The organism is Paenibacillus sp. XY044 (genome assembly GCF_002257645.1).
Taxonomy (GTDB): Bacteria; Bacillota; Bacilli; order Paenibacillales; family Paenibacillaceae; genus Paenibacillus_AQ.
Genome location: NZ_NQMO01000007.1, coordinates 288,358 through 346,028, shown reverse-complemented (window position 1 = coordinate 346,028; position 57,671 = coordinate 288,358). Strand labels below are relative to the sequence as shown.

53 protein-coding genes and 1 pseudogene (1 of these 54 running past the window's edge) are annotated in these 57,671 nt (G+C 45.5%); 38 read left to right on the top strand and 16 right to left on the bottom strand.

Going from position 1 to position 57,671, the window contains the following annotated elements; translation table 11 throughout:
- The first annotated feature begins 146 nt into the window (after positions 1-146).
- Complete coding sequence (locus tag CJP46_RS25960) at positions 147-2,582, top strand: hypothetical protein (RefSeq protein ID WP_179281338.1); 2,436 nt, start codon at positions 147-149, stop codon at positions 2,580-2,582.
- A 209-nt stretch (positions 2,583-2,791) separates the two neighbouring features.
- Here CJP46_RS25960 and CJP46_RS25955 read toward each other — a convergent pair whose 3' ends face one another.
- From CJP46_RS25955 to CJP46_RS25945, 3 genes are all read right to left on the bottom strand, one after another.
- On the bottom strand, positions 2,792-3,736 hold the full coding sequence (locus tag CJP46_RS25955; protein ID WP_094598533.1) for an alpha/beta hydrolase family protein: 945 nt from the start codon (positions 3,734-3,736) through the stop codon (positions 2,792-2,794).
- Positions 3,737-3,809: 73 nt separating this feature from the next.
- Entirely contained in the window at positions 3,810-4,601 is a 792-nt protein-coding gene (locus CJP46_RS25950) for a GNAT family N-acetyltransferase (protein WP_094598532.1), read from the bottom strand.
- Positions 4,602-4,624: 23 nt separating this feature from the next.
- The gene (locus tag CJP46_RS25945; protein ID WP_094598631.1) at positions 4,625-5,536 is read right to left on the bottom strand and encodes a helix-turn-helix transcriptional regulator; all 912 of its coding nucleotides are present in this window, start codon (positions 5,534-5,536) and stop codon (positions 4,625-4,627) included.
- Positions 5,537-5,636: 100 nt separating this feature from the next.
- Here CJP46_RS25945 and CJP46_RS25940 point away from each other — a divergent pair, with 100 nt between their 5' ends.
- The 7 genes from CJP46_RS25940 (at position 5,637) to CJP46_RS25910 (ending at position 14,593) form a co-directional block, all read left to right on the top strand.
- The gene (locus CJP46_RS25940) at positions 5,637-6,101 is read left to right on the top strand and encodes a VOC family protein (RefSeq protein WP_094598531.1); all 465 of its coding nucleotides are present in this window, start codon (positions 5,637-5,639) and stop codon (positions 6,099-6,101) included.
- Positions 6,102-6,217: 116 nt separating this feature from the next.
- Positions 6,218-6,811, top strand: coding sequence for a YdeI/OmpD-associated family protein (locus CJP46_RS25935; RefSeq protein WP_094598630.1), 594 nt, complete (start codon positions 6,218-6,220; stop codon positions 6,809-6,811).
- Between the two features lie 243 nt (positions 6,812-7,054).
- Positions 7,055-7,297: a heterocycloanthracin/sonorensin family bacteriocin gene (locus CJP46_RS25930; RefSeq protein WP_094598530.1), complete on the top strand. Its 243-nt coding sequence runs from the start codon at positions 7,055-7,057 to the stop codon at positions 7,295-7,297.
- 230 nt (positions 7,298-7,527) lie between these two features.
- Positions 7,528-9,486: a putative thiazole-containing bacteriocin maturation protein gene (locus CJP46_RS25925; protein ID WP_094598529.1), complete on the top strand. Its 1,959-nt coding sequence runs from the start codon at positions 7,528-7,530 to the stop codon at positions 9,484-9,486.
- Positions 9,483-11,432 (top strand): TOMM precursor leader peptide-binding protein, encoded by a 1,950-nt coding sequence (locus CJP46_RS25920; RefSeq protein ID WP_094598528.1) that lies wholly within the window; start codon positions 9,483-9,485, stop codon positions 11,430-11,432. Before CJP46_RS25925 ends, CJP46_RS25920 begins: the two co-directional genes overlap by 4 nt.
- A 42-nt stretch (positions 11,433-11,474) precedes the next feature.
- Positions 11,475-13,067: a SagB family peptide dehydrogenase gene (locus CJP46_RS25915; RefSeq protein ID WP_094598527.1), complete on the top strand. Its 1,593-nt coding sequence runs from the start codon at positions 11,475-11,477 to the stop codon at positions 13,065-13,067.
- Between the two features lie 653 nt (positions 13,068-13,720).
- Positions 13,721-14,593: an aminoglycoside phosphotransferase family protein gene (locus tag CJP46_RS25910; protein ID WP_256992533.1), complete on the top strand. Its 873-nt coding sequence runs from the start codon at positions 13,721-13,723 to the stop codon at positions 14,591-14,593.
- A gap of 144 nt (positions 14,594-14,737) precedes the next feature.
- Here CJP46_RS25910 and CJP46_RS25905 read toward each other — a convergent pair whose 3' ends face one another.
- Positions 14,738-15,418 carry an MBL fold metallo-hydrolase gene (locus CJP46_RS25905; protein WP_094598526.1) on the bottom strand — a complete coding sequence of 227 codons (681 nt, stop codon included), beginning with the start codon at positions 15,416-15,418 and terminating at the stop codon, positions 14,738-14,740.
- A 52-nt stretch (positions 15,419-15,470) separates the two neighbouring features.
- Entirely contained in the window at positions 15,471-16,052 is a 582-nt protein-coding gene (locus tag CJP46_RS25900; RefSeq protein WP_094598525.1) for a TetR/AcrR family transcriptional regulator, read from the bottom strand.
- Between the two features lie 329 nt (positions 16,053-16,381).
- On the opposite strand from CJP46_RS25900, the gene CJP46_RS25895 reads away from it, so the two are divergent.
- The 4 genes from CJP46_RS25895 (at position 16,382) to CJP46_RS25880 (ending at position 19,702) form a co-directional block, all read left to right on the top strand.
- Positions 16,382-16,681 (top strand): putative quinol monooxygenase, encoded by a 300-nt coding sequence (locus CJP46_RS25895; RefSeq protein WP_094598524.1) that lies wholly within the window; start codon positions 16,382-16,384, stop codon positions 16,679-16,681.
- 160 nt (positions 16,682-16,841) lie between these two features.
- A complete protein-coding gene (locus tag CJP46_RS25890) occupies positions 16,842-17,642 on the top strand; it encodes a GNAT family N-acetyltransferase (protein ID WP_094598523.1) in 801 nt (266 codons plus the stop codon).
- Positions 17,643-17,815: 173 nt separating this feature from the next.
- Positions 17,816-18,442: an FMN-dependent NADH-azoreductase gene (locus CJP46_RS25885; protein WP_094598522.1), complete on the top strand. Its 627-nt coding sequence runs from the start codon at positions 17,816-17,818 to the stop codon at positions 18,440-18,442.
- Between the two features lie 75 nt (positions 18,443-18,517).
- Positions 18,518-19,702: a winged helix DNA-binding domain-containing protein gene (locus CJP46_RS25880; RefSeq protein ID WP_094598521.1), complete on the top strand. Its 1,185-nt coding sequence runs from the start codon at positions 18,518-18,520 to the stop codon at positions 19,700-19,702.
- Positions 19,703-19,862: 160 nt separating this feature from the next.
- Here CJP46_RS25880 and CJP46_RS36690 read toward each other — a convergent pair whose 3' ends face one another.
- Positions 19,863-20,021: a hypothetical protein gene (locus CJP46_RS36690; protein WP_179281337.1), complete on the bottom strand. Its 159-nt coding sequence runs from the start codon at positions 20,019-20,021 to the stop codon at positions 19,863-19,865.
- Between the two features lie 343 nt (positions 20,022-20,364).
- The gene (locus CJP46_RS25875) at positions 20,365-20,943 is read right to left on the bottom strand and encodes a TetR/AcrR family transcriptional regulator (RefSeq protein WP_094598520.1); all 579 of its coding nucleotides are present in this window, start codon (positions 20,941-20,943) and stop codon (positions 20,365-20,367) included.
- A 207-nt stretch (positions 20,944-21,150) separates the two neighbouring features.
- Between CJP46_RS25875 and CJP46_RS25870 the strand changes: the two genes are divergently transcribed.
- Complete coding sequence (locus tag CJP46_RS25870) at positions 21,151-21,837, top strand: NAD(P)-dependent oxidoreductase (protein WP_094598519.1); 687 nt, start codon at positions 21,151-21,153, stop codon at positions 21,835-21,837.
- A gap of 116 nt (positions 21,838-21,953) precedes the next feature.
- Here CJP46_RS25870 and map read toward each other — a convergent pair whose 3' ends face one another.
- Together map and CJP46_RS25860 are read right to left on the bottom strand one after the other, a co-directional pair.
- On the bottom strand, positions 21,954-22,700 hold the full coding sequence (map, locus tag CJP46_RS25865) for a type I methionyl aminopeptidase (RefSeq protein WP_094598518.1): 747 nt from the start codon (positions 22,698-22,700) through the stop codon (positions 21,954-21,956).
- 5 nt (positions 22,701-22,705) lie between these two features.
- Positions 22,706-23,308 (bottom strand): TetR/AcrR family transcriptional regulator, encoded by a 603-nt coding sequence (locus CJP46_RS25860; RefSeq protein WP_094598517.1) that lies wholly within the window; start codon positions 23,306-23,308, stop codon positions 22,706-22,708.
- Positions 23,309-23,554: 246 nt separating this feature from the next.
- Here CJP46_RS25860 and CJP46_RS25855 point away from each other — a divergent pair, with 246 nt between their 5' ends.
- From CJP46_RS25855 to CJP46_RS25820, 8 genes are all read left to right on the top strand, one after another.
- Complete coding sequence (locus CJP46_RS25855) at positions 23,555-23,980, top strand: hypothetical protein (RefSeq protein ID WP_094598516.1); 426 nt, start codon at positions 23,555-23,557, stop codon at positions 23,978-23,980.
- A gap of 412 nt (positions 23,981-24,392) precedes the next feature.
- A complete protein-coding gene (locus CJP46_RS25850; RefSeq protein ID WP_094598515.1) occupies positions 24,393-25,376 on the top strand; it encodes a phosphotransferase enzyme family protein in 984 nt (327 codons plus the stop codon).
- A gap of 70 nt (positions 25,377-25,446) precedes the next feature.
- Entirely contained in the window at positions 25,447-26,166 is a 720-nt protein-coding gene (locus tag CJP46_RS25845; RefSeq protein ID WP_094598514.1) for an SDR family NAD(P)-dependent oxidoreductase, read from the top strand.
- A gap of 645 nt (positions 26,167-26,811) precedes the next feature.
- Positions 26,812-28,980, top strand: a complete 2,169-nt coding sequence (locus tag CJP46_RS25840; RefSeq protein WP_179281336.1) for a helix-turn-helix domain-containing protein — start codon at positions 26,812-26,814, stop codon at positions 28,978-28,980.
- A 70-nt stretch (positions 28,981-29,050) separates the two neighbouring features.
- Positions 29,051-30,163, top strand: coding sequence for an ABC transporter permease (locus CJP46_RS25835; protein ID WP_256992532.1), 1,113 nt, complete (start codon positions 29,051-29,053; stop codon positions 30,161-30,163).
- Positions 30,164-30,222: 59 nt separating this feature from the next.
- A complete protein-coding gene (locus CJP46_RS25830) occupies positions 30,223-31,056 on the top strand; it encodes a carbohydrate ABC transporter permease (protein WP_179281335.1) in 834 nt (277 codons plus the stop codon).
- Positions 31,057-31,081: 25 nt separating this feature from the next.
- A complete protein-coding gene (locus tag CJP46_RS25825) occupies positions 31,082-32,626 on the top strand; it encodes an extracellular solute-binding protein (protein ID WP_094598511.1) in 1,545 nt (514 codons plus the stop codon).
- A gap of 23 nt (positions 32,627-32,649) precedes the next feature.
- Positions 32,650-33,420 (top strand): SDR family NAD(P)-dependent oxidoreductase, encoded by a 771-nt coding sequence (locus CJP46_RS25820; RefSeq protein ID WP_094598510.1) that lies wholly within the window; start codon positions 32,650-32,652, stop codon positions 33,418-33,420.
- A gap of 63 nt (positions 33,421-33,483) precedes the next feature.
- On the opposite strand, the gene CJP46_RS25815 is transcribed toward CJP46_RS25820, so the two are convergent.
- Positions 33,484-34,290, bottom strand: coding sequence for an AraC family transcriptional regulator (locus CJP46_RS25815; RefSeq protein WP_179281334.1), 807 nt, complete (start codon positions 34,288-34,290; stop codon positions 33,484-33,486).
- A gap of 96 nt (positions 34,291-34,386) precedes the next feature.
- Between CJP46_RS25815 and CJP46_RS25810 the strand changes: the two genes are divergently transcribed.
- Together CJP46_RS25810 and CJP46_RS25805 are read left to right on the top strand one after the other, a co-directional pair.
- Entirely contained in the window at positions 34,387-36,315 is a 1,929-nt protein-coding gene (locus CJP46_RS25810) for a glutaminase domain-containing protein (protein ID WP_256992531.1), read from the top strand.
- 225 nt (positions 36,316-36,540) lie between these two features.
- Positions 36,541-37,305 (top strand): alpha/beta fold hydrolase, encoded by a 765-nt coding sequence (locus CJP46_RS25805; protein ID WP_094598508.1) that lies wholly within the window; start codon positions 36,541-36,543, stop codon positions 37,303-37,305.
- A gap of 160 nt (positions 37,306-37,465) precedes the next feature.
- On the opposite strand, the gene CJP46_RS25800 is transcribed toward CJP46_RS25805, so the two are convergent.
- Positions 37,466-37,675 (bottom strand): hypothetical protein, encoded by a 210-nt coding sequence (locus tag CJP46_RS25800; RefSeq protein ID WP_094598507.1) that lies wholly within the window; start codon positions 37,673-37,675, stop codon positions 37,466-37,468.
- Positions 37,676-37,854: 179 nt separating this feature from the next.
- Here CJP46_RS25800 and CJP46_RS25795 point away from each other — a divergent pair, with 179 nt between their 5' ends.
- From CJP46_RS25795 to CJP46_RS25785, 3 genes are all read left to right on the top strand, one after another.
- Positions 37,855-38,202 carry a winged helix-turn-helix transcriptional regulator gene (locus tag CJP46_RS25795; RefSeq protein ID WP_094598506.1) on the top strand — a complete coding sequence of 116 codons (348 nt, stop codon included), beginning with the start codon at positions 37,855-37,857 and terminating at the stop codon, positions 38,200-38,202.
- Positions 38,203-38,432: 230 nt separating this feature from the next.
- On the top strand, positions 38,433-39,161 hold the full coding sequence (locus CJP46_RS25790) for an NAD(P)-dependent oxidoreductase (RefSeq protein ID WP_094598505.1): 729 nt from the start codon (positions 38,433-38,435) through the stop codon (positions 39,159-39,161).
- A gap of 13 nt (positions 39,162-39,174) precedes the next feature.
- Entirely contained in the window at positions 39,175-39,633 is a 459-nt protein-coding gene (locus CJP46_RS25785; protein ID WP_094598504.1) for a DUF2269 family protein, read from the top strand.
- A gap of 213 nt (positions 39,634-39,846) precedes the next feature.
- Here CJP46_RS25785 and CJP46_RS25780 read toward each other — a convergent pair whose 3' ends face one another.
- From CJP46_RS25780 to CJP46_RS25770, 3 genes are read right to left on the bottom strand one after another with little or no spacing between them, the layout of a single operon-like run.
- Positions 39,847-40,662, bottom strand: coding sequence for an alpha/beta hydrolase (locus CJP46_RS25780; RefSeq protein WP_094598503.1), 816 nt, complete (start codon positions 40,660-40,662; stop codon positions 39,847-39,849).
- Between the two features lie 23 nt (positions 40,663-40,685).
- Positions 40,686-41,081 carry a DUF6220 domain-containing protein gene (locus CJP46_RS37655; protein ID WP_094598502.1) on the bottom strand — a complete coding sequence of 132 codons (396 nt, stop codon included), beginning with the start codon at positions 41,079-41,081 and terminating at the stop codon, positions 40,686-40,688.
- 15 nt (positions 41,082-41,096) lie between these two features.
- Positions 41,097-41,504, bottom strand: a complete 408-nt coding sequence (locus CJP46_RS25770) for a MarR family winged helix-turn-helix transcriptional regulator (protein WP_218831058.1) — start codon at positions 41,502-41,504, stop codon at positions 41,097-41,099.
- A gap of 1,392 nt (positions 41,505-42,896) precedes the next feature.
- Between CJP46_RS25770 and CJP46_RS25760 the strand changes: the two genes are divergently transcribed.
- The 3 genes and pseudogenes from CJP46_RS25760 (at position 42,897) to CJP46_RS25750 (ending at position 44,828) form a co-directional block, all read left to right on the top strand.
- Entirely contained in the window at positions 42,897-43,283 is a 387-nt protein-coding gene (locus CJP46_RS25760; RefSeq protein ID WP_094598499.1) for a VOC family protein, read from the top strand.
- A gap of 258 nt (positions 43,284-43,541) precedes the next feature.
- Positions 43,542-43,622 (top strand): annotated as a pseudogene (locus CJP46_RS25755) (VOC family protein); the annotation flags it as partial.
- Between the two features lie 54 nt (positions 43,623-43,676).
- Positions 43,677-44,828: an enolase C-terminal domain-like protein gene (locus tag CJP46_RS25750; protein ID WP_094598498.1), complete on the top strand. Its 1,152-nt coding sequence runs from the start codon at positions 43,677-43,679 to the stop codon at positions 44,826-44,828.
- Between the two features lie 208 nt (positions 44,829-45,036).
- Here CJP46_RS25750 and CJP46_RS25745 read toward each other — a convergent pair whose 3' ends face one another.
- Complete coding sequence (locus CJP46_RS25745; protein WP_179281333.1) at positions 45,037-45,873, bottom strand: AraC family transcriptional regulator; 837 nt, start codon at positions 45,871-45,873, stop codon at positions 45,037-45,039.
- 167 nt (positions 45,874-46,040) lie between these two features.
- Here CJP46_RS25745 and CJP46_RS25740 point away from each other — a divergent pair, with 167 nt between their 5' ends.
- Both CJP46_RS25740 and CJP46_RS25735 read left to right on the top strand, forming a co-directional pair.
- Positions 46,041-46,778, top strand: coding sequence for a phytanoyl-CoA dioxygenase family protein (locus tag CJP46_RS25740; protein ID WP_094598496.1), 738 nt, complete (start codon positions 46,041-46,043; stop codon positions 46,776-46,778).
- Positions 46,779-46,798: 20 nt separating this feature from the next.
- Positions 46,799-47,596 (top strand): sugar phosphate isomerase/epimerase family protein, encoded by a 798-nt coding sequence (locus CJP46_RS25735; protein WP_094598495.1) that lies wholly within the window; start codon positions 46,799-46,801, stop codon positions 47,594-47,596.
- Between the two features lie 171 nt (positions 47,597-47,767).
- On the opposite strand, the gene CJP46_RS25730 is transcribed toward CJP46_RS25735, so the two are convergent.
- The gene (locus CJP46_RS25730; RefSeq protein ID WP_094598494.1) at positions 47,768-48,046 is read right to left on the bottom strand and encodes a hypothetical protein; all 279 of its coding nucleotides are present in this window, start codon (positions 48,044-48,046) and stop codon (positions 47,768-47,770) included.
- 160 nt (positions 48,047-48,206) lie between these two features.
- Here CJP46_RS25730 and CJP46_RS25725 point away from each other — a divergent pair, with 160 nt between their 5' ends.
- The 7 genes from CJP46_RS25725 to CJP46_RS25695 form a co-directional block, all read left to right on the top strand.
- The gene (locus CJP46_RS25725) at positions 48,207-49,367 is read left to right on the top strand and encodes a GntR family transcriptional regulator (protein ID WP_094598493.1); all 1,161 of its coding nucleotides are present in this window, start codon (positions 48,207-48,209) and stop codon (positions 49,365-49,367) included.
- Positions 49,368-49,740: 373 nt separating this feature from the next.
- Positions 49,741-52,800: an alpha-mannosidase gene (locus tag CJP46_RS25720; protein WP_094598492.1), complete on the top strand. Its 3,060-nt coding sequence runs from the start codon at positions 49,741-49,743 to the stop codon at positions 52,798-52,800.
- A gap of 14 nt (positions 52,801-52,814) precedes the next feature.
- Positions 52,815-53,765 carry an ABC transporter permease gene (locus tag CJP46_RS25715; protein WP_094598491.1) on the top strand — a complete coding sequence of 317 codons (951 nt, stop codon included), beginning with the start codon at positions 52,815-52,817 and terminating at the stop codon, positions 53,763-53,765.
- A 32-nt stretch (positions 53,766-53,797) separates the two neighbouring features.
- The gene (locus CJP46_RS25710; RefSeq protein ID WP_094598490.1) at positions 53,798-54,718 is read left to right on the top strand and encodes a carbohydrate ABC transporter permease; all 921 of its coding nucleotides are present in this window, start codon (positions 53,798-53,800) and stop codon (positions 54,716-54,718) included.
- 90 nt (positions 54,719-54,808) lie between these two features.
- Complete coding sequence (locus CJP46_RS25705) at positions 54,809-56,470, top strand: extracellular solute-binding protein (RefSeq protein ID WP_094598489.1); 1,662 nt, start codon at positions 54,809-54,811, stop codon at positions 56,468-56,470.
- A 151-nt stretch (positions 56,471-56,621) separates the two neighbouring features.
- Positions 56,622-57,605 carry a Gfo/Idh/MocA family protein gene (locus CJP46_RS25700; protein WP_094598488.1) on the top strand — a complete coding sequence of 328 codons (984 nt, stop codon included), beginning with the start codon at positions 56,622-56,624 and terminating at the stop codon, positions 57,603-57,605.
- An 18-nt stretch (positions 57,606-57,623) separates the two neighbouring features.
- Positions 57,624-57,671, top strand: partial view of a Gfo/Idh/MocA family protein gene (locus CJP46_RS25695; RefSeq protein WP_094598487.1) — the beginning only. The gene runs 1,035 nt beyond the window's last position; the window shows 48 of its 1,083 coding nt (coding positions 1-48); its start codon is at positions 57,624-57,626; its stop codon lies beyond the right edge, outside the window.

The window sequence follows — 57,671 nt, the reverse complement described above, 5'->3', positions numbered from 1 at the left end:
AAAGAGGAGGAGAACCTATGGGAAAGCAGGAAAAAACCTGGGCTGCAATCCTTATAAGCGTTATCATCATGAGCCCACTATTACCACAAATGTCAACAGCAGCTTCATCCCAAAAAGGCGCACAAACTACGAATAGTATGGAGGACTTGACGATTAATCCGGGGTTCGTGCAATTAGATTCCAAAGTGAGGGTTTCGCTGCAGGATGTGAACATCTGGAAGCAGGCGGAAGGCAATATTCTGTCCTATACACTCGTTTATTCAAATGGAAGCAGCAGTGCGAGCCTGATGAATTATTTTTCGAAAGTGGCCACGCCTGGCGGATCTGTGGTTCAGGGCAGTCCTGTTAACGCAGAGGGGTTCAAGAAGAGTCTGATATCCAGAGAACAAAGGAGAGTCACATATTATGCCAATATTGGACAGGTTGACTCGCTGAAAGGGTTGAAATTCCCGATGTACATCTGGGCTGACCATGTATCGGGATTTATGAAGCATACCGGTACGTTTGCACTGCCGGAGAATTACTCGAACCAAACCGTGTACGGCAACAGCCGGAATACAACGATGAACGGAATTCCGGTCACAGCCAGCAGCCAGTCGCTGGAGATCTACAAATACAGTGGGAAGGTGTATGCGAAGGTTGGCTTCAACCTGGTTAACAAAGGCGGGAAAGTGCTCGCAGACCCAGGTTATAAGGCGTATCTGACTTCTGCCGGAGGCAGTTCCTTTAAACTGTCCAGCTCTCAGACAGAATTTAAGGTTCAGCCGGGTGAGAAAAAGACAATTTACTATTTTACTGAAATTCCTCCTTATATGAATACCAAGAATATGAAGCTGCAGTTCACCCGCATGGATGAGACAGTCAAGCTGGAGCTGGGCATGTTCTCGTTTAAGCTGCCGGCTGCCACGACACCTGATCTGACTGTTGGTGTGGGTAAAACAAAAAAAATAACAGTGAACAATAACACGGTTGAAATAGGGATCCAAAATGCCAGTGTCTACGGGGAGAATGACAAAGGGAATTGGTCCTTCCAGCTGCGACTGAAGAACACCGGCAACAAATCCGTTACTTTGCCTACATATGAGCTGGCTGTCAGATCCTCTACCGGGAAATCGTTTCCGATTGATGCCAAAGCCTTAAGCGGATTAACGCTGAAACCGCTCGAGGAGAAAATCATTCCGCTGAATGCGCAAATTCCGCTCGAAGTGGAACAAAACACGCTGCAGCTCGAATTGATGGAAGGCGTTGGCGCGGAAAATATGGGAGACACGGGAATAACCGATAAAGGGGGAGCACCGGAGGCAGGAACAAATCTGAACGTTCCCGTCGCCTATTTTACCCTTCCTTACAACCTGCACACAGACACGCAAAAAGAGACGGTATACAGGGAGACGAACCAATATGGCACGTATTCCTATAGCCTGCAATCGCTGCATCGTTTTCCGTGGAAGGATGAAGACATCGTCATCGCCAAGCTGAAGATTACCAACACGCAAACGGTCGATCTTCACCTGCCGAAACTGAAGGGTGCGCTTAAAATGGATCGTCAGGATTTCTCCGCCTCAACTGAGCTGTTCATGGATAAGGATGTGACGATTTTAACGCCGGGAGAAAGCACAGAGATGAATGTTCTTGTCAAGGTTCCATATACGCTGGATTTTAGCACCTTGAAATTGGATTTATTCTCCACCGCGAAGGACGAGAAAGAGGATACGGAGAAAAAGACAGCTTTCCTTTCGCTCACCACACCTGGCGTGATGAACTCGCTGGAGACCGTTAAACGGGGAGGCAACTTTACGATTTTCGGCAAAGGCAAAAATGCAGAGCTGCAGGAAAACAAGACGACGCTCTTCGAGGGGGATCATTACAACGTTGTTTACACCGAAATGCTACTAAGCAGTGAGGAGATGAGGCAAACCATGATGGCTGGACTTCAGGCTTATTTCAGAACGGCTGATGGACAATTGTATCAAGCGACTGCCAGTCAATCGGATACGCTTGCGACGCCAGGCATCAAACAGCTTGTCACCTTTATGGCGAAGCTTCCGAAATCTGTTTCGGACTCAGACCTCATGCTTTATGTTGGACCGGGAATTAACGGGGATCAATACAGTGAGCCGGGAGGGGAAGCAACCGGATTTGTCGATGTTTCGGCACTGGCGTTGAGTTCCGTTAGGTATATGAAATCGAACTTGAGTCAAATCAGTTTCCTGCCGTTTACGCTGAGCTTCTCCAATTCGAAAGGCTCGAAAATAAAGGGGAGTGACAGCATGAATATAACGGTAAATTACGACCTGATGCGAGACAAAGACTATGATATGGGGACGATCGACCATAAGCTTATCCTTAAAATCATGGATCCTAACGGCCAGGCGCAGGAAAAAAGCTTGAAGATCGGTACGGATCTGACGGAAGGCAGCAATAACACGTATACGGTTACGTTAACCAACAGCATGTACAAAGACCTGAATGGCGGCTCGTATCAATTGATCCTGTATGAAGAGATGCTGGGCGAGCGGATCAAGCTGGGCAGCCAAAGCTATGACCTGTACGTTGAAAAAGGGCTTGAAGAGCAAGATTGAGGCTATCGCTCTAAAGCCTGCTAACACTGTGCGTAAGGACCTGTTGTTCAAAAATGATACGACATGGATCCTTCGCACGGATTGTTTAGCTCCAACCCCTTTTTCCTGTAGAGCCAACCATAAGATAACGCTCAGAGAGCCGTTAAGCAATACCGCACAAGGATGTAATGCAAGAAGAACAGTTTCCAGTTGATTATCTTTTTCATGAGTCAGTTATCTCCTGCGAAATGATACGAATGAATCCAATCGGAAATATCATTAATCACCTGTCGATCGACATGTTGTGCGACCTTATACTCTTTTTTTGCTTTTCGTATCTCTCCATAAACAAAAGGCATGAAAGCATGATTCAGGTTTGGATAAAGTTTATAGGTTACATTTGGCCGATCTCCCAATATTTTTTTATAGCCATTAAAATCCTTTTCCACCGATACATGAAAGTCTTTCTCTCCTTGCAGAATGAATACGGGCTTATTTAACACTTTGAGATAATTTTCTGCAGGATGTTCGCCCATTTCTTTCAAGTAGTAGGCTCTAACATGCTTTCCTAAAACTGGCGTTGATTTTGCTTCTTCATCACTGAGGTTATAGATGTTGTCAAACTTTGATGCTAATGCTGCGATTTGTTTTCTGGCGATCCCTTTCAAAAACTTATTCAGTGAATTTAAAACTTCGTTGTTTTGATCCATGATAATATCTTCAAATTTGCGTGGAGATCCACCCATCATAATGATTCCGGCAAAATGACCGCCTTCTGCATCAATTCGCGGAGCTAACATCCCTCCTAGGCTATGGCCAATCATAAATATTTTGTTTGGATCAATACGTGAATCTCTTCGCAAAAAATTAGCAGCGTGAACAGCATCTTCAATGGTTTCTTCTTTCACGGATATTGCAGTATCATTTCTCATTTCTTTGCCATATACGAATGTTCTCTTATCATATCGCAGCACTGCAATTCCTAATCCCGACAAACCATCAGCAAGATCCTTAAAAGGGTAAATGTTTCCGATTTTTTCATCCATGTTGCTTGGACCAGAGCCTTGAACCAATACAACTCCAGGAAACAATCCTTTTGTCTTATCGGGAATTGTCAATATTCCATTCAGAGGGTACTTTGTTGCAGCACCTAAAACAATTTTTTCATCAGCCATTGTGTTGCCTCCTTAAATTGACAACCAAAAGGTAAGTGAATGCACGAGACAAATGAAGTAGCACGTTTCGAAACTAATTTTTACCCATATCGAAATTTATCATATATTGAGAGCGAATGATTTGATAACCGATTGATTGATACAAACGAACCGCAACATCGTTGTTGTCAATGACATTAAGGTAAACATTTGGAGTCATTAATTTCCCTACCCGGGTTAATTCAGTAGAAATACTTCTCCCATAACCTCTCTTTCTATAGGAAATATCTGTCACGATATTACCTAGCTCAGCATAGTCTTCGCAATATATGTGAAATCCTCCAACCGCTACGAGTTGATTTTCTTCCATGATGCCACAGAAAGGGTAATCTAATTCGTCTTTAGTGAATGCCAATGTATTCATTTCAGTCATCTTAGATTCGATAAGATTATGATGAGCAGGGCCGAATGGAGTAACATTTAACGGTGTATGTTTGGGCAGTGCTTCTTGATCCACATGCTTCATTAGCAGTATCTTTCTTGGCGTTTCTATTGGCGTAATTTGAGAAGTAAACATATCCAAGTCTGCTTCATTAACAATGATACTCCCCATTCCGTGCTTAGGAAAATTTAATTGAGAACCCATGAATTTTAACGTGGATTGCAAACAAAAAGCACTTTGTAGAGGTAGGAAAGAAAAAGCTAGAAAGGGGAGTCCTTTAAAGCTTGCTAGGATTCCAAGTAATTCATTCTGATCTGAAAAATGTCCAACATGTACTGTGTTTTGCTTGCGAACTGTCAGATACGAATAGTATAAAAAATGCTGATCTCTATTTATGGATTTCTTAATAAGATCAAGTTCATTTGGTGTCAGTAATCTAATCATATGATATCCTTTCGGTGGGCCATTCAGGAATATTTATTAACCATTTCAAGTAAATAATTTCGAAATTCTTCAACGTATGATTTGGGCTCTACGACTTCTAGATTTGTGCCGAAACGTGCTAAAAATTGAAATCCGATACTGTTTTGAGGAACTTGAATTGTTGCCAAGAATAGATCAGAACTATGGTTTTCAATACTTTTTCGACCATACCTTTCAATGAAATGATCTTTTATGCTGGGCGAAATCAACGCTCGTATAGCGACTAGTTCCGGTTGATAACTTGTATCATGTTCTTGTTCTAACGAATAATCTCTAGGGTTAAATGTTTTTTCATCCACATGAAGATGTTCAATCCTAGATAATTTAAACGTTCTATATCTCATACGATGTAAACAGTATCCTTTCAAATACCAACTCGTTTCGCTAAAATGAAGCTGGTACGGCTCGACCATTCTGTTCGTATTCACGCCATTTTTATCAATATAGTCAAACGAAATCAATCTTCTTGCTAGTATTGCTTCTTGACACATCTTCAAGGTTTGACGAATTTCAGACCGGCCCTCCCAATCATAAAATGATAGTTGGATTGAGCTTTTCGGAGACAACGGGCTAACCATGGCCTCTATTTTTTTTATAGTCACTTCAACTTCTTCGCTAAGTAGAATTTGTTCCAATCCGCCGAGCGCCGTTAAAATATTCTCCAAATCGGAGCTGCTTAAAAGACGTTTATCAACCTTATATTCGTCCATAATACCGTAGCCACCATGAACTCCGTTGACAGAATAGATGGGGATGTTTGATAAACTCAGTGTTTCCATATCGCGAAGAATCGTTCTTTTGGTAACGTTAAATAATTGTGCGAATTCTTTGGTTGAAACAACATCCTTTTTCAGAAGTATCATGATGATGGATATTAATCTCTCAACCTTTTCCATATATTCTCCTTTTTTTTGTACTTTATTTATAAATGGTGACATACAGCTGTCACCTCTTATTCATTATACTACAGTTAACACAAGAAGGAGGTTTTACTTTATGTCAGCTGTTGTCTATTTAAACTTTGATGGGGTTGCAGAACAAGCGATTGATTTTTATTCGAAGGCGTTAAATGCGAAAGAAATAAAAAAAGTTAAATTTAAGGATTTTCCCCAAGATCCAAACTACCCGTTGCCGGAAAATGAGCTAAATATGATCATGGAGTCTTCGGTGGAATTTGCAGGCGGGAAGATCATGATGTCGGATATTCTGCCTTCGATGAAGAGTGTTACGGGCGAGTTGGTTAAAGGCAATAATATCCTGATTAGTATCATTAATGATGATAAACAGACACTGGAAGATTACTTTTCCAATTTGTCTGTAGACGGTTATGTTATCATGCCGTTATCCAATACGCCTTGGTCTTCGTGCTTTGGAATGCTGGTCGATAAGTTCGGCGTTTCCTGGAAATTTAATCGTGACGCAGACCAATTTCTTGATAACGTAATTTCCACCAAACAGTAACTCATATTATAAAAATGGCCTTGCAACTGAAGGTCATTTTTTTATGTAGCTATGATGAATTTCCAAATCAAATGTTGAGAAATAGGATCAAATGAGAAAGGGAAATGGATTGAATGATGGAGATTAAAAATTTAATTCCAGTAACATCGAGAGCTGATTTAAGGGTTTGGCTGCAGGAAAATGGTAAGACTGAAAAGTCTCGCTGGGTCTTGGTCCGTATGACGCCAACCCCTGATGTGTTGTTATATTTGGACGCAGTAGAGGAAGCGTTGTGTTTTGGATGGATTGACGGGGTCAAAAAGAAAATATCTGAGACAGGGCTGGCACAGAGGCTGTCTCCCAGAAGTAAAAAAAGTTCATGGACTGAATTAAATAAAGAACGTGTCCGCCGCCTCGAAAAGTTGGGGTTCATGAGAGATGAGGGAAGAAAGGTGCTTCCCGATATGAATTCAGATTCATTTAGTATAGATAAGGTGATAGAGCAGAGGATTAGGGCAGATAATAGAGTATATGACAATTTTTTGGCTTTTCCGGATCTTTATAAAAGAATCCGGATCGACACTATACAAAGCTATAAGAATCAGCCGGAGATATTTAAGAACAGATTAGAAAAATTTCTGACAAACACGAGAGAAAACAAAATGTACGGACAATGGAACGATAATGGACGTCTACTGGATTATGAATATCCTCTACCTTCCCCAATTTAAAAGCCATACGGGTCAAGAAGTATCAGAAAGAAACCGTAAAATTTAAAGTCATAGCCACAGGTATTGGTTATGGCTTTTTTTGGTAGGCGAATGTCATAGGAACACTAGCGGATCCAATTTCATAAATTATCTAGTCGAGAAGGGCGGATGGGCTTATATGCCGGTCGGATCCAGATCCAAACATTCTCGTATAACGATTGTCCCATGCAGGGACAGTGAAATGAATAATACGGAGGGTATTAAATGAACGAATTCCAGAAAGGTCTGCAAAACTTGAATGTCGGCCAATTCCATTCGACGGGGGTGACCCCTACGTCGGCGCAATATCAGAACTGTCCAGGGGATTCCCGCTTATGTGTTGGTGTTTGCTTTTTTTGCGCCGGCGCATGCGGCGGGTTCTGTTCATGCAGTAACTGTTTCCGCTGCAGTAGCTGCTTCGGTTGCGGTGGCTGCGCACGTTGCGGAGGCTGCGCTCGCTGCCGTTGAGTTCCAACAAGCTTCGCTTGGCGATCCGCAAAACGGTATGCCCCTGCAGATGTCACGTCTTGCAGGGGCTGCTCCTTTTCGTTTTAGGCATGACGGACAAAACGCTCTACATAACTTGAAAATGAGGGGAAACCGAAGGTGTGTGCAATGCGGTTATCACCGGCAAAAACTTAGTCTTTTACTTACGAAGCGGTTTTGCCTCCGGCAAAACCTTAAGGAGGAATAAAAACTTGAACCCTTCTATGCGTCTGAAAGTGAAAGGGGATACGTTCTTTCTCCCCGATTCAAACGGAGGCGTCTATTTTCGCAACAATACGGGTTCGTTCCGAATGGAAGGCGAAATGGTCGACCTGTGGATCGAAAAATTGATGCCCATGTTGAGCGGGGAGTATTCCATGGCGGATCTGACGGACGGGCTGCCGGAACCGTACAAGGTACGTGTTTATGAAATCGTGGAAGTACTGCTGAGTAACGGCTTTGTCCGGGATTCCAGCCAAGACCGCCCACACAGCCTTCCGGAAGCGGTGGAACGGAAATATGCCGCACAGATCGAATTTCTGGACAGCTTGGCGGGGGAGGGCGCTTACCGCTTTCAAACCTATCGCCAGGCTAATCCGATTGTGGTTGGTTCCGGTCCGATATTTGTCTCGCTCGTTGGGGCTTTGTTGGAATCTGGGTTGCCCCGGTTTCGTATGTTGATCATGAACCCGGAGACTACGGACTGCCAGCGGATCTCAGAGCTGACGGCGACCGCGCGACTAACGGACTCCGAGATCGTGGTCGAGGAGATTTTTCCGTCGAATGACGGCTTCCTCGATTGGTCTGAGGTCGTGCGGCTGGCGGATTCCGTTCTCTACGTCGCCCAGGATGACGATCCCGGAGAGCTTAAAGCGCTTCATACAGCCTGCAGGGACGCGAAGAAGCTGCTGCTGCCCGCCATCTACATGCAACAGGTGGGCATAGCAGGACCGTTGGTGCACCCGGATTCGGACGTCTGCTTCGAATCCGCATGGCGCAGGATTCACCGAACCGCCCTTGGCGATGCGGATCGGCCGACCCCCGTCTCTACTACGTCGGAAGCCATGCTCGCGAATGTGGTCGTATTCGAATGGTTTAAGACCGTTTCGGGCGCGACGGCTTCAGAATTGAACGGAAAGCTGTTCCTGCTGAATCCGGAGACATTAGAAGGCGGGTGGCATTCGTTACTTCCCCATCCGCTGGTCAGGGGTCTTCGTCCGGCCGAGCCTACGGATCCGTTTGACCTTCCGATCGAGCAGCGTACAGAGAGGCAGGAAGCAGAACGTCTCCTCTCCTATTTCAATCGTTTGACTTCGGCGGAGACCGGCATTCTTCACTTGTGGGAGGAAGGGGACTCGAAGCAGCTCCCGCTCTCGCAGTGTCGCGTTCAGGCCGTCGACCCGCTGTCGGAAGGCCCCGCCGATCTGCTGCCGCAGATCGTCTGTTCGGGAATGACACATCATGATGCAAGGAAGGAAGCAGGGTTGGCCGGTATCGAGGCGTACGTGTCGCGACTGGCCGGGGTTCTGATTACAGCCAGGCCTGAGCAGCCGGATTCCGCCAGCCCGATCGACTCGCAGCCACATGAATATGTAGGGATCGGAGCAGGAGAGACCGTAGCAGAAGCGGTCTTCCGCGGATTGCGGAAATGTCTCTTCGAGGAGCTGAAAAGTCGTTCCGAATCCAGCCAACCCTCCGTTTATCCAATCAAGCTAAGCAAAGTTGAGGACGATATTTGCCGCTTTTATTTGCGCGCATTATCTACGATGCGGGACGCCCCGCTAATCGGCTTGGGGCAAGAAGCGTCAGGTTTCCCGGTCGTTTGGGTCGGTACGAACGGGTACTGGTACGGCGGAGTCGGATTCAACCGCACGATGGCGCTGCGTGAAGCGCTCCGACAGGCGCTAATGAAAACCCAAAACGATACAGCGGACATCCAAGGCCAAATCCTGGAGCGCTCTTCGGTCAAGGTTGAAGAAGTCTTACCTCAGAGTCTGACCATTCCTGGTTTGGATGATTTGGAATCCGGCATGATGCTGCAGTCTGCCCGTCAGATCCTGCAATCGAACCGTAAGCGGATTGCGGTCGTTGACTTGTCGATAGAACCGTTTATGAAAGAAGAGCTGGCAGGCGTGTTTGGCGTGTCGCTGAGAGAGGAGGAGACGCATTGAGCGCAATCGTGACGGTCATTGGGGAAGGACAGCTCGCAGATTTGGTAATCAAGCAATTGTCTGCCGATGACCGCTATCGGCTGTTTCGGCAGGAGAGCATAGAATCCGAAGAGGCGGCAATGGGAGACTTGGCGCTGGTGCTGAACGATGCTTGGGATCCTTCCGTTCATCTTGCGGCGGAGAAGCGGTTCCGACACTCGGGAACACCTTGGCTGCGCGGCTTTGTTGCATTCGGAGAGGGGATTGTCGGTCCGTTGGTTCGTCCGGAGGGGCAAGGATGTTCGCAATGCGCGGATACCCGGTTCCTGCTTGCGGGAAGTGACCGCAGGGAATCGTGGGGCCTACAGCAGATGCTGGCGTCGAATGGGGGGATCGGCCGTGACGCTTGGGCGTCTCACACGGGATTGTTGCAGTTGGCGCGCCTTGTTGCGGCAGAAGCTGTGAAGATGCTAGAGGGTGGAAAGCCGGAGACGGAAAGCCGGATATTCCTGATCGATCTGCGTACGATGAACAGCTCGTCGCACTTCTTCCTGCCCGATCCGCTATGTCCGATCTGCGGCCGATTGCCGGAAGACGATGAGGAGACGGCCCGCATTGCGCTGCAGCCAAGCCTGAAAATCAGCGGCGAAACGTATCGCAGCCGTTCGATGGATGAGCTGAAGGATGTTTTGGCTAAAGATTACCTGGATGCCAGGACTGGTTTTCTGAACGGTAAAATGATTGACCTTGTGTCTCCTTTTGCCGATGCGAGTATCAATTTGCCCTTGTTTAGCGGAGATGAGGCATGCGCGGGTCGGACCCACTCCTATGCGGACAGCGAAATGACGGCCATCCTGGAGGGACTGGAGCGTTATTGCGGTATGTCGCCCCGCGGCAAACGATCCGTCGTCCATGACAGTTTCCGCAATGTGCAGGACCAAGCGCTCGATCCTCTCCGCGTAGGTGTCCATGCGAAGGAACAGTATGAACGAGCAGACTTCCCGTTCAAGCCATTCGATCCCGAGCAGCCGATCGATTGGGTATGGGGTTATTCGTTCCTGCAGCAGCGTCCGATTCTCGTTCCGGAGCTGCTGGCTTATTACAGTTCGGGCTGCGGCCACGGATTCGTCTACGAAACGTCTAATGGCTGCGCGATGGGCGGCAGTCTAGAGGAAGCGATCTTCTACGGGATGCTGGAAGTGGTGGAGCGCGACTCCTTCCTCATGACCTGGTATGCTCGGCTGCCCTTGCCGCGCCTGGACCACCATTCGGTTCAGGATCGGGAATTGAGATGGATGACGGATCGTATAGAGGCCGTGGCGGGCTATGAAGTGCATTTGTATAAATCGACAATGGAGCACGGCATACCGAGCGTGTGGGCGCTCGCGAAAAATAAGAAAGACCGGGGCGTGAACCTCATCTGCGCGGCGGGCGCCCATCCGGATCCGATCCGCGCGGCAAAGAGCGCGATTCACGAGGTGGCGGGCATGCTGCTCACGGTCAGCGAGAAATTCGAGGAAAACCGTCAGCAGTATGAACGGATGCTTCTCGATCCGTATCAGGTTGTCCAGATGGATGATCACGCCATGCTGTACGGGTTGAAACAGGCGGAGGAACGGCTCGATTTTCTGCTGAATGACGATCGTCCGATGCAAACGTTCGCCGAAGCGTTTGAACCGAGGGGCTGGAACGCAGATCTGACCGATGATCTGAAGGCTATGCTGCATGTTTTTCGCCAATTGAATCTTGAAGTGATCGTGGTCGACCAGACGACTCCGGAGACGCGTCGCAACGGACTGCATTGCGTGAAAGTGCTCATTCCCGGCATGCTGCCAATGACGTTCGGGCAGCATCTCATCCGTTTGACGGGACTGGATCGAGTGCTCAGGGTCCCTGCGGAATTGTCTTATTCGCAGAAGCCCTTGTCTCCCGAGCAGCTTAATCCATATCCACACCCGTTCCCATAAATCCGTCAATGGGCGGCGCGGTTGAAGACAAGGAGGAAAGCGATGAGTCTTATGAATTTGGACGTTTTTCTTCACCGCTTGCAATATGATCCGGATAAGGTGAAGCCTTTGGATTGGGAGACGGATTGGGATGACGCACCGCTTCCTTACAAGCTCTATCGCGGTTTGCCAATGTTTCCGCTATCCAGGGAAGTGCCGGCAACGCTCGAAGGCAGGGATACGACCGGTGTGCCTATCCTTCGCGATATCGGACATTTTCTTTACTATGTATTTGGGCTTACGCAATTGACTCAATCCGTCATGGAACGGGATACATCGGAAGAAACGGGAGGCGTCTTGCAGATGTGCCGGCGCTTCGTTCCTTCCGGAGGAGGGCTTTATCCGAGCGAACTGTATCTTTATCTGAAGCTTGGTGAATTGCCTGCCGGCATATACCATTACGATGCGGCGCATCATCGGTTGGCGCTGCTGCGCGAAGGAAATTTCGATGATTATTTAGCGAGGTCGCTCGGGAATCGCTGCGACACGAACGGTTGCTTCGGCGCTGCGTTCGTATCTACGGTTTACTGGAAAAATTTTTACAAATACAATAATTTTGCCTACCGGCTGCAGGGACTAGATGCCGGCATTTTGATCGGACAGCTGCTCGAAATGGCGAAACGATTCGGATTTTCGTCTAGCGTGCATTTTCAATTTCTCGATCAAGCCGTCAATCATCTGCTCGGATTATCGGAACAAGAGGAGAGCGTGTATGCGGTCATCCCGTTATCGGCAGGGCCGGCGATCCGGTGGATAGAAGCCAGAAACGAGGATGAGGACACGGTTTCCGCCCCCGAGCTGTGCGGGGAGTTGTCGCCAGTCAGGCATGATCACTATGTCAAGTCACAGAGGATCGCAGATTATCCGTTGCTGCTTCGGATGAGCGAAGCGTCCCGACTGGATTCGGCGCGATTGTTCCGAGAGATCCGGAAGGATGAACAAGCAATCCCGGATCAAGCGCTCGCACTGCCTCTTCCACCTGTAGACCGCTTGTCGTATGATTTGGCGACGGTTTGCCGCAACCGGTTTTCGCCCGAGACAGAATTTATCTCGAAGCCGATCGGTCTCTCCCGGCTTGCAGCTCTGCTTCGGGAAGCGACGGCTTCCTTCTCGTATCGCAATGACCTGGATGGCCCGCAGGAGCGGCCCGAACCCCGTGTATGCCTTTATGGCTGCTTCTCCGGGGTCGAAGACGTTCCGGATGGTGCTTATCGGTATGATGGTGCCGCGCATGCGCTGCAGTCGGTTTGCCTTGGAGATCACCGACAACGGCTGCAGGAAGGGATGTCGCTTCCGAATATCAATTTGTTTCAAGTACCGCTCGGCTTTCATGTGGCAGGGAAGAGAAATTTCTTTCAATCGCAGCTTGGCAAGAGAGGATACCGCATACAGCAAATGGAGGCGGGGATGCTCGTACACCGATTATTGCTGGCAGCATCGGCCCTTGGTATGGGAGGGCGTCCGCTTCTCGGGTTTGACGCCAATGCCAGCGATGCGCTTTATCGGACGGCTTCCCAGGATGAAACGGGGCTGATTTTTATTCCGGTCGGTCCATATCGTCAACGATTGCGTTTGGCGGGCAGTTTGAGCCGTTGAAATAAAAAAATCATCGCTGACGACATTGACGCGAACGGTCATGTCGTCAGCGATGAAACCCGTCTTTCAAGAAAGGGAGACCGGCCTCTCTAACCAATGATGGCTATAACACGGATGAAGGTCATGCGCGTGGAGGATGGTCCCATGGATGATGAATTCACTTTCACAATACGCTGAGATTGGAAAAAGGGCACTTGCCCCTTTAAAATGGGGAGCTGCCCAAGAGAAGGGGAAGTAGGGGACGAAACGGTTGTCGAAACGAAGACCGAGCGCGTAACGGTCGAGGAAATCATAACCCGATGAATTCGGTATATTTGGGAATGAAACTGCAAGGGGAATTAAGATCATTCACCGTTCATAACATCGCAGGGCTAACCGTGAGGTAGCCCTGTTCTTTATGATAAACAATAAAGTTATTTATTCTGTGGTCTGCTGCATAAAGTTAATCACACTAACGTGACTCAAACCTTTAATCCATTGCTGAAGAGGATTAAGGGTTTTTGTGGTTTCACACATGGAAGGTGCTGGAAAACCATTTGAAATAAAATATAATACTGGAAGAAGACAAAAACAACATAAACGACAAAAACATATATCGTTAGCCGGAAATGGCAAGAATATATTTCCGCTTCAATCCGAGAGGGGTAATCAAATTGAACAATAAATTTAAAGCAGATTCAGAAATTCATATGATAGAAGAAGGTCTTCGTGCGAAAAATATAATTGGCTCAACTGCTAAAGTTATGAACAAAATGAGCGGAACTACCGGCGGACAGGTATACACTCTTGCGGAAAATGAGGAACCCCAATATGTCCTAAAGTTTGATAATCAAATACGTAATATTTTTGTTAAAAAGATATATCAAACATATAGCCAGAGTATTTTACTGCCTAAACTACTTTACTGTAACGATTCAAACGAGTTTATCGTGTATACATTTATTCCTGGTAAAACGCACAACAATCGTGGTTTGAAGAAAAACTGGTTGGCACGATTGGTTGAACATCTGTTGAACCATTATAAAATTTCCCAAAATTTAAATATATGGGGAAGTGTAGATCGCCCATATGACTCTTGGCGTGAGTTTATCGAGCGAAAGTTGAATAATGCACGAAGAAACATTGGGGATATACTACCAATTGAAGATTATAATAGAGTTCAATCGTTAATTGAACGAATTTCCAAGGTGGATTACAAATATTTGATACACGGTGATGCCGGCGTTCATAACTTCGTGTTTTGTGACTACGAATTAGTAGGGGTCATTGATCCATGGCCAATAGTGGGTCCGATGACATATGATTTTACTTACGCATTTTGCTCTTCTCCCGACGACTTAACAATGGAGACATTGTTTGATGCCTATGATTTACTAAAAGATAACAAGATGGAGAAATCCAGGCTCATTGATGAAGTTGTATTTCAACTGTATTGCCGAATCGGTGTCTGTGCTAAATTTCATCCGCATGATTTGCAAGATTACTTAAAGGCGTGGGAGTATTGGAAGGTTCCTCCACATATGTAGACTACATTTGCATTAAAAAATAAAAAAACGGCATCGCAGCCGTTAACTGATTAGGTTGTGTGGGGAATAGGGGGATCGAACCCCTGATCTCATCGCTGCCATCGACGCGCTTTCCTACGTAGGTTAAATTCACTGATGCAAGCATTACCGTAATCCTAATGCTTCATTCTTAACCAGTTTTCTATATTGAGTCGAAGCTTCTTTAATGACTCCGCAATGAGCGCAAGCCGTCAACTTTGGCTGCAATTTCTCAACAATGGCTCCGCTATTGAGGGATTCCTCCATATTTGCAGTGAATTTATTGATCGGCCGACGAAGTTTACCGAAAAATGCTGTAAATAGATCGCCAGCGAGCAAAATATGATCTTCAGGGTGATAATAGGCAACATGACCTAAACTATGTCCAGGCGTGTGATAGGGAATCAGTCCTCCGTAGCTGTTTCCCATATCCAGAGGTTCAAGCTTATTTTTAGCAAGTGGCTGGATGTCGCTATTCTTGCTCCCCTCTCTTAGCTTTGTATAAGACCGTTCCCCAGTGAGAAACGGAATTTCGATCTCGTGTGCCATGACAGGAACAGGTAGGTCTTCAGTTAACTCATAAAGCATCCCGACGTGGTCATGATGTCCATGCGTTAGCAGAATTCGGTTTAGCGGTCGATCGTGAAATGTGGTGTGAAGCGCTTCTCGCATTGAACGCCACATGGAAGACAGGCCTGCATCGACTAAGGTTAATCCATCATGATCTTCAACAATCCAAACCATTACAGGCAGCGGCCAGTACACATATCCTGCCCAAACATGACGCGTCAATTGTTTCAATTTCATTCAATTCAGCACCTTTCATTTTATACATATAGGTACATAATTTCTAAAAAAATTATTGAATCGAACTTAATACGACATGAATGCTATTACGAACAAAGTTTCGATCCGGCGCCGTTTTGATTACAACATTTAACCCAACCAATGCCATCGTTAAAAAATGAGAGGTTGCCTGAATATCCAAATGTACTGGAATTTCACCAGCATTTATTCCATCATTCAATGCATCTGAGAGGATGCTGGATATTTGGTTTTGAAATTCGCGTCCTTTACGAGCAATAAACTCATCGCGCACAGCCAATTCCGCTATCGAATTAACAAAAAAGCAGCCGCGTTGGGCTTCGTGGCTCATCAATGAATCCATAAAACGAACAAATACAGCCTCAATGCCTCGAAAGCCGGAACCGTTCTTTTTCAAAATATCATGTAACTTGTCTAAATAGTTTTGTTGGTATGTATGTATCGCCGATTCAAACAATGCACGTTTATCGCCGAATGCAGCGTAAAGACTCGGGCGATTTATTCCAATCTTTTTCGCCAAATCCGCAACGGTCGTTGCTTCGTACCCTTTCTCCCAAAATAATTCCAAGGCGTCATTCAATGCTTTATTCTCATCAAACTCTCGGGGACGTGCCACTTCTTCACCTCATTATGTACATTTAGGTACATAATGAATGTAACATATCTAGATCTTAGTTTCAACGTTCTGAAACAAACAATTTGCTGAGAAGGCTTTTAGACCACATATTAATTGGTATTCAATTAGATGACATTAAATTCGGTGTAGGTCCTGGTGCTTTTTAATCCGATTTGGTTATGGTTAAATATCGAATCAAGATGGGGCGGGTTTCCCTAAAGGGACGCAGGGATGGATGACCGGACCAATGTTAGATTCAAACGCATATAGCAATTTGAAAGAAACGGCAATTCATTATAGGTGTTAAAATCAGGGGGGGAGGGAATGCAATGAATACACATAAGATAATCATAGCAGGATGGTTTACCGTTGACCCGAATAAGCGCGATGAAGTTGTAAAAGCGCATGAAGACCTGATGAAGCGTGCTAGACAGGCACAAGGATGTCTTGACCTAGCAATAACGGCTGATCCGATTGATCCTTCGCGGATCAACAATTTTGAGTATTGGCAGTCAGAAGAGGATTTAGAGTCGTTTCGTGCTGTAGCCAATCCTCCAAAGCAAATTACTCCAATCCTAAGCGTTGAAATGCAGAAACATGAAATCAATAAATCGGGACCGCCATTCTAAGTGAACCGGGACACAATAATTCAAAACTAAGCGACAGCAGCTGGTTAAAAATCGGCTGTTGTTTTTGTTGAAGTATTGGTTGTTGAGGGTTCAAGTAACGGAAAACGATTACTCAAATGAGGGCATTAGATGTGTATCATAGATATATCAGGGGGTTATTATGAGCGAAAATAATTATCTGAATGATGATGTAGCTTTTAAAAAAATTAAAACTGAACTCTTAACTACTTATCATGTAAAAGACGAAATAACAAATCCAATGGTAATTTATAAAGAAATGGATATAGGTAACGACAAAGAGAGAATGTACGATTCATTTTCTGATACATACATTCCACTGAAATATATTCAATTTGCAGACGGTGAAATTGTAATTTCAGCCATTTCTGACTATATAGACTTCGCAAAGGGTTATTATCAAATATTTTCTGAAAATCTCTTCAGCGATAAAGCTTTTGATTACCTATATGATTTTTTTAGTGTAGAAGTCAAAGGTTTTAATTTAATCCCTTATATAGGGAATCAGGAAAATGAAAAATATTTATCGATATATGGGTTAGGTGAAAAAGCTAATATTGTATACTCGAACATTCAAAATTCGACTATTCAGTTCAATGCCGATACTTCAAATGAAAATATTACCCATTCATATGAAGAATTAGCGCCTGATCGAGTTTATTACGGTACTTTACTCGGAAACAAAATAGTTTCATTTGTAGGATGTAATAACGTACCGTTATCTTCTACTATTGTGGACATTGGTCTAGAAACACATGAGGATTACAGACAGAATGGCTACGCTCTATCAAATGTTGCGGCAATGTCGAATTATTTAATCACCAATGGACATGTTGTTAAATATTGTTGCAATCATAAGAATGCAAATTCAATTAAAACAGCTGTATCGAGCGGGTTTAAAACAGTTGCAAATGAAAAGACATTTTGGTGCGTAAATCCCTGATGCTTGAACTCGTAACACAGTGGGCACTCCAACCGTTCTTTCCATGTAATTGCTTATTACTTTCCGCCTGCTAGATCGATATTCCGAAGTATGACAATCAGTTGTCATATTTATTAGATTATCCTGAGGTTGTCAGAAACAAATGAGACAGAACCTTAGGAGGAGATTTACATATGGCAAAATTGTTGATGGTAAAAGCAAATGATCGGCCAGCCGATCAATCCGTAAGTGTTAGGATGTACGAGGCTTTCTTGCAGGCTTACCAAGAAGCCCACCCGGATGATCGGGTAGAGGTGCTTGACCTCTATGATGCCGAACTGCCTTATTATGGCGATAAGGCCATCAGCGGACTACACAAGTTGAATCAAGGTTTAGTGCCCACTCCGAACGAAGAGAAAGCGGCACAACTGGTCAATCGGTACTTGGACCAGTTCCTCGAAATGGATAAGATCGCTTTCGCCTTTCCGCTATGGAACAGTACGGTTCCTGCGCCGCTAATTACTTATATATCTTATCTTACGCAAGCAGGCAAGACATTCCGTTATACTTCGGAAGGCCCGATCGGACTGGCGGCAGATAAGAAGGTTGTATTGCTCAACGCTCGCGGCGGCAACTATTCGATCGATTATATGGCGCCCTATGAGATGGCAGTGACTTATATGCGGAACATGATCGGCTTGTGGGGCATACGGAATCCGGAATTGGTGGTCATCGAAGGTCATCAACAGCATGGCGACGACTCCAATATCATTATCGAAGATGGGCTTCGGAACACTGCGGCGTTAGCAGTCCGGTTTTGAATGTTCGGAAATATAGAGGCGGTGACAATCCGCTATCTGGTGGATTAAGCACATACATGGAAAGGGTGAACTCTTTTGCCAGCAATCACAGAAAGACCACGATTAACTTGGACCGAGATCTGTGCCAGGCGTTTAGAACGTCATGGGCTATCAGCATCACTCGAGGGAATTCCGTTTGCCCAAGTCGCCAGCACGCTCTGCGGCATTCACGCTCAGGTCATGTCGGCAGCAGAGTTGTCGATCGGGCTGCGGACAGCAGCAGCAAAGCGCGAACATATCCACGACGCCTTGTGGAGCGAGCGGAGTCTGGTCAAAGCGTTCGGACCGCGCGGTACCGTACATCTGCTGGCTTCTGAGGATTTGCCCATGTGGACCGGAGCGTTAACTGCCATCCCTTTATCGTCCGGTAGCACTCCAAGAGACCCGACCAGCCTTCCCGAGGGCGTGAGATTGACACCCGAACAGATCGAAGAGGTTATTGAAGTCCTCTCGGCAGTGCGTACTGAGATGACTGTTGACGAGTTGGATGAAGCGGTGATCGGCGCCACCGGATCTTGGGCTGCCGATCCGGTTATGCCTGCATTTGGAGGGATGTGGCCTAGATGGCGTCTAGCTTTGGCGATAGCAGGTATTCGAGGAGCATTGTGTTATGGACCTAACCGGGGCCGCAAAGTCACTTATATCAGTCCCAAACGTCATCTTCCCGGATTTCGTACGATGGATGGACACACAGCCCTCATCCAGGTCGTAAAACACTATTTATATGCTTACGGACCTGCCACGTCACAACAGTTCGCAAAGTGGTTGAATGCACCTCCGAGATGGGCGGCGGAGCTATTCAGCGCGATGGCTGATGAGCTTCAAGAGGTAGATGTTGATGGAGATACGGCATGGGTACTGTCTGGTGACACCTTGTTCCCATCAACAGAGCCCCGAGGCGTTCGGCTACTGCCCTACTTCGACGCCTACACGGTTGGCTGTCATCCGCGCGATAGGTTATTTCCCGGAGTAGCTGCCAAACGGGCATTGTCCGGAGGCCAAGCTGGCAACTTCCCGGTTATGCTCTTGGACGGCGTTGTTGCAGGTGTTTGGAATTTGCGTAAATCCAGTCGAAATCTGTTGATTACAGTGGAACCATTTGGTAACCTTACCGCGATGCAGCGCCGCGAGCTCAACGACCAGGCAGAGCGAATCGGGTACTTTCTTGGGGGGCAGCCCCAACTGACCTTTGGCCGAGTGGGGACAGGAGCACATGCGTAAGTTGCAACAAGGTCAACTAATTGTAGGGATTAACAGGATGATCGGGTAATCTTCGGCCATTCGATGTCGCTGTTCAGATGTTAGGGTGAACCATAACATAAATAATGGCGAGTTGTTTGGAGATAAAGGACAGCATTTCTATTTATGAAGAAATATGAGGTTATACGGAATTGTTTCTTTCTTTGAGCAGCCACCCTCGCGCCAATGAAACAGGTGAAGGAGAACTGCTTTTTTTCTTAGAAGAAGCCTGCTGTTTCGGAATTTTTCCGAACAGCAGGCTTTTAATTGCTTTGTAGGCTATAGCATCCGATATTGCCATCGTATTTTCATTCCGAATCGTGAATCTGTGCCTAGACATTCCCTTATCGTTTAGTGGAATAACATAAAACACCTCTTGAGGATCCTAAGCTAGTGTATATATCTCAACTTTCAGTGTAGTGATTTGATCAACATTCATATGATCTAACACCGATCTTTGAAATGAAGTTTTCAAATTCATGATGTAAATGCCGCCAGTAATAGGGGGACCGGGGAAGTATTACAAGTAGGAAGAATTTTTTTCTTAATCCGCTCAGGGAGGAAGAATTTGGAGTGCATTATCGTGTTGGGTTTGACCAGACAAGGTATGTTTACGTCATTTCAATATAGGGTGGAGATTTCCTTCATGCAGGCGTTAAGTCAGCTTCAAGATTCCGTCTAAGCAATGAACCCAATCGTTGAGCCATAAAGGAAGGAGGGAGAGGTTTTCCATTCTTGAACCACCATTCCACTACCCCTACGATAGCCGCTCCTAAAAATTGGTCATCAACATCCGCACCGTCAGTTAATCCTTGATTGTTCCCTTCTGGCATGTTGTTCTCTTTCTTCTCTAATTCTTGGAGAAAAAACTCAAGGAATCGATTGCGGAAAAAAGCGCTCCCTTTACTCGCTAGCAATGCGGAGAAGAATAAAGAATGACGCTCGAAATAATCGAACCATAACAACCCCGCATCGATATAATCGGCGTCATCGTCTGTTGAATCGCAGAGTTCCCGCATCTCGTCAATATGTTCTTCGATGAGCTTATCCAGAAGATCAAATTTGTCCACGTAGTGAAGATAGATGGTTCTTCGGCTAACATCTGCCCTGTCGGAAATATCTTGTATCGTAATCTGATCGAAATTTTTTTCATTCATCAGATCAATAACCGCCATTTTTATTGCTTCTTGGGATTTGCGTATCCTTCGATCCATTTTTACCACTTGAGAATCACCAGCTTTCCTGAAAATAAATACACAATTATAAGAGGTTTGTGAACTAATGCACGGAACCTGCCTTTTTAATCATTGTAGACTTTCTACTTCCGTTTACAATTATACATAGTCGTTTCTTAATATACTAATGTGCATTTTATGTGCATCTATGGAGATGGATTTAATCATGATCACTAATCGAAGGGGAACACCTCAATGAAAATCGCGGTTATTGGAGCAACAGGGGCAACTGGAAGGAAAGTGATGGAGAGGGCACTTGAATTGGGACATGAGGTTGTAGCCGTGGCTCGCCGGCCGGAAGTCATAACCCCCGCAGAGCGGCTCAGCACTCGGCAGGGGTATGTATTCGACGCGTCGAGTATGGCAAATGCCATTGCCGGTACAGATGTGGTAATCAGTTGCATAGGCCCAACAAAAAACTTCCCGCCGGGTACCTTCATGTCGAAGGGAATCCCGAATATGCTTGCGGCAAATTTTTCGCCGGGTACCGTCATGTCGGAGGGAACTCCGAATATCCTTGCGGCCTGTCAGCGTGCTGGAGTTAAGCGCTTAGTCATGCAGAGCGGCATTGGTCTGAGCGACGGGAAAGAACTTTCCGCAGTCAATCGGTGGGCAATGCGTATTCACCAGAGTATCTTCTCGAAGGCGATCAAGGACAAGGCCATTGCCGAGCGTGCGGTGCAGCGGAGTGACCTGGATTGGGTTATTGTACGACCGGCCGGACTTCGTGACGTGGCTGCCACTTTGAAATATACTGCAGGTCCATCAGCTCGCATCGCTCCATTCCGGTCGCTCCCCTTTATAGACTGTGCCGACTGCCTCGTGCGGGCGGCGACGAGTGAACCAACCTGGGTAAGGAAGATCGTTAATGTTGGACGATAACATACAGTTGAGATATTAAGATCCGTTAAGCAGGGATCTTCCCGATGTAGCAATTCAAGAAAAACAAAAATCGGCCCTTTCACAAGCATGCGAACAGTGGCCGATTTTTAATGAAATTATTGTTTGGTCAATATAATCGGTCCATCCGCAGTAATGGCGATCGTATGCTCGTACTGTGCGGAAAGCGAGCCATCAGCGGTTCTGGCGGTCCATCCGTCGGCATCAACCGTCATTAACGCTTTTCCGGCATTTATCATCGGCTCGATGGTAAGAACCATCCCTTCCTTCAAGCGGAACCCTTTGCCCGGCTTCCCGACGTGGGGATAATTAGGTTCCTCATGCATCTCTCTTCCAACTCCGTGACCGAGCAGATCGCGCACCACCGAGAATCCGTTTCGCTCGGCATGGGTTTGAACCGCATGCATCACATCGCCGATTCGGTTTCCGACGACAGCTTTTTCGATACCAAGATCTAAGCATTCCTTCGTTACCCGCATCAGTTTACGTGCTTCTTCCGATACCTCGCCGACCGCATAACTCCAAGCGGAATCGCCGATCCAGCCGTCCGCTTCCGCGACGATGTCGATTGTGACGATGTCGCCTTCCTTGAGCGGCTTCTGGTTCGGAAAACCATGCGCTATGACGTCGTTGACAGACGCACATGTTGCAAACGGATAACCGTTGTAGCCTATCGTATAAGCCTTGGCATCATTCTCCTTCAGGAACCGTAGTGCAAACGACTCGATATCGAGCGTCGAGATACCCGGCCGGATCATATTTGCGATTGCTTGATGAAAAGCAGCGACAATTTGGCCGGCTTTTCTCATTTCTTCAATTTCTGCTTTAGATTTCAGGGTGACCATTCCATTTATCTCTCCTTTGCCTGTATGCCTGAAAAGATCATATCGACGATGCTATCCACATCCATCTCGCTTTGCATATTGTGATGGATGTTCAAAGCTGCGCAGCCCACAAGCGAGCCAAATATCAGATTAGCTGTTTTCTCCGGTGACGTGGAACCGATTTCTTCGCGAATCATTTCCACAAACGGCAAATAGATCCGTTCCTGAAAATCGGCAGACAGCTTAATAAACCGGTTTCCCGGGAAGTGATGAAAATTATCCGCAACCGTTTTAAGCAAAATAAATACGGAAGGATCTTGGACGCACTCCTGCAGGAGCAGCCTGGAGAACGACTCAGCTTTATGCAAACTGACACCGTCCCCGGTCAAAGCGGGCAGTACGGCCGACTCCGCTCGATACAGGGCATCCCACAGTAAATCTTCCAAAAGCATGTGCTTATTTTTGTAGTAATGATACACGGTTCCGTATCCGAGCTCTGCCTTAACCGCAACATCGCGTATTTCCAAATGAATGCCCTTCTCCAAATACACTTCCGCAGCCGCTTGCATAATTTGGTTCATCCGCATCTCCCGGATCGCGTCATTCTGTTCTTTGGTACGTGGTGACATGGCTCCTCCTTTTTTAGACCTGCAGTAATGTCGATATAAAATGAATATACATCATTGGGAAGTAAGGAGCAACTTCGATTCGCCTGTTTTTCGGATAATGCTTAGAATGTGGGGCATTTTCAATGATTTATTCATCCAATTCATTTTCAGCGACCTGCATATACATGAATTAACTCTTCTCTGAAGGGTGATTTACATTCAAAAACTTTTCACATCCTTTTACTAAGAGGAGGGTACTTCAACCACTTGAATAAGAATATTAAGGAACTGATCAGCCACAAAAAGATTATCGGAGTAGGTGCAAGGCGAGTTGTTTATGTTCTTGGGAATAATTTTGTACTAAAAGTAGCTAAATCTAAGTACGGGATAAAGAGTAACAAGAAAGAGGTGATGTTATACAAGTTATCTCCTTCAAAGATAAAGAAACATCTTGCTCGGGTTCAACAATATGGGGATGGATATGACTGGTTAGTCATGAAACGTTATTGTTCGAATTTCAAAAAAAACAATACAAATATGCGAAGACTCTTTGCCATGAAAGCTAAGTTCAGATATTACGGAGTCCTTCCATTCGAAGTAACAACGAATAACGGTAAACCCAACTACGAAAACATACGTCTTAAGTCGAATAATGAGATCGTTGTAATTGACTATGGGAATTTTAAATGGTGAGGCAAGCTACTTGATAGCATCATTATCATCATCTAATTTACCTCAAAGCGAATTTTGATCCTAAAGTGAGCATATGCCGAAAGTGTCATTCCACAAGAAGGGCCGAACATTCACTCTTAATAGCCGCGTAGCTGCGGCTTTTTGTGTTTAATCGATATCGTTTGGTGGGGAGGACGTCGCATCCTCCGCATTCGCAGACGTCGAAGGAAATGGACTCCAGAGGTGTCGGAGGCAACCAGACGGCGAGCTCTTGTTGACTGTAAAAATATGGATTAGTAATATTGTCATTGAATAGATATTTTCGAAAGTGGGGCTTCCAAATGTCACCAGGCATTCAATGTAATAGAATGAGATAATAGCAATGAGTTAGGAATTATTTATTTAATCAAGATTCAATGACCAAGGAGAACTCATGGACCCAAAAATAAAATTAATGTTCCAGGACGAACATGTCACTGAAGGCGCTGCGCGGTTTGGAGTCAGTCCCAAGGACCTAACGCTCATTGGAGGTTTTCAAAACTTTATTTATTCCTATCATCGCAATGAAATGAAATACATTCTCCGATTTACTCCAAGTACTCTTCGCACTTCGGAAGGACTTGCAGCTGAAATCGAATGGATTCGGTATCTTTCGAAGAAAGGGATGTTGGTTTCAGAACCGGTTTCATCACTTGATGGAAAAGAGTTTGAATGTATCCAAGGCAATGCGATGGATTTCTACGTGGCCTCTTTCAAACATGCACCCGGCAGTAAAATCGGATATCCAGAATGCCTGGGGAATTTAATGCTTTATGAACAATGCGGACGCATTACTGGCCGACTTCATGAACTCTCCAAACTTTACAAACCAATGGCTAGAAGACACACCTGGGAATTTAATGAATACATCTTACGAGCAAAAGATTATTTACCGTCAGAGCTTCAACCGGTTCTTCATGCCCTGGAAGAAATAAAAAAACATTTAACTAGCCTGCCTGTTAATACTGATAACTTTGGTTTAATTCATGGTGATATTAATGTAGGGAATTTCACAGTTGATGAATTAGGGCAGATAACATTATTTGATTTCGATGAGTGTCAGTACAGTTGGTATGCCGAGGACATTGCAATTCAGCTCTATTATTTGCTGTATGTATTCGGGGAAGATTCGAAGTCTGAACGTAAGGTGCAATACGAGCATTTTATTAAACATTTTGAGCTAGGCTACACAGAAGACGGCCGCCAAATGCCGGACGACTGGAAGGAAATGATGAAGCTTTTCCTCAGACTACGCGAAATTATTGTAGTTGTGGGTATGTACCGGAGCTGGGATCTAAGTCAGCCGGACGGTTGGACCCGCGATTTCATCCAAGATAGTAAAACGCGCATCATGAAGGGTTTATCATTGATCGACTAGTTCTAGAAGTTCTTGTAAAGAGGTCTAGCAGCGTTGAGTTTGTGAACGAAATTCGAAAGAGGGAAAATACATGAGAGCATTTATTATTACAGGTACGTCTCGTGGTTTGGGTTTTGAGATCTGTAAACAGCTTATTAACCGTAATCATCTTATCTTTGCAGTTGCAAGGAACAATAATGACTCTCTGAACGAATTCGCAGCTCAAAACGATTGTAAATTACATTTTGTGAAATATGATCTGCAAAACACAGATGGCATATCAGAATTAATTAAAGGAATAATGGAACGAGTTCATGGCGAAATAGAGTCGATTACATTGATTAATAACGCAGCTCAAGTAACACCTTTAGGGAATATAGACAATTGCAAACCTGAAGATACAGTAAAAAGTATACAGACAAACTTATTAGCTCCTATCCTGTTAACCCAGTCTTTAATAAATCAAACGGATGAGAGGAAAGTCCATCGAATCATTGTAAACGTCTCTTCTGGTTCCGCTAAAGATGCGACAGCTGGCATGAGCTTGTACTGTGCTTCAAAGGCTGCTTTAAATATGTTCACGTCCTGCATACAATTGGAGGATCATAAATCGTTAACCATATACAAAATAGATCCAGGTATGGTTGATACCCCTATGCAGGAGGTGGCGCGAAACCAAGAAGGACTAGCCATTGCAACTTTTTTTAAGGAAGCCAAAGAAAAAGGTGCCATGAAATCGGCTGAAGATGTTGCTAAAAAAATTGTTAGAAGGATTTTAGCTTCTCAGAGTAAAAGCGAACGGAAACGATAGTTCAATGAAGATATTTGAAGGCAGCCGGCCCGAAAGCCGGCTGCCTTTTTCCCATAATTAACGGGCTGAAGGGTTTTATGGTTATAACCCCCAGTATGGAATGGGTAGCGATGATGGTGACCCGAGACAGAGGAAGTGAAGTTTAAACCTCTGTCAAGGTTCTGTTCATAACACGGAGATGGAACAGAATTGCCCTAGTTGATGATGGAAATGACCTATTTTTTATAAATCATGCAGCATTTAGACTTAGTTTTTGTAAGCGTTCCCTGGTATTAAAGTTCAAGGAGGAATGGGATGGAGCGTGTATCCGTTCACACAGCGATAGAAGGGGCAAGAAGATTTCATAGGTTGATCTGAGGTGCCTTGACGTCTTAGACGTGGGGCATCTTTGTTAATTCAAGGAAAACGGCTTTAACAGCTTCCTGACATCCCAAGTCATCTGGAAAGGCATCTGGGGAAGAAGCATACGGAGGATTTGATGGCATACCAAATGATGACGAAAAAGGTGTAAAGCAGATGCAGAGAAAAGGGGAATTCTTTTTTAAGTTTCTGATGTCTTACATTGTCATTCTTATCATTCCTATGCTAGTTGGAATTTACGCTTATGATCAGACTTTAGATATATCACGGGATGATGCGACACAAATGAATCTTGCCGTTCTGCAGCAGAGCGAAGACAACATGAACCGCTTGTTGCAAGAAATGCGGGATGTGGTGACGCAATTATCGCTGGATTCGGACCTCCTGCGGCTTATGCTTACAGCTGATAGGGCGTGGTCACCTCAAACCCTGTACCAGTTCTCGCTTCAGCGGAAGGAGCTCAACAAGCTGGTGACAAATCGACTGATATCCAAGCTCTATGTCCATCTGGACCGCAGCAAGACCATTTTGTCGCCTGATCTGATTGCCCGTGAGAACGAGCTTCCTCTACATATAGGTAATCAACCATTCGACGCATGGTTACATGAAATGAAGCAGAAGGATGAATTGAATCGTTTTGTTTACTTACCGGATGTCAATGACGGAGCTGTTACAAGCAATTACATGGCTTATGTCGGTTCACTCCCTGTGGGAAGCGGGGGAGGAGATGAAGCGACGGCTATCCTATTGGTTGACGAACAATCGATTACAAATATGCTGGCACCACTCCTCGTTCACAGCCATTCTTTCGCGTACATCGCGGATGGTAACAACAGCATTGTTGCTTCGGCATCTGCAGACGGAAACCCTATTACACCGATCGGCCTGCCTGTTCAAGCGAGCAGCAATTACTTTTTCGAAGACCGCGATGGTCGGCAAATGCTGATTACCTATACGCGGTCCACGGAGAATGGCTGGACTTTTATCTCCGGTTTGCCGACCAGCGTTGTCTTCTCCAAGGCAGAGTTCATTAAACGAATCAATTGGACGATTGCAATGACGGCCGTCATGATGACGGGGTTTATTGCCTTGCTCTTCGCGTATCGTAACAGCAAGCCGCTGCTCGAGTTGGTGGAGACTTTGAGAGAATCTACAGGCAGCACTGACCTTCGGCATAGCGAGATGGATGTCCTGAAGTATGGCGTTCAGCAAATGATTCATAGAAATCGCAGCATGCATGTCCGAATGAATCGACAGCTGCCCATTCTTCAAGCCACCTATCTGGAACGGCTGCTGAAGGACGGGTTTCATCATGAAGCCGAGCGAATACAGCATCTGAAGGAGGCTCAAATTGAAATTTTCGAGGATCAAGTCATCGCGGCCGTCATTCAAATCTACGGGTTGGATTTTGTCTCTAAAGATGCACTTGAGGGACAGCTGGACCAGACGGTAGAAGTCATAACGGCATTAAATCAAATGTTTCAACGAGGAAGCTACATCCATCAGGTCAAAAGGGACCGGTATGTCTATATATACTCCTGTTCAGGCGGAGTTGAAGAATCATCGATGATGTCCGCATTGATCGACGAGCTGAGCCGGATACAGCAAGAGCTGCGGCAGCAGAAAAATATCGTAATCGGCATTGGTATTGGGCAATGCTATCCAAGTTCTTCAGAATTATGGCGTTCATACCATGAGGCTATCCAGGCACTGGAATTAATTGAGCCCGATGCTCCGTCCCAGTTGCTTGCGTTCCATATGATTCGTCATCAGGACGATCAGTACTCCTATCCGCTCGAGATGGAATTAAAGCTTATGAATACGGTACGTACAGGAGATCAGCAAGGGCTGGAACATGTGTTTGAACATATGGAGACACAGAATTTCCAGCTGAGGAAGCTGAATACAAGAGCCAAGTTAAAACTGCTGCTAGAACTGGAAGGAACACTGTATAAGCTGGCCGATCAAACGCGATATGCGCTTGATGATTCCATATTAAGCGTCGATCCAATGAAGGCAATGAATGCGGATGACAGAGATCAGATCTATCCGATCTTGAAATCCATATTTGCATCCATGTGCAGCGCTGCACGTCAGAAGCAAGAACAACAGCATGAAAGCATGCTGAGTGAGATGGTCACTTATATTCATGAGCAGTTCACGGACAGCAATTTGAATCTCCGCCGTTTGGCGAGTGACTATAAACAGACTGAAAGCGCACTTTCCAGTTCTTTTAAAGATCATATGGGCGTCACGTTCTCGGAGTATGTTGAGAACCTTCGGCTGGATAAGGCTTGTAAGCTGCTAACTTCTTCCGATTTGGCGATCCAGGATGTCGCTCAGCAATCGGGATATAACAGCGACAAATCATTTCGGCGTGCCTTTAAGCGGGTATATGGCATACTGCCTACGGATTATCGCAAGGCAGCTCAAGCTTCTCCTGGGGGGACGTAGAAAAATGGTGTGTATCCGAAAAAAGGTATGTCGGTATACCGTTCTACATGAGGCGGTGCGCTCCTGAAGGATGGTGTGCCCGCAAAGAAATGTCCCTTTACGAACTCCAAATATTTACACTATGGTGTTACATGAGAGCGCTGTCATGTCAACGACTCAAGTACAGTTAACGAAAGTAAAAAGGAGGGAAAATGCCATGATACAGAACGCAGCGATGAAACCTAATCGGGCGCCTGTGCATGAAGGCAAATGGAGGCGGGTTTGGACGAAGGTCCGTAAACAGAAAATGTTGCTGATCCTTCTTTTTCCCGCGATTTTGTATTACTTGATCTTCAATTACATTCCGATGTACGGCGTATTGATCGCATTTAAAAACTTTAACATGGGAGCCGGTGACAGCTTTTTATCCACCGTGTTTCATTCGCCTTGGGCCGGCAGATTTGGACTCGATCATTTTAAAGAATTTATTGAAGGCCCTTATTTTTTGAAGCTGCTCAGAAACACCTTTCTGTTAGGCTTCTATTCACTCCTCTTTGGCTTTCCCATTCCCATTATTTTTGCCTTGCTTCTCAATGAGCTAAGAAACAGATATTATAAAAGCTTTGTACAAACCATTAGCTACATGCCTTATTTCCTGTCTGTGGTTGCGATTGTAGGGATGATGAAAATGGTACTGTCACCCAGCACAGGCATCGTGAATGTCCTGCTGACCAAGTTAGGGATGCAGCCGATCTATTTTATGGCGCTGCCGGAGTGGTTCCGATTTCTGTTTGTCAGTTCAAGCATTTGGGCCGGGCTGGGAATGGGGGCCGTGATCTACCTTGCCGCATTGTCTAAAGTAGATGAGGAACAGTATGAGTCGGCTGTTATCGATGGTGCTTCACGTTTGCGGCAGATGTGGCATATTACGCTTCCGGCAATAAAGCCGGTGATCGTGATTACGCTGATTTTAAATATGTCAGGCATTCTGAGTGTAGGCTCTGAGAAAATCATCCTGATGTATAACCCGCTTACGTATGATACCGCAGACGTGTTCTCTACTTTCGTCTATCGCAGAGGCTTGGTGGAGTTGGATTTCAGCTTCGGCGCAGCCGTCGATCTATTCAATGCAGTGGTGAATATTATCTTCCTTGTCACAGCGAACTACATCGCCCGAAAGGTGGCTGATGAGAGTTTATGGTAAAAGATACGACCCTTAGCTCCCGAATCATCAGTGTCGTTGTGCACACGGTTATGCTCGTCATGATCTTGGTTACGCTTTTTCCTCTGATTCATATTGTTGCAACATCACTAAGCGATCCAAAGGATATTGCGAAAGGCATGGTGGGTTTATGGCCCTCACATGTAAATTTAAGCGCTTATAAGACGATTCTCTTTGAAAATGCGCATATTCCTCGCTCGTTTCTTAACTCCATCATCATCACGTGTGTTGGGTCCATCTTAAGCGTAGTTGTCACGACCATTACGGCATATGCCCTATCGAAGAATGATTTGATTTTTCGTCCGTTCCTTCTTACGTATTGTATCATTCCGATGTTTTTTACCGGGGGGCTGATTCCGCAATTTCTGCTTGTCAAATCGTTGGGAATGATGAATACGATCTGGTCGTTAACGATCCCCGGACTGATCAGTACGTGGTGGTTGATGGTTATGATCTCATTCTTCAAAAACTTCCCTGTCGAAATCGAAGAAGCTGCCAAGCTGGATGGCTGCGGCGATTTTCAAACTCTGCTGCGTATTGTGCTGCCTTTGTCATTGGCTGGTGTGGCCACCATCTCCCTGTTCTATGCTGTTTCGTTATGGAACTCGTATTTCTCCGCCATGCTCTATATGAACAATTATAACGATTATCCACTCCAGCTGATTCTTCGTGAAATTGTGCTGCAAAGCACGTTAGCCGGTCAGATGGCAGAAGAGGGGAATGCGGTGCTTGCCGAGGATTTGAGCTCTAATCTTACGCCGGAGAGCGTGCAGTACGCTACGCTGTTCATCTCCATTATGCCAATGTTAATCATTTATCCGTTTATACAGAAGTATTTTGTGCGGGGCATCATGTTAGGTTCGCTCAAGGGTTAGTAAATGACGGTCAGGGGGTAGAACAATGGGGAAAAAGAAGTGGTCGATCGGTCTGCTACATGTGATTCTGGTAGGTACGTTGGTCATGTCTGGATGCTCACAGCAGAAGAGCGCGGACCGTGATGGAAAGGTCGCATCACAGAGCACGATTACGGTCGCGAGCATGTCGAAATACGCACCGAATAAAGTTCCTAACCTTTATGTGGAGGAAGTTGAGAAAAGGTTCCACATGGATTGGAATTACCAGGCGATTCCGCTATCCGCTGGCGTGGAGAAGTACAACGTCATGTTCGCTTCGGGGGATTATCCGGACTTTATTCCGAATATGAACAATCCAACCAGTGTGACGAAGTGGGCGAATTCCGGATATCTGCTTCCAATCAGTGATTATATGGATCAGCTGCCGAACTATCGCAAGCTGTTCACGGATGACGAATGGAATATGATGCTCGATTTCTCCACGGTCAATGGGAAGTTGTACTATCTGCCGAACAAGGTTGTCAGTGATCCGAAGACTTGGATCTATCGCAAGGATTCATTTGACAAAGCGGGATTGACGACATTCCCTAAAACGCTGGATGAACTGCATGAAGCCTTGAAGAAATTGAAAAAGCTTTACCCCGAATCCGTAGGGATTGGCGTTCGAGGCGGAACGGGGAACGGTGGCATTATTAATTTGATGGACGGCTTCCGGCAGGCATTCCGTAATCCGGCAAGTCCCGAGAATGGATTCTGGCAGGATCCCGATATGAATAACGAGGTCGTGTATAGCCTTGCAACAGATAAGCAGCGTGATATGCTAAGTTTTCTGGCGAAATTGTACGAAGAAGGGCTCATCGAGCCTGAATTCGCTACCTTGACAGAGGATCAATGGAAAGCGAAGCGGCTGACAGGCAAAGTGCTGGTTGATTTCCAATGGTCCAGCCATACGGTAGACCCTAACTACGCCTTAAATGATATTCCGGGAGGACAATGGGAGTATAGCCGCTATTTGCCTTCCGCTTTCCCGGATCAGCCTGCATTAGAGTTCAAGCCGATGAGCTTTGCTTCTTTCGGACCTGTGTTCAGCAGCAAGCTGGCGGATGAGCCGGAGAAACGGAACAGTCTGTTTCAATATGTCGAGTGGAGCGCAACGGAAGAAGGGCAGTTGTTCCATACGATGGGACTGGAAGGTGTAACCTATGAGAAAACAGCGGACGGGAACATTGGGTACAAGGATGGGTTGAATCGCAAGAAGGTGGCCGAGCAATATGGCTTCGACTATATCTTGAAACAGAGTGATGCCGCACTCGCAGGTGATCCTCTATTCCTGAAGAAGCAGGAAGCGATGCAGAACATGAGCGATGTATACAATGTGACCCCTCGCAGCGTTCATTTGACAGCAGAAGAAGAGCAGACGATGAATACACTTGTCAGTGCCTTGAAGGATGTTGCGTATCAGTTTGCGACCAAAGCCGTAATGGGGATTGTTGATGTAAATAGCGACAAGGCGTGGAACGATTATTTGAGCGATTTGGAGAAAGTGGGATTGAGCCAAGCGCTAGATATCTATAAAAAATATTGGAAATAAACATAAGGCAGGTGAACCATGGCATGCGGTTAAAGGATAAGGTTGCGCTCATTACCGGGGCCGGAGCAGGGATCGGCAGAGCCATTGCGCAACGTTTTGCAGAGGAAGGGGCAACCGTTATTATCAACGATGTTTCGGAAGAAGGTGCTGGGGTAGCGGCGGAAATTGCCGAAACAGGCGGTACAGCATTATTTGTGCAGGCGGACCTGCGTAGTGAGGAGGAGGTCCGATGCATGCTGGAAACGGTTCGTGAACATTTCGGTCAATTGGATACTTTGATCAATAACGCGGGGGTAAGAGGAACGAGTCATGTCGTAAACGCATCCGAGGAGGAATGGGAGCGAATCATCAATACAAACCTGAGAGGTGCGTGGTATTGCTGTAAAAATGCGATTCCGCTCATGATCGAGGGCTGCGGAGGCAGTATTGTCAACATGTCTTCGACGCATACCATGCGGACACAGAAGAATCACTTTCCTTATCATGCAGCCAAAGGGGGAATGCAAGCGATGACGCTGGGCATTTGCGTTGACTTTGGGGCGCAGGGCATTCGTGCGAATAATTTGTGTCCTGGCTTTATATGGACACCCATGTCTGAAAAGTTCCTGAATCAGTTTCCAAATCGAGCGGATAAAGAGCAGGCGATGCTCGCAACGCACCCGGTCGGTCGTTTTGGAACGCCGGAGGATGTCGCTCAGGCAGCCTTGTTTCTCGCTTCCGATGAATCAAGTTATATATCGGGAACTTCTTTGATTGTAGACGGCGGACGATCCGCGTATCAAAAGGCAGACTGAAGAAGGGAAAGGGTGTGTGTGATCAGCGAAGAATTGTATGCTGCATCAGCCCACACCCTTTTATTATTTATTCTGCCGGTACTCTGAAGGGGAAACGCCGACGGTGGATTTGAAGACGGAGGAGAAATAATGCTGGTCTGCGAAGTTCAGTTTGTTTGAAATTTCATTAATGCTGAGGTGGGTATTCAGCAAATATTGCTCGGCCAATTCAATTTTGTGTTTGCGAAAATAGGCGTAAGGTGTAATCCCGTAAGTTTCCCGAAACAGCTTGATCATATGATTTTTCGAATAGCCGAGTTGTACGCACAGATCGTCCAAATCAACTCTATTCTCGATGTTGCCGTCCAGATACGACTTAATCTGCTCGGACATGGTCGGCGCTTTATGTTTTAAATGGTTCTTTAAGCGCAAGACGATTTTAAGCAGAAGGACGGCTACTTCGTCAATAAAGCCGGCGTAGTCAATATGTGTGGCCGACGAAAGGCTGATGATTTCGTTCATATATGAGAGAATGTTGCAATCCTTGATGAGATACGTATTTTCGGGGAGATATGATTTGAATAAAGATTCGGCGAAATCGCCATTGAAGATAATCCAAATTTTGACCCAGGGCTGCTCTTCGCTGGAATAATAGAGATGGTCGCTATTTTTAGTCAGGATGTAAACGTCGTTTTTCTGAGGATACAACGTCTGGGAATTAATCTCTAGAACGCCGCTGCCTTCGATGATATATTCGAACGAATACAGGTTTTCTCCATGTCGTTCGATCCAGTAATTCTTATCGCAGTACGAGATGCCCGACATGAGAACATTGAGTGGAAGCGTGGAATCATTGAGATGCCAAAAATTGTGAATTATTTCGTTCATCATGATAATCCTCACATTTGTAATGATAAATCCCATTAAATTACGTATACGAACATGATAAATTATACCATAAGAAACGCATTAATAGGAGGAATCCAAATGAATCTTCGTGCACCAGCTGTACCGCTGATTACCGTTGATCCGTATTTTTCTATCTGGTCAATGGCAGACAAGCTCAATGAATCGGACACCAAGCATTGGACGGGTAAACCTCACCGGATGACCGGAACTGCGCTGGTTGACGGAAAAGAATATGTTTTCATGGGCGTTAAGCCGGATAGCTTGCTCATGGAGCAGACCAAATTGGATGTTCATGCTTTGTCAAGCCAATACGAGTTTGCAAGCGATGAGATTCGGTTAACCGTTACGTTCACGACCCCGCTGTTGTTGGATGATTTGAAGCTCATGTCCAGACCGGTGTCCTATATTCATGTGAAAACCGAGTCGAACGACGGGAAAAAACATGACGTCACCGTTGCCATCAGTGTAGATGGAGAGTTATGCCAAAACTTGAAATACGAGTTTCCGACCGTGTATACGGATCTGAGCGAACCTGAATTTACTTGCGGCAAGGTGGGCAGCAGGATTCAGCATCCGTTAACCAGAAGCGGGGATGATCTTCGAATTAACTGGGGGTACGTCTATCTCGCATCAAATCATAGCGGCGCTTCAGTAAGCGCTTCCGAAGATACAAACCTCTACGGAACAGTAAATCATACTATGGGGCTATCGATCGTTCTGGATACGGAACAGAATGCAGAAGGGCTTTTTGCAGTCGGCTATGATGATATCAAATCGATCGAATATTTTCACCAAAAGCTGGATGCCTATTGGAGGAAAGACGGAGAGACGATCGAAGAGGCAATTAAGCAGGCGCTGAATGAATATGACACGTTGTACAAGAAATGCGAACGGTTTGCAGAAAAATTGCATCAAGACGCCTCGGCATCGGGAAGCGAAAAGTATGCAGATCTGGTATCCCTCGCTTACCGGCAGGCTATTGCCGCGCATAAAATCGTCGCGGGCCCGGATGGAGAAGTTCTGTTCATTTCCAAGGAGAACTTCAGCAATGGCTGTGCGGCCACGCTTGATGTGACTTACCCTTCCATACCACAATTTTTGATATATAATCCCGAATTGGTGAAGGGGATGCTTCGGCCGATTTTCAAATACGCTTCAACTGATGTTTGGCATTTTGACTTTGCTCCCCACGATGTGGGTACCTACCCGCTTTTGAATGGGCAAGTATACAGCAACGGAACGACACCCGGCTGGCAAATGCCGGTCGAAGAATGCGGCAATATGTTAATATGCGCTGCGGCTGTCGCGATAACAGAGCAGGATGTTTCATTTGCGCAAGAAAACTGGGGACATCTTGAAACTTGGTGTCAGTACTTGATCCAAAACGGCATCGATCCGGATAACCAGCTGTGTACGGACGATTTTGCAGGGCACTTGGCCCATAACTGCAACTTGTCGCTTAAAGCGATCATGGGTATCGCCAGCTTCTCTATCTTGAACCGCATGGCAGGTAACGAGGAAAAGGCTGAGGAGCTCATGGAACTCGCCCGATCGATGGCGAAACAATGGAAGACGATGGCTGCGAACGAAGGCGGTACGTTCCGTCTGGCATTCGATCGCCCCGGCTCTTTTAGCATGAAGTATAATGCCATCTGGGATAAAATCTTCGGCCTGAACTTATTCCCTGAAGATACGTTCAAAGTGGAGACGCAAGCCTATATCGAGAAGCATTCGGGTCCCTACGGCCTCATGCTGGACAATCGCAACACCTACACCAAATCCGATTGGATCGTGTGGAGTGCCGCGCTCTGCGAAGACAAAGATGATTTCAATACCATCGTCGATCGTTTATGGCTCGCATACGATCGATCGGAGAGCCGCGTTCCAATGACCGATTGGTACTCGACGACCGATGCGAAGATGGTCGGATTCCAGAACAGATCGGTACAAGGCGGGTTATTTATCAAGCTACTTATGGATAAGGAGATTTGCAAGCTTCAATCATAGTCAACGACTTGCATCACGATGGTGATATAATCAAATCCCCCCTTTGAGCATAAAGGGGGGATTTGCTGTGTTTTTGACACCGCGGAAGCAGAATACCGAACATTAAAGATAGCAATCCAAAAGAACTTAGAAACATTTATTGTGATACGATTGAAAATACCAGTCGTCCGAAGGTCGAAGACTTGAAATGACTTACTTGCAAAGACAACGCAAGGAGGCTTAATTATGAGTGAAAAAAAATGTGGTTACGAGAAAGTAAATGGACTAAATATGTATTATGAAATCCATGGGAGTGGTAACCCCCTAATTTTGCTTCATGGCCAGTTTGCGACTGCCAGCATGTTCGATCCGATATTACCGGAGTTAGCTCATCACCGTCAGGTAGTTTTAATCGAACAGCAAGGTCATGGTCATACTGCAGACATTAACCGTCCCTTAAGTTTTGCTCAAATGGGTCGTGATACCGCTGAACTTCTGAGTCAATTAGGAATCACGAAAGCGGATGTGTTTGGATACAGTGCTGGTGGAACCGTCGCACTCCATCTGGCGAAGTCTAACCCTCACCTTGTTCGTAAGCTGGCACTAGCCTCGACCATTTATAGTTTGGACGGCTATTTTCCCTACATAGCCGAAGGCATAAAACACGCTTCCGCCGAAGCTTTTCCATCACAGATGCGGCAAGAATACGAACGTGCAGCCCCCCATCCTGAAAACTGGGCCAAACTTATTGCCAAAGGCTCAGAAATGGCGAATAACCCGAATAAAGTGGATTTTCTTGAGCCGACGCAGCTGCAACAAATTACTGCGCCCGTCCTGCTAGTCAATGGAGACAATGATATTATTCGCCCAGAGTACGCCAATGAAATGGCTAAGCTGCTTCACACCAACCTAATCGTAGTGCCTGGAGATCATGTTTCGTATATTTCTACTCAACCTCAGTTTTTGCTCGATCATCTAAAAAAATTTTTCGAGTTATCCCTTAACCAGTAACGCTATGTATCGCGGCTATAACCTATGAATATACGATTCTTCCAAGTGCAAAACCTCCAGGATGAAACTAAAGGAACACCAAGTATAAGGATAGTAAGGAAGGGCCTCCTATTAGAGCAATCTGGAAATGAGTATGCTCTTGCGGGAGGCCGGACTCCGTTCATCGAATACGGAAAAATACGCCGATATTTTTCTGTTCCGTAATAACGAAACCATGTTTCAGCAGACAGAGTACAGCATCCTTCACGGGGGCACCTACTCTTAAAGTACTGCGGCAAGGGGATGCGCTTCCTATAATGCGAACTTTGCCGATGTTGGCGAAATTTTCCTTGCTTCTGACGATAATGACCACATCCGGAAACCGGCTCATCAAATCAGCCTCCTGACTTTAAGGGTATATCATAAGGTATTCCTCTTGATGCAGGAATGTTTGGACATCCTGCGTCATTCGGATGATCCAGGATTGACTTGATTCCAGAGCTATTGTAAAATTTTGTTATGTTCATTTTGGTTAATGCACTTACTTCCAAGTAAGGGGATGATTCATCAATGATTCATCAGCGTGAATGTCCAATTGAGACACTCATTCATGTTTTAAGTGGTAAATGGAAGCCCATGATTTTATGGCATTTGATTGAATCCTCAAAGCGATTCAACGACCTGGAAAAGCTTATACCAGATGTTTCACAAAAAATGCTTGCACAACATCTCCGAGAATTGGAACGAGAAGGCGTAGTCGATCGAAAGGTCTATCCTACTGTCCCTCCCAAAGTAGAATATTCTCTTAGTGAGTACGGCCAAACATTGATTCCTGTAGCGGAGGTCATGTGTGCTTGGGGAGAGAATCATAATAAGCGGAAATATGAAGAACCAGCGTCATTAAAGCGGGTTCAATGAACTTGTGCACGAATTCAATCAACTCCAAATAAAAGCTGCCACGGGATTCCGGGCAGCTTTTTGTTTACCTACAGTCGCACTCCTGAAATAAATGAATTAGGGTATCCCTTTCCGACATGCTTACTTTTAAGTAAGTAGCCTACTTTAAAGTGGGTTCTTAACATCCTTTTGAAGCGATGCTAAGCTTGAGCTAACCAAAAATTGGGACCCATGAAGAGGAGGAAAGAACAATGAAAATCATTGTTTTTGGAGCGACAGGGAATACAGGGAAAAGAGTGTTGGCACAAGGGATAAAAATGGGGCATGAAATGACCGCATTTGTACGAAATTCTGAGAAGCTTTATGATCAGCTTGGTGAGCATTCCGCAAAGCATGTGAAGGTAATCGTGGACGATATGATGGACCCGGTGAGCGTCAGGGAGGCGCTTGCGAATCAAGACGCCGCTATTATTGCGGCCGGCCATGCGGGGCAGGGGGAAGAGTTTGTTCGTATCGTCGATAACATTATAAGCCAATGTGAATTGGAGCCCAGTTTCAATGGGCGGGTATGGGTCATGGGAGGAGCCGGCCTGCTGAATATTCCTTATACTGATCATATCGGCAACAATTTACCTGGCTTCCCACCTGAGTATAAAAATCACAACCGGAATTTCGAAAGGCTGCAACGGACTGGGCTCGACTGGACCATGATGTGTCCGGGAACCATGATGGATTCGAGAGAGCAGCCAGATTCGGCTCATTTACATGTAACAACGGAAATCTTACCCGTTCCGATGCCGGAGACGATCAAGGAACTTTCTGAGGCAGAAATAGCCGGTCACTTGTTCGGCAGATTTCAAGAGCTAAATGTTGCTTATGACGATGTCGTAACGTGTATGTTGGAGCATCTTGAGCTCGAAGGAGCGTTTAAAAGGAAAAGAGTCGGTCTAGCCTATCAAAGCAATATTCCGGTGCGCTGAGGAGAAGAGGATCATGGGTCTATTTGGATTACTGCTCGTTTTGCATATATTGTCTTCGATCGCTTTTATTGGCCCCGCTTTCGTGATGCCCATCATTCGGCGATCCGCTAGAACTGTCGGCCAGCTGCACTTTGTTTTAGGTATAACGACCAAACTGGCCATCATTACTAAAATTGGCGGAACCGGACTTATTCTAACCGGGGTTGGGCTTATGATCATAGCCAAGATGGGGTTATCCCAAATGTGGCTGAATGTATCCATTCTTTTAGCACTGCTCATAGTCGTCCTGATCGACGGATGGATCGAGCCGCGTTTGAAAAAGATCAGAAAGATCATATCTGAACGTCAAGATCAAGTTAATGAAATACCCGCCGAATTCGGACTGCTGTTAAAAAAGATCGTACCCATCGAGACGGTGGCACAACTGCTGATGATTGCCATATTGGTGCTTATGGTGGTTAAGCCATTTTAAAAATGTTGATGGAGACGACAAGAACATACATGTTAAAGAGCCGCATAGCTGCGGCTTTTTTGTTTTTAACGATATATATGTTCTTGTCAAAAGCCCAAGACAAGAACATATATTGTTAACTATAGTTATCAATGATAAGGTCTGCGCGCTGAGATCATAAATAAGGTTTAATTTTAACCTTATTAAGTAACGAAGAATAAAAGGTGGCTGCTCTTAAATCCGACGAAGGGAATCCCGCAAAGCTGTCGCCCATTCCTGAGGCATATCAAAAAAGGAAATGTGATGTCCCGGAAAGGTTACCATTTCACAGCCGAGCTGCTCAGCCAAAATGGGGACGGTTCGTCCGTAATATTTCCCTTTATCCAACGTCATCTTGCCTGCGGCCATAACAATTTTCACCTTGTTTTGCTTAATCTTTTCGATATCGGGCATATAATTGATGCTGGGGATCATCTCTTGCCGAATAAAGAAGTGTTCATTGTTCGCTTCTGTTACCCGTTGTTGATAATCTTTCGGTACGGTCTTAAAGGCGCTGAACGGAATAGAAAGGGATAAATTAAATCTGAAGCTGGCTGCTTTAACACCGAATTGGAATGAGGTTCGATAAACGTTTGCAAAAAACCTTAGCCACTTCTCGGAATCTGGCAGCAGTTTTATGATGGGCGGTTCGTGGACCACCATTGCTTTGACCACTTGTGGAAACCTTGCCGCCATTTCCATAGCGAAAACGGCACCTCCGCTATTACCGAAAACATAAGCCGATGGATGACCAAGTGCTTCCAGCACCTCAACTGCATCTCGTGCCTGTTGACTAACCTCGAAATTTTGTGGCTCATTCCGGGTACTTCGTGAATTGCCGCGGCGGTCGTATGTGATTACCTGGTATTCGTCAGCGAGTATATCAGCAACATACGTATAGAACCCGGCATCCCCGTTCCCTCCAGGAATCATGAGAAGTGGTTTACCTCCTCCCCGTATTTCGTAGTAGAGTTCGTCACCCTCGGTCTTTACGTATCCCGATCTTACCATGAAAGATCCCTCCAGTATTTAAGTCATCTGCGTTTCAAAAATGGATATGAACTTCGCACCAATGCAAGAGCTCCCCAAAACAAGACAAGCGCAAAAACAGGGTGCAGGGCGCCAGCGATTCCATGCGCCGTGTAGTATTGAATATTAAAAAGGAGGAATAAACCGAGACTACCCCAGGTCATCTTCCAAGAAACCTTCCCAATTAAGCCAAGAATAAATAGGAGGACCGAAATGTATTCAAACATATGAACGAATGTTCGGTGCCATTTCCATACTTCCGTATTGCCGAACAACGCCATCCCAGCCAGATACACTTGTACCACGATACAAATGATCAATATCCAGGAGAGAAGAGAGAAAGACACCCTGCACAATATTAGCCATCTAGGTTTTGTTTGATTGACTTTTATACCATCCATTTTAAACTCCCTTTATCAGACGTAATTGTCCAATCCCATTTTTTTTAACTCTTCAGCGATTTGACCGTAGATCTTGTGTAACATACGGATCATATCTTCCTTCTCGGCTTCACTTAAAGGGCTGAAAAACCCGCTGTCTTTTTCGATTCTCATCTCATGCATCTCTTCATGTTCCCGATAAATTTCTCTTCCGATATCCGTAAGCTTGAAATAAATCTCCTTTTTATTACCAGGCTTTCGGTAGCTCTCGATCGCCCCGATCTCGATTAATCGTTTTGTCACCTTGCTAATGGCGCCTCGCGTGACTTGAAAGGCTTTCGCCAATTTGGACACGTTTGGATCCTGCATTTCCTCGATGAATTCGATGCAGTGAACTTCCATAAACGTGTTATCGTGCATGATCTTGTAGTTTTTCTCTTCCATCTTTTTGAGCAGGTTATGTCTTTCCGAAACACGATTAAAAATACGGCTTAATTCTTCATCAGTGTACATCGTTCACCTCAATATTGTTGAATTGGGAAACAATAAAATCATAATGCATTTTGTTTCCTGAGTCAACAATATAAGTGTGTTAAAAGAAGAATTAGATAGCATAAATGAAGCAATATCTAAAGTTAAAGAGCAAAGGGCGAGCCCCAACTTGTTGAAAAAGCTCCGCTAATGATGCAGCGGTTGTTTACGGGTTATTTCGATAAATAGGATAAGGTACCGAGTTCATTAGATCTTGACTCTCTCGCAAGGTTAAGGTTTATGATTACGAAGAAGAGGGGGGATTATCTTTTAAGGAAAAAAATAGACGCTTCACACAAACAGGGTATTTTTGCGAGTTGATGAGGAGGGATATTCGTGTCGAATACTTGTGAATCGATTTTCAACGAATTTATGGCGCTTGAATTCACGGATCCAAGCCCTTGACGGGTTCACTTTCTGACGGTTGCCTCCTAAACCATTTCATGACATACGTTTTACTACATTCCAATGGGGAGGGATAAGAGGTCGTTGGGGGAGGCACGTTGGCTTACTTGTGGCGAGTAAACCCTTTAGCAATTAGGCATCTGCACATTCATTTAGTTGTTCACCTACATATCATATCTAGAAAAAAGACGACCAATCCTGCTGATCTAGACGGTTACTTAACGAATTAACCATTTATAGGGAGTGAAATGAAAATGACCTTTACGCCACAGTCTCCGCCCCCAACTTTCGTCCCGCCAAAACCAGCTGTTTCTTATATCATTGACTGCATGTTTGAATACACTTATGTCTGGCTTTGGAATGGGGAAAGCTTCTGGTTTTACCCAACTCGGGTTGAATATGGAGAAGTTTCAGGTTATCGATGGAATGGGGTATATTGGTCGTTTTATGGATTTAACTCAAGTTTAATCAACGCTGTCTCATGTCCTCCAATACCTACTCTTTACTGAGAACACTCTAACCATATATCGAAGTAAATTCATATTTATATCTTGTTAGACAGCCTATATTGACTAAAGGTATATAAATCGGCAACAAAAGAACCTTCAAAAAAATGAAGGTTCTTTTCATGAATAGAGGTCATACAATGGAAATTATTCATCCGATAGAATCATTAACCGTGATCACGGGCGCAAGGCACATATGGAGTGTGAGTTACGGCACGGGAGCTGCAGAGTGCTCCTTAAAATAAAATGAAATGAAGAAGAGGAAGGATTATTTGCCGCCACAGGCGAACTGTTCCGCTATGCACGAGATTGAACGAGCTGATGTTAAGAATTTAGAACCCATGACGATATGAGAAGATGCTACCCTGATTCTTTCTATTTGGAGGGAATAAATATGGAATTTCATGCAATAAGATTATGTGTCGTTAATTTTCAAGAAAGCCTTACGTTTTACAGAGACATCCTTGGTTTTCAGGGGTGGCATGATAATGAACAGCAATACGCATATTTTGAGGAAATAAACATCGCTCTATATTCGCAAAAGAAAATGTTAGAAGCCATCTTCGAAGAATATCAACCAACAGAACCATTCATTCAGCAAGCAAAATTTATCATTCAGTTTGAAGTGAAGGATGTTGACGCGTATTATGATCTCTTGAAAAATAAGGGTGTCGAATTTATTAATGAACCTCATAATCGAAGTGATTGGGGTTCGCGAGTTGTGCATTTTTATGATCCAGATAAAAATATCATTGAAATTTACAAAGCAAACCGCGATTAATGGTGTAAAGAAGAGATAGCAGCAACTTACTTCTAAATTCATCGGCCAGAACTCACTCTAACCGGTGAATTAGAGGCACTCGAAAGTGACAGAAATAAGGAATGCGAAGCAAATCGCATTGCGAAAAGCTGCTAAAAGAAATGTGTAACGTTCATTACGCTAACGGCAGGATATTGAGGAAGGAACTTAAATTCATATCTCGAATAACTAATGTAATCGGACAGCTAAAAATTTGAAGATAGATAGGAGTCAGATACGATGATAAAAGGTTTCGGAGGAATATTTAAGAGAACGAAGAACCTTGAAGGTATAAAAAAATGGTACAGTGAAGTGTTGAAGTGATGTTAAATTTCCAAGTACATAACCGTCGAGTCGGTTAAGGAGGAGGTTTCTATGATCATCACTGGTATACAATCTGATTGGAAAGTGGAAAAAATCGAATTCGCCAGGTTAACGGGAGAACGAGCCAGAAGCGCGGGGTCTAATGGCAGGATCGGCATTCATGGCAAAAGCTGTGCAGTGGATATCGCCAGAATTACGATCGATGGACAAACTGGTTACGGCAGCTCGATTCATATAACACCGGAATGGGCCGAAGGAATAATAGGTCGCCGATTGATTGACTTATTTGATGACCGGGGCAGACTGCTCGAAGCGTATCGCTTGCAAATGGAATATCCAGTGTTAGATTGGTTAGGTCAGAGACTAGGCAAACCCGTGTATGACTTGGTGGCGGGTGACCACTTGGAAAGGGGAGTTCCACTAGTTGTCCCCTGTTATGATACCTCGCTATACTTCGACGATTTGCATCTGTCCGATGAGAAGACGGCAGTCGCGTTGATGCAAGAAGAAGCGATGCAAGGCATTGCGAAGGGCCAACGACATTTTAAGATTAAGGTTGGCCGAGGTGGACGCCATATGCCGCTCTGGGAAGGGACGAAACGAGATATCGCGATCGTACGCGGGATCTCTGAAGTGGCAGGTCCCGCAGGCAAGATCATGATCGATGCGAATAATGCATATAATTTAAACTTAACCAAAGAGGTTTTGGCGGCTTTGGCAGATGTGAACCTATATTGGCTGGAAGAAGCGTTCCACGAGGATGAAGCCTTGTACGAGGACCTGAAGGATTGGCTCCGGCAACGTGGGCAGAATGTGCTTATCGCGGATGGGGAAGGGCTTGCCTCACCGCATCTTGTTGAATGGGCGACTCGCGGCCGTGTCGATGTGCTGCAGTACGATATCATCTGGCCTGGTTTCACACATTGGATGGAATTAGGCGAGAAGTTGGATGCCCATGGTTTGCGGTCTGCGCCTCATTGTTACGGCAATGCTTATGGGATTTACGCGTCGGGACATTTGTCAGCTGCGGTGCGGAACTTCGAATTTGTGGAATATGACGACATTACCATTGAAGGAATGGATGTATCAGGCTATCGAATCGAAAACGGAGAGATTCATATTCCGGCTACGCCGGGTTTTGGAATCGCCTTCGACGATGAACTTGTAACAACCTTTATAAAGCGATCCGGATGGTCCCTTTAAAGCCTGCCTATAAGGCTAACATATTTTTTCCTTTCCATTACCATTTTGGTAACCAAGTGTTAATACGAATATCATGCATTCCTACAAGAAAAGACTTCCCAATCGGGTTAGTCTTTTCTTGGCGTTAGCAGGGTGTGTTGCACAACAACTTTTCCGAACGGGACTCTATAACTCTGTAACGTAGTCATCGGACTGGGCAAACGGTTCATCATCTTTTTCTGTTTTGATTCGGCGGGTAACCATATTTTCGTTTATACATCTTCTCGAAGTGGTTAAGTGTGTTAAAGCCAGAAGAGTAACAAACCTCCGATATGGGCAGCGCAGAGGCTTGAAGGAGCGATTGTGCAAACTCAAGGCGGGTATCGAGCAAAAACTGCTGAAACGTGATACCGGTATGCTTCCTGAAGCATTCGCTGAAATAGTTAGGCGAGAGACCAAACTCTCTGGCAACCTCTTGAAGTGTCAAGGCTTCTCGAAAATGAAGCTGCAAATACAATAATGCCTGCTGAATCCCTAAGCGATGAGAGCTAAGAGTGGCTTCTGTTTCTTCCTGTCTGTTTTTCCCGTAACGACATAAAAGAAGCAGCAAACACTCCAGCATATTTTGCACCATACGTTCCCCTACGGCATCTCCGATTTGGCTCTCATCATCTAGAATCTGAAAAAATGCTGCTGCTCTTGCGCTGTCTTTCTCCTCTGACAAATGAATGCATCTACTATCGCGAAATAAGGTGTTTCTTAAGTCTGTTTCGATCAGTGACTCTCTGAATATGAAATTATAGAGTGTCAGTGTTGAACCTGTTAATGGACGAATTTCATGAAAATCAGCCGGGGTTAAAAGAAATAATGTTCCAGGTTCGATGGGAATCTTGAGCCCATTGACCGTATTGATCCCGTGTCCGCCAGTAATGAAGCTCAATTCATAAAATTCATGCCAATGCAGAGGAACAGGGGAGTTTAATTGCTGCTTTAGTAAGCAGTATGACGTACTCGCCATATATTCTTCGATGGTCAGCCGATCCGGGTGCTCATTCACATAAGGCATTTGGTTTGTCCTCCACATCTTGCTCATTCTTTTTATATAGTTTAAGCGATTTCTTTCTTTTTCTGAAGATATGCGTACTATTTCTGAACGGAGCAGGAGACTGAAGCAACAGACGGACTTTACAATAGTGACGAGCAACCAATCACGAAAAAGGGAGACGGGTTCGAATGAAAACGCAAAGCCTTACCCAGGATGATGTGAAGTTTTATCAGGAGCAGGGGTATCTGCTTTATAAGAAACCTATTTTTTCTGCTGAGAAAATGCGTATTTTAACGGACATCTTTGAGGAACAATTAGCCATGAAAGGAAGTAAGCTGTCGGATGAGCTGGATACGCCTCATTTTAGAGATGAGCGATTGCTCGATTTCCTGCTGAGCGACGAAGTATTGGATCTCGTCGAGCCGCTGATCGGACCGAATATTGGTCTATGGTCCAGCCATTTTATTTGTAAAGATCCTGTTGTGGGTCGGGCAACGCCATGGCATGAAGATTCCGCCTACTGGGATGGACGCCTCAGTTCATTTGATAAAATTGTGACGGTATGGCTGGCCATTGACCGGAGCACAAAGGAGAATGGATGCATGCGGGTCATTCCCGGGACACATGGTAATGGTTTTTCAGAATATGAAGACATCGATACACATACCAATACATTTTCCACCCAAATCAAAAACGTTGACGAATCCCAGGCTGTATATTTTGAGCTTGAACCTGCAGAATGTTCCCTCCATGACTCAAGAATTATTCATGGAGCGACACCCAATACGAGCCCGTACCGAAGATGCGGATATACCATGCGTTACTTTTCAACGGAAGCTGAGGTTTTTCCCGACAAAAACCCCAACTTTAAAATTTGGTTGGCTAGAGGGAAAAACATTGCAGGCAGTATCTTTGTGAATGAGTAACGATAAAGGGGAATATTCAAGTGGAAATTAAAATATTTCATGCGCTTTGGGGGATGGAGGGAAGCATAGAGTCGCTCTTGGAGCGGGCTGCGGCAGAGGGGTTCGATGGAATTGAAGCCCCAATTCCTTCACCGGAACATAAACGGCATTTTCAAGAACAGCTAGACAAACATCGCTTGTCATATATCGCCCAAGTGGTAACTGCAGGTAACCATATTGATTCATTTACTGACCAAGTAGAGCGAGCTGTTGATCTTAAGCCTCTGCTCATTGTATCGCATAGCGCTAAGGATAACATGCCGTTTGCGGATCAGGTTCGTTTCTTCGAGCAGTCGATTGCGGTGGAAAAATCTGTTGGCATTCCGGTGGGTCATGAAACGCACCGCTCCCGCGCCATGTTCACCCCATGGACCACGGCTGCACTGCTGCGTGAGCTTCCGGACCTTAGAATAACAGCTGATTTTAGCCATTGGTGCTGCGTGACGGAGTCTATGCTTGAAACGTACTCGGATGATCTGAGTCTTGCATTGAAGCGTACGATTCATATTCATGCCAGAATTGGGCATGCACAGGGTCCTCAAGTCTCTCACCCGGGAGCACCGGAATATGCCAGGGAACGCGAGGCTTTCAAAACATGGTGGGCAGAGGTCATCAAAGAAAGGGCCCGTGATGGTGCCGGCTTCACGACGTTTACTCCGGAATTTGGTCCACCTGGCTATATGCCGACACTCCCTTTCTCTCGCCAGTCGCTCTCGGATCTTCGAGGTGTCAATACTTGGATGACGAATTGGATTAGGGATACATATATCCATCGTTAAAGGGTATCGATCGAATTCATCTGAGTGTATATTTTCTAGCGGCTGGCTATGCAGGGGTGATGTATTAAAAAAAGTAGACCGTTATTCCTTGTTAATGGGACGGTCTACTTTTTCTTTTGAGAAGCGTTAGGATAAACAAGATTGATTTTGATGTACACAATAAACTGTTTATTATTTACTCTGTACCACTTCTTGATATAACGTCTTCAGTTGCTTCTGGACACTTCTAAGTTCATCCTTCCCCATCAATGTAATATCGTATAGGGAACCTTGGCTAGTTAGATATCCTTCGCTCGTCAGATGATCCAGCTCTTGTTTAACTTGCTGTGGACTACATTGATAGCCGTGGCTGTTAATTTTGGGTTGGATCTCTTCAGCTGTAATTGCATTTTGATTCGCATGATATAGCAGGTGAATTCGTGTAAATGGGCTTTCGAAACCTGAATGCATGGTGAATGATCTCCTTTTCTCATCAATGGTACTCATAAATAGGTATTATTGTTTTTCTGTCCCCACATTATGCATTCGCCGCGAAAGGACATGGAATAAAACGATTGCGTCTTTCGTAATTTATATATTGAACATATTGATATGAAATGTGGTGATTCGGATGAACTCAACGGATAGAATACCTTTGTATCAGATGGTTCAAGAGTATATACGCGATTTGATAACGTCGCATGAATTGAAGGTTGGAGACCGTATACCTACGGAAAAGGAACTCATGGAGCGTTTCGGAGTCAGCAAGATTACTGTAGTTCATGCCCTGTCCGGTTTGGTTAACGAAAAAATCATAACAAGAGTGCCCGGAAAAGGGACTTTTGTAAGCGATCCTGAATATGAAATTCCGACGGTCTCTCCTAAAAGTACCGTGAAGCAAAACCATAAAACTAGCGGAGATATGCGAACGCGGTTGATCGGCCTAATTATGCCCAGCATTTATGACTATTTTACCATCAGGCTTGTACATGGTATTCAGCAAGCCCTAAATGAGAACGATTACCGATTCGTTATTTATTTATCGGAGGGCAACATTGATAAGGAAAAAGAGGCTATCCAGACCTGTAGTAAAATTGGGGTGGATGGGTTGCTGATTTTCCCGGTTGATGAGGAATTATTCAATGAGGAAATATTGAGCATGAAATTTGCGGGGTTTCCGTTCGTTCTCATCGACCGTTACCTTCCAGGGGTGGAAACTCATTATATAGCATCAGACGGTAGGCTTGGCGTTAACATGGCTGTAAATTACCTGTGGGAGCTGGGGCATCGTGATATCGCCATATGCTCCGATTCGCCCATCCAAACCGTTACCGTTCAAGAGCGGATCGATGGATATATGAATGCCTTCAAGGAAAAGGGATCACTGATTAACCCTGCCCACATCGTAACCGATTTTGAAATCGGTAGTCTTGAGCAAGCTGAAACACATCCACTGTACCGCTATATCCAAAATCGAATGGCAACGGCCTATATTACGCTAAATGGAAGTCTTGGAGTGAAAATTCATCAGATTGCGCGTCAAGCTGGATTGAAGGTGCCTGAGGACATATCCATCATCAGTTTTGACGATCCGACTTCAATCATCGAAGGATACAGCACTTTCACGCATGTTAAACAGTTCGAACGAGACATGGGCTACCGCGCGGCTTACACGCTGCTTGAGGTCATTAACAGTGATGACGGCCAACATGGAAAATACATTAAAACCCTAGTGGAGCCGGAATTGGTGATTGGCGAGACAACGGGAAAAAACGTTTTCTCCAATTCATGATAACACTCCCCGCTTATCCCTCCATATATAGGTAACCTAATAACGAGTCCGACGGTCCTTCTATTCGATCCTGACAAGGGGAGCGAGGCCAGTTGGACTCTTCTGCTAGGTCAACTACAACTTTCTCTTGTGAAATCCCCGATAATTAGTCCCGAGTATATATTGAATATGATGTATCGCCTCCTTTGGCAACAGCAGCTTCCTTTTTCATGTAACCCCATTAAAATGAAACCACCAGAAGCCTTTTTTAGACCTGAAGGTTACTTTTTATCGGAATGAGGAAATTATGGAATGATTCCTACACCATATTGAATATATTTAAACCATAAAAAATGAAACCGCTTGCAATGGAGGAGGGGGAGACAGTCGCTATATGCCTTACGAAAAAGTAAGACCGGAATCTTTAAAATCAATGTTAAGACGCATAGAGAAGTCCATTTATGTTCCACTTTCGGATTTAAACGTTACTGTCCGGGTGACATCAGAGCCGGTTCAATACGTTGAAAGGTATTCAGGGCAAAGATTAGAACTTCGTGCTGGAGATCGATGGGGGAAATTATGGGACTGCGGGTGGTTTCATTTCACGGGCAAGGTGCCCAAGGAAGCGACAGGCATGAAAGTCGTGTTGCTCATCGATGTGAACGGCGAATTATGCATCGTGGATCATGATGGCAACCCAAAACAGGGACTCACGAATATTAATTCGGAGTTTGATTACTCCCTTGGACTTCCGGGGAAACGTGTCGTACATGTTTGCGAGTCGTCAACGGGTGAGGAAACGATCGACCTTTGGGCCGATGCCGGCTGCAACGATCTATTCGGACATTTCCGGAGCGGAACACTGAAGGAAGCAGTAATCGCTATTTGCCGGGAGCAGGTTAGACAGTTGTACTATGACGCGGAAGTGCTGATTGAAACCGCCGAGAATCTGGCGCCTTGTTCTGCCCGGAAAGAGAAGATTTACCGTGCTTTATCCGATGTTTCACTGCTATTAAAGGAGCTGTCCGATCAACGGGTAGCAGAAGCGCGCCGTATTCTGGAGAAGGAACTGGCGATGTGCGGAGGCGATCCAGTGCTTACGATCAGTGCTATCGGCCATGCGCACATCGACTTAGCCTGGCTATGGCCGATCCGAGAGACGATCCGCAAAGGAGCGAGATCTTTTTCGACAGTACTTCGAATGATGGAACGTTATCCGGATTATGTATTCGGTGCGAGCCAGCCCCAATTGTACGATTGGATGAAGAAGTATTATCCGAAACTGTACTCGGAGATCAAACAAAGAATTAAGGAAGGAAGGTGGGAACCTCAAGGCGCAATGTGGGTTGAATCGGATACCAACGTGCCAGGGGGGGAATCGCTTGTTCGGCAAATCTTATACGGAAAACGATATTTTAAGCAAGAGTTCGGTCACGAAATCAAAACGTTATGGTTGCCTGACGTGTTCGGATATTCCGCTAGTTTGCCCCAAATCTTAAAGAAATCCGGAGTGAATTACATGATGACCCAGAAGCTTTCCTGGAACACGTACAACCGGCACCCTCATCATACGTTCTTTTGGGAAGGGATCGATGGCTCCAGTGTTCTCACCCATATGCCGCCAGAAGATACCTATAATAGCCCAGCCGCACCCAGGTCCATTGTGAAAGCTGAAAAGGAGTATTTAGATAAGAACATCTCCGATCGGTGTCTGATGCTGTTTGGCATCGGCGACGGAGGCGGCGGTCCGGGAGAGGAGCATCTTGAGAGGCTTAGCCGAGAAAAAAATCTGCTTGGAATAGCTCCGGTAGTACAAGAACCCTCAGAATGTTTCTTTGAAAAACTTGCCGAAAACGGCGACCACTATCAATCTTGGCGCGGGGAGCTTTATTTGGAGAAACATCAAGGAACTTTAACGAGCCAAGCGCGAAACAAGCGTTTCAATCGGAAAATGGAAAAAGCATTACGCGAGCTTGAATTTGCCTCAGTACTCGCATGGATGGCAAATGGAAAAAAATATCCCTCAGAGGAGCTTGAGCGGATTTGGAAGGAAGTGCTGCTGTACCAATTTCATGACATCCTTCCGGGATCCTCGATTAAACGGGTATATGACGAATCTTTAGAACGATACGAAACGATGCTCGAACAAGTCGAGCGAATGATTGAAGAGAGCTATACATCCGCAGCCAGATCAATGGGCTTAACCGATCGGAAAGAAAAGAGCATCGCCATATTCAATTCGCTGCCATGGGAGCGGGAAGAATGGCTAAAGTTGGACGAAGAATGGCTGAAGCTGCGCGTACCACCAATGGGCTTCGTCTCGGGGGATTCCCACATCGTTTCGATCGTAAACAAGGATGCGACATTGCCGGAGATGAAGGTATCGATTAACGAGCTAGTGGCGGAGAATGACCTTCTTAAAGTGACGTTTAGCTCGGACGGCGGAATCAGTTCCATCTGGGACAAGGAACACGAAAGTGAAGTCATCCTTCCAGGGGAAAAAGCCAATGACCTTCGCATATACCACGATGAAGGCGATGCCTGGGATTTCCCGCCCACCTACCGGCAGTCCAGTGGAATGCCGCTGATGATTGAAGGATTAGAACCTTTCGTCGACGGTCCGACTTCTGGCTTGCTGATCCGTTACCGGTTCGGCCAATCCAGCCTGTCGCAGAAAGTCGTTCTTACCGCAGGAAGTAGAAGAATTGATTTCGTAACGGAAGTTGATTGGAAGGAATCGGGTAAAATGCTCCGGACATCCTTCCCGGTGAATGTCCGTACGGATCACGCCAACTGTGAGATTCAGTTCGGATATATTAAAAGGCCGACCCACCGCAATACGATGTGGGATTATGCGAAAGACGAAATCTGCGCCCACCATTGGATCGATCTATCCGAACCGAACTACGGAGTAGCTCTGCTTAACGACTGCAAATACGGCCACCGCGCAGAGAACAACGTTCTCGACTTGAACCTGCTGCGAAGCCCGGGTTATCCGGATCCCGAGGCAGATCGCGCGAAACATACGTTCATATACTCGCTTTATCCGCATAAGGGAGACCATGTTCAAGCGGAAGTATATAAACGCGGTTATGAATTAAATGTTCCGCTTCGTACCGTCGAAACATCGAAAACCATCGGCCTTGGCTCTGATCCTAAGCTACCGGGAATGGATTCGTTCTTGAAGCTTGACCACCAGAACATCATGATCGAAACCGTGAAATTGGCGGAGGACGGCGAAGATATCATCATTAGACTATATGAAACGGCAGGAGCACGGATCCAGACGAACCTGTACACTGGCTTTCAAATGTCTGAAGCATGGCTTGCCGATTTATTGGAAAAGCGTATCGAACCACTGGATATCAAAGGACAGACACTGAGCCTTACCTTCACACCTTTCGAGATTAAGACCCTTAGATTGACCGCTCTATCCGATACGACGAAGATGTAGGAGGTGTTCGTAGAATGGTACCCAAAGGTGTTGCTATCCCTGGATTGGAACAATTAAAAAAGAACAGAAAATTAATTAGAATATGGAGTTTCAGGCATATCTATTTATTTATTCTTCCTGCTATTATATGGTTTCTGGTTTTTGCTTACTATCCGATGTACGGCATTTTAATCGCGTTCAAGGATTACAAATTCAATCTGGGGATATTGGGGAGTCCGTGGGCGGGCTTTAAATATTTCGAACAGTTTTTAAACGATTCCAGTTTTTACGATGTACTCCGGAATACATTATCCATTAGTGCCCTTAAACTTTTTTTCGGATTTCCGGCTCCGTTGATCCTAGCCTTAATGCTCAATGGAGTCATGCATAAAAAGTTCAAAAGAGTGTTTCAAACGGTTTCCTATCTACCGCACTTCGTCTCGTGGGTCGTTGTCGTTACCTTACTTCAAAAAATCCTGTCTCCGAACGTGGGGCTTATCAACGACATTCGGTACCAAATGGGTTTGGATCCTATCTTTTTTATGGGAAAGCCGGAATTATTCTACCCACTCGTCATCATTTCCGACATCTGGAAAGGTATAGGCTGGGGCTCGATCATTTATTTAGCCGCGTTAACGAATATCGATCCGCACTTGTATGAAGCTGCGGAAATCGACGGGGCAGGTCGATGGAGCAAACTATTTAAGATCACGCTTCCATGCCTGACGCCAACGATAGCCATATTGCTCATATTCTCCCTCAGCGGAATACTGAACGCGGGTTTTGATCAAATCTGGTTGATGCAGTCCCCGGCAACATTAAGCGTATCGGAGATTCTGGATACGTATGTCTTAAAAACAGGCCTCCAACAGGGGCAATTAGCATATTCCACGGCCATTGGTTTATTCAAGTCTGCGATCTCGCTGGTTCTCATTGTTGCGGTAAATAAAATATCCAAACGCGTGAGTGACGTATCGTTGTGGTAATAAGCTGGCGATGAAGATGAGGAGGTGTGTGTATGGGTATGAGAAGGCTGACGCCGGCAGATAGAATGTATGCGACGCTGAACTATTCGGTGCTGCTTTTATTCTGCGCTACGGCACTCTATCCCTTTATCTATTTTCTGGCCCTTTCTTTTAATGACGGCTACGATGCGATGAAGGGTGGAATCTACTTCTTTCCTAGAGTGTTTACATTAGAAAACTATGCTAAAGCTTTTAGCAACCCTTTGATCTTAAATTCGTTTTATATTTCCATATCCCGAACCCTTATCGTAACGGTTGGCTCCGTATTTTTAACAGCCTTATTAGCCTACGCACTTTCGCGGAAAGGTTTGCCCGGAAGGAAATATATCGTATTCTTCTTTTTCTTCACCACTTTGTTCAGCGGAGGTCTTATTCCGACTTTTATCCTGTACAGGGAATTACACATCCTGAATACGTTTTGGGTGCTGGTGTTGCCGTCCCTATACAGTTTTTTTAATGCGATCATCATGAAGACCTTCTTCGACGGGATCCCTGAAGGTCTGTCGGAATCGGCACGAATAGACGGAGCAAGTGAGCTGTCGGTATTTGCAAGAATCATACTGCCTCTTTCGATGCCGGTGCTTGCTACCATTGCCTTGTTTGTCGGGGTCGGGGTGTGGAACGACTGGTTTACCGGTCAGTTTTTCATCCAAAATGAAAAACTGCAGCCAGCGGCAACGTTCCTTAACAAGATGATCAGCGAAGCGTCTTTCCAGTCGATGACGTCGTCGTCGGGAAATAGCGGATCTGCGATTCAAAACATGACCGAGTCTCAGATGGAGCTGCGGGGTGTAACTCCGGAAGCCTTGAGGATGACCTTCGTCATTATTATTACGACCCCGATCATCTGTGTGTATCCATTTCTTCAGAAATATTTTGTAAAAGGCGTATTGGTAGGTTCTCTTAAGGAGTAGTTGGTATAAAAGGCTAAGCCTTTTATATAAAAACTTCCAATGGAAGGGGATTGCAGTATGAGGAAGAACAGGGGCAGGAGTATTCTTGGCATGGTACTAATCGCTTTACTGCTTTTAGTGACCATGACGGCATGCACGGGAACAGGAAAAGAAAAGGAAGAAGGTACGGTTGACACGGGTCCGACGAAAGAGTCAGGTACGAAAGAAATAAAGCCGGCAACCTTGACTTTCCTCAGTGCTTGGAACGGAGGCGGAGCCGGTTTCCCGCAGGACCAGAAAAATAATCCCGTAGCCCAAAAAATCAGGGAAAAAACCGGGGTCACGTTAAACCTCGAATCCATCACAACAAGCGAAGTAGAGAAACTGAATACCATCTTTGCTTCCGGTACGGTTCCGGATATAGTTAACGCACCTTTCTGGTCGACAACAGGAGGAGAAGGGCAAGTCATCAAGAAGGCGGCTATGGAAGGACAGCTTCTTGATTTAACCCCTTATCTCGATAAATACCCGAATATTAAAAGACTGGTGACTACCGGGATTGCGAAGGATTTTGACGAGTTCGATCTCAATAGTCCCGATTTTGAAGGCAAGACTTATCTCATTCCTACGGAGACCCCGGACGGAACCCCCGAGAGCATTCATAATTGGAACTACGGCCTTTTTGCCAGAGGAGATATCCTGAAAGCTTTGAATGTAAAAGCGGAGGATATTGATACGCAAGACAAACTGTATGATCTATTGGTCAAGATCAGAGATGGCGGTTTCAAAGATATTGGCGGGAAGCCGGTCATCCCGGCCGGAACGATGTGGAATGGATGGGATTACGGGCAATTCCTTGCCGGATGGTCGGATTACTCGATATCGGACTTCCGTGAAGTGGATGGAAAACTGATCCACTGGACGCAATCCAAGGATTACGAAGCTAGGTTGTTATACATGAGAAAGTTGCTAAAGGAAGGTTTGTTTGATCTTGAAGCCTTCAACAATACGAGTACAACAGCGAATGAAAAGCTCACGACGGGCAAGCTTGCCGTATTCGGAGCCCAACCGATGTTAGCTGATTTACAAAAAACGCTGTATAAGACGAATCCGGAAATGCAATATGAACTGCTCGGTCCGATGAAGAATAAGAACGGAGACATTCGAACGCAAGTAGAAAAACCCGGCCGTTCCGGTTTCCCTGTCCTTTTCTTAAGCGCGAACATCAAAGATCCCGATGCGGCATTGCGGTACATTGATTATGTCAACAGCGAAGAAGGCCGATTACTTGCCTATTTCGGGATCGAAGGAACGCACTACACCCTGGAAAACGGGGTACCGCAATGGATTCCGGATGTGAAAAAACAATTCGATGAAAACCCGGATCTGAAGAGAGACGCAGGGCTCAATTATCTACCAGGAAGGTTCATCGGGGCATTCTCCAATGATGTCACTTGGCCTACGCCCGAAGATCAAAAAACGCAGTGGCAAAAGTTGGAGGAGAGCTTCTCGGCAAAAATGCCTATCAAAATCATAGACAAAGTAAGCGCCAGCTACCTTGCAAGAGAATGGCCTAAATATCAGGAATTTATTAGTAAAACCAGCAGTTTGAATTTTGATGACGAATTTAAGAAAGCATTTTTTGCGTCGTCAGATGAAGAAGCGCTAAATATGCTTCATAGTGTTCAAGAAAAATTTAAAGCTGCCGGCGTGGATGAAATGGCGGAGTTCGTGGCTCAAAAAGCTGCGGAAAGAGATGATGTAGGGTTCTAGATAGAATGAACTAAAGAAATTTCAAATCAAAACTTTAGTTCAAATCTATATAGTGAAGAATTATGGGGTGGCGTTACTGCCATCCCAATTCACTTTCTAGCGAGTACTCAAATGCATACGATTTCATTAAATGATTACGGAGGGGAAACTCATGTTGAACGTCGCGATGTTAAGTAAGTGGCATGTGCATGCAGCTGATTACGCAAGAAGGCTACAAAATCATGGAAACGTTAAGATCACGGCCGTCTGGGACGAACAGCCTGAACGCGGAAGCGAATGGGCTGCTGGGTTGGGATCGGATTTTGAAGCGGATTTGGACACTCTGCTGAAACGGGAAGACGTCGATGGGGTCGTGGTTGATGCCCCTACAAGCATGCACGCAGACGTCATGGTAGCAGCCGCTGAGGCCGGCAAACATATCTTTACCGAGAAAGCCATGGCTCTTACCACCCAAGAATGCGACCTTGTTTCTGCTGCGGTACGCAAAGCAAGCGTCAAGTTCTGCATTTCATTTCCCGCTCGCACAAGGCCGCACCAATTGTTCGCGAAGCAGCTGATCGATGACCATGTATTGGGGGACATTACGCTTTTGCGCATTCGTAACGGCCATGATGGTGCTTTGAACAATTGGCTCCCCGATTACTGGTATGATGAGAAGCAAACAGGGGGCGGAGCCATGATGGATTTGGGCTGTCATCCGATGTACATCGCCAGTTGGCTGCTCGGTAAGCCCAAAAGAATCACATCCATGTTTCATTATTTTACCAATCGTGCAGTAGAAGATAATGCGCAGTGCTCCATTGAGTTTGTAAACAACGCGGTTGCACTTGTCGAAACTAGCCTTGTTACGTACAAAACTCCTTCCGTCCTTGAGATTTACGGTACGGAGGGCACTTTGATGGTCTCAGATGATACAGTCAGAGTCATCTCGAAGAACCTTGATTTACCTTTTTCCGGATGGATTTCACCCAATCAACTCCCTAAAGAGCAGCCGCTCCCGATCATCCAATGGGCCGATGCATTGCTTCACGACAAGCCGATGCCCTTCGGACTGGAAGAGGGGACGAAATTGACGGAGCTATTGGAAGCGGCATACACCGCTCATAAGGAAAACCGTACGGTAGAGTTCAAATAACCCGGGGGAGGGAATTCGATGAGAACCGTAAAGGTAGGGATCATCGGCTGCGGAATGATTGCGGGC

Coding starts and splice junctions, on each gene's coding strand:
- CJP46_RS25955 (WP_094598533.1), bottom strand. CDS start 3,736: ATGGCTGATGAAAAAATTGTTTTAGGTGCTGCAACAAAGTACCCTCTG.
- CJP46_RS25950 (WP_094598532.1), bottom strand. CDS start 4,601: ATGATTAGATTACTGACACCAAATGAACTTGATCTTATTAAGAAATCC.
- CJP46_RS25945 (WP_094598631.1), bottom strand. CDS start 5,536: ATGGAAAAGGTTGAGAGATTAATATCCATCATCATGATACTTCTGAAA.
- CJP46_RS25940 (WP_094598531.1), top strand. CDS start 5,637: ATGTCAGCTGTTGTCTATTTAAACTTTGATGGGGTTGCAGAACAAGCG.
- CJP46_RS25935 (WP_094598630.1), top strand. CDS start 6,218: ATGGAGATTAAAAATTTAATTCCAGTAACATCGAGAGCTGATTTAAGG.
- CJP46_RS25930 (WP_094598530.1), top strand. CDS start 7,055: ATGAACGAATTCCAGAAAGGTCTGCAAAACTTGAATGTCGGCCAATTC.
- CJP46_RS25915 (WP_094598527.1), top strand. CDS start 11,475: ATGAGTCTTATGAATTTGGACGTTTTTCTTCACCGCTTGCAATATGAT.
- CJP46_RS25905 (WP_094598526.1), bottom strand. CDS start 15,418: ATGAAATTGAAACAATTGACGCGTCATGTTTGGGCAGGATATGTGTAC.
- CJP46_RS25895 (WP_094598524.1), top strand. CDS start 16,382: ATGAATACACATAAGATAATCATAGCAGGATGGTTTACCGTTGACCCG.
- CJP46_RS25890 (WP_094598523.1), top strand. CDS start 16,842: ATGAGCGAAAATAATTATCTGAATGATGATGTAGCTTTTAAAAAAATT.
- CJP46_RS25885 (WP_094598522.1), top strand. CDS start 17,816: ATGGCAAAATTGTTGATGGTAAAAGCAAATGATCGGCCAGCCGATCAA.
- CJP46_RS36690 (WP_179281337.1), bottom strand. CDS start 20,021: ATGGCAATATCGGATGCTATAGCCTACAAAGCAATTAAAAGCCTGCTG.
- CJP46_RS25870 (WP_094598519.1), top strand. CDS start 21,151: ATGAAAATCGCGGTTATTGGAGCAACAGGGGCAACTGGAAGGAAAGTG.
- map (WP_094598518.1), bottom strand. CDS start 22,700: ATGGTCACCCTGAAATCTAAAGCAGAAATTGAAGAAATGAGAAAAGCC.
- CJP46_RS25860 (WP_094598517.1), bottom strand. CDS start 23,308: ATGTCACCACGTACCAAAGAACAGAATGACGCGATCCGGGAGATGCGG.
- CJP46_RS25850 (WP_094598515.1), top strand. CDS start 24,393: ATGGACCCAAAAATAAAATTAATGTTCCAGGACGAACATGTCACTGAA.
- CJP46_RS25845 (WP_094598514.1), top strand. CDS start 25,447: ATGAGAGCATTTATTATTACAGGTACGTCTCGTGGTTTGGGTTTTGAG.
- CJP46_RS25840 (WP_179281336.1), top strand. CDS start 26,812: ATGAATCTTGCCGTTCTGCAGCAGAGCGAAGACAACATGAACCGCTTG.
- CJP46_RS25835 (WP_256992532.1), top strand. CDS start 29,051: ATGGTGTGCCCGCAAAGAAATGTCCCTTTACGAACTCCAAATATTTAC.
- CJP46_RS25830 (WP_179281335.1), top strand. CDS start 30,223: ATGATCTTGGTTACGCTTTTTCCTCTGATTCATATTGTTGCAACATCA.
- CJP46_RS25825 (WP_094598511.1), top strand. CDS start 31,082: ATGGGGAAAAAGAAGTGGTCGATCGGTCTGCTACATGTGATTCTGGTA.
- CJP46_RS25820 (WP_094598510.1), top strand. CDS start 32,650: ATGCGGTTAAAGGATAAGGTTGCGCTCATTACCGGGGCCGGAGCAGGG.
- CJP46_RS25815 (WP_179281334.1), bottom strand. CDS start 34,290: ATGATGAACGAAATAATTCACAATTTTTGGCATCTCAATGATTCCACG.
- CJP46_RS25810 (WP_256992531.1), top strand. CDS start 34,387: ATGAATCTTCGTGCACCAGCTGTACCGCTGATTACCGTTGATCCGTAT.
- CJP46_RS25805 (WP_094598508.1), top strand. CDS start 36,541: ATGAGTGAAAAAAAATGTGGTTACGAGAAAGTAAATGGACTAAATATG.
- CJP46_RS25800 (WP_094598507.1), bottom strand. CDS start 37,675: ATGAGCCGGTTTCCGGATGTGGTCATTATCGTCAGAAGCAAGGAAAAT.
- CJP46_RS25795 (WP_094598506.1), top strand. CDS start 37,855: ATGATTCATCAGCGTGAATGTCCAATTGAGACACTCATTCATGTTTTA.
- CJP46_RS25790 (WP_094598505.1), top strand. CDS start 38,433: ATGAAAATCATTGTTTTTGGAGCGACAGGGAATACAGGGAAAAGAGTG.
- CJP46_RS25785 (WP_094598504.1), top strand. CDS start 39,175: ATGGGTCTATTTGGATTACTGCTCGTTTTGCATATATTGTCTTCGATC.
- CJP46_RS25780 (WP_094598503.1), bottom strand. CDS start 40,662: ATGGTAAGATCGGGATACGTAAAGACCGAGGGTGACGAACTCTACTAC.
- CJP46_RS37655 (WP_094598502.1), bottom strand. CDS start 41,081: ATGGATGGTATAAAAGTCAATCAAACAAAACCTAGATGGCTAATATTG.
- CJP46_RS25770 (WP_218831058.1), bottom strand. CDS start 41,504: ATGGAAGAGAAAAACTACAAGATCATGCACGATAACACGTTTATGGAA.
- CJP46_RS25760 (WP_094598499.1), top strand. CDS start 42,897: ATGGAATTTCATGCAATAAGATTATGTGTCGTTAATTTTCAAGAAAGC.
- CJP46_RS25750 (WP_094598498.1), top strand. CDS start 43,677: ATGATCATCACTGGTATACAATCTGATTGGAAAGTGGAAAAAATCGAA.
- CJP46_RS25745 (WP_179281333.1), bottom strand. CDS start 45,873: ATGCCTTATGTGAATGAGCACCCGGATCGGCTGACCATCGAAGAATAT.
- CJP46_RS25740 (WP_094598496.1), top strand. CDS start 46,041: ATGAAAACGCAAAGCCTTACCCAGGATGATGTGAAGTTTTATCAGGAG.
- CJP46_RS25730 (WP_094598494.1), bottom strand. CDS start 48,046: ATGCATTCAGGTTTCGAAAGCCCATTTACACGAATTCACCTGCTATAT.
- CJP46_RS25725 (WP_094598493.1), top strand. CDS start 48,207: ATGAACTCAACGGATAGAATACCTTTGTATCAGATGGTTCAAGAGTAT.
- CJP46_RS25720 (WP_094598492.1), top strand. CDS start 49,741: ATGCCTTACGAAAAAGTAAGACCGGAATCTTTAAAATCAATGTTAAGA.
- CJP46_RS25715 (WP_094598491.1), top strand. CDS start 52,815: ATGGTACCCAAAGGTGTTGCTATCCCTGGATTGGAACAATTAAAAAAG.
- CJP46_RS25710 (WP_094598490.1), top strand. CDS start 53,798: ATGGGTATGAGAAGGCTGACGCCGGCAGATAGAATGTATGCGACGCTG.
- CJP46_RS25705 (WP_094598489.1), top strand. CDS start 54,809: ATGGTACTAATCGCTTTACTGCTTTTAGTGACCATGACGGCATGCACG.
- CJP46_RS25700 (WP_094598488.1), top strand. CDS start 56,622: ATGTTGAACGTCGCGATGTTAAGTAAGTGGCATGTGCATGCAGCTGAT.